At 44.7% G+C, this 57671-nt stretch carries 52 protein-coding genes and 2 pseudogenes (2 of these 54 running past the window's edge); 11 read left to right on the top strand and 43 right to left on the bottom strand.

Annotation, left to right across the window (positions count from 1 at the left end; all coding sequences use genetic code 11):
- A protein-coding gene (locus MHH46_RS11920) for a uridine kinase (protein WP_076189818.1) crosses the window boundary here: on the bottom strand, positions 1-340 show its 5' portion. 302 nt of this gene lie to the left of the window's left edge; the window shows 340 of its 642 coding nt (coding positions 1-340); its start codon is at positions 338-340; its stop codon lies off the left edge, out of view.
- A 118-nt stretch (positions 341-458) separates the two neighbouring features.
- Between MHH46_RS11920 and MHH46_RS11915 the strand changes: the two genes are divergently transcribed.
- Together MHH46_RS11915 and MHH46_RS11910 are read left to right on the top strand one after the other, a co-directional pair.
- Complete coding sequence (locus tag MHH46_RS11915) at positions 459-707, top strand: hypothetical protein (protein ID WP_076136059.1); 249 nt, start codon at positions 459-461, stop codon at positions 705-707.
- A gap of 132 nt (positions 708-839) precedes the next feature.
- On the top strand, positions 840-1517 hold the full coding sequence (locus MHH46_RS11910) for a DUF1796 family putative cysteine peptidase (protein ID WP_076189817.1): 678 nt from the start codon (positions 840-842) through the stop codon (positions 1515-1517).
- On the opposite strand, the gene MHH46_RS11905 is transcribed toward MHH46_RS11910, so the two are convergent.
- A complete protein-coding gene (locus tag MHH46_RS11905; protein ID WP_405132606.1) occupies positions 1507-1776 on the bottom strand; it encodes a hypothetical protein in 270 nt (89 codons plus the stop codon). The genes MHH46_RS11910 and MHH46_RS11905 overlap by 11 nt on opposite strands.
- A 307-nt stretch (positions 1777-2083) precedes the next feature.
- On the bottom strand, positions 2084-2980 hold the full coding sequence (locus MHH46_RS11900; protein ID WP_076189815.1) for an SDR family oxidoreductase: 897 nt from the start codon (positions 2978-2980) through the stop codon (positions 2084-2086).
- 256 nt (positions 2981-3236) lie between these two features.
- Here MHH46_RS11900 and MHH46_RS11895 point away from each other — a divergent pair, with 256 nt between their 5' ends.
- Positions 3237-3428, top strand: a complete 192-nt coding sequence (locus MHH46_RS11895; RefSeq protein WP_076130567.1) for a DUF6199 family natural product biosynthesis protein — start codon at positions 3237-3239, stop codon at positions 3426-3428.
- Between the two features lies 1 nt (position 3429).
- Here the strand turns inward: MHH46_RS11895 and MHH46_RS11890 are convergent, their stop codons facing one another.
- Positions 3430-5025 carry a helix-turn-helix domain-containing protein gene (locus tag MHH46_RS11890; RefSeq protein WP_076189814.1) on the bottom strand — a complete coding sequence of 532 codons (1596 nt, stop codon included), beginning with the start codon at positions 5023-5025 and terminating at the stop codon, positions 3430-3432.
- A 121-nt stretch (positions 5026-5146) separates the two neighbouring features.
- Positions 5147-6169: an ABC transporter substrate-binding protein gene (locus MHH46_RS11885; protein WP_076189813.1), complete on the bottom strand. Its 1023-nt coding sequence runs from the start codon at positions 6167-6169 to the stop codon at positions 5147-5149.
- A 288-nt stretch (positions 6170-6457) separates the two neighbouring features.
- Here MHH46_RS11885 and MHH46_RS11880 point away from each other — a divergent pair, with 288 nt between their 5' ends.
- Complete coding sequence (locus MHH46_RS11880) at positions 6458-7513, top strand: LacI family DNA-binding transcriptional regulator (RefSeq protein WP_036685989.1); 1056 nt, start codon at positions 6458-6460, stop codon at positions 7511-7513.
- A 176-nt stretch (positions 7514-7689) separates the two neighbouring features.
- Positions 7690-10125, top strand: coding sequence for a GH36-type glycosyl hydrolase domain-containing protein (locus MHH46_RS11875; protein ID WP_036685988.1), 2436 nt, complete (start codon positions 7690-7692; stop codon positions 10123-10125).
- Between the two features lie 99 nt (positions 10126-10224).
- Here MHH46_RS11875 and MHH46_RS11870 read toward each other — a convergent pair whose 3' ends face one another.
- The 4 genes from MHH46_RS11870 to MHH46_RS11855 all read right to left on the bottom strand — a co-directional run bounded on the left by MHH46_RS11870 (position 10225) and on the right by MHH46_RS11855 (position 13565).
- Complete coding sequence (locus MHH46_RS11870) at positions 10225-10533, bottom strand: hypothetical protein (protein ID WP_076130570.1); 309 nt, start codon at positions 10531-10533, stop codon at positions 10225-10227.
- Positions 10534-10637: 104 nt separating this feature from the next.
- Positions 10638-11273: a pyridoxamine 5'-phosphate oxidase family protein gene (locus MHH46_RS11865; protein WP_076189812.1), complete on the bottom strand. Its 636-nt coding sequence runs from the start codon at positions 11271-11273 to the stop codon at positions 10638-10640.
- Positions 11274-11320: 47 nt separating this feature from the next.
- On the bottom strand, positions 11321-11506 hold the full coding sequence (locus MHH46_RS11860; protein WP_405132605.1) for a hypothetical protein: 186 nt from the start codon (positions 11504-11506) through the stop codon (positions 11321-11323).
- A 91-nt stretch (positions 11507-11597) separates the two neighbouring features.
- The gene (locus MHH46_RS11855; RefSeq protein WP_405132604.1) at positions 11598-13565 is read right to left on the bottom strand and encodes a glycoside hydrolase family 127 protein; all 1968 of its coding nucleotides are present in this window, start codon (positions 13563-13565) and stop codon (positions 11598-11600) included.
- 162 nt (positions 13566-13727) lie between these two features.
- Between MHH46_RS11855 and MHH46_RS11850 the strand changes: the two genes are divergently transcribed.
- From MHH46_RS11850 to MHH46_RS11830, 5 genes are all read left to right on the top strand, one after another.
- Complete coding sequence (locus MHH46_RS11850; protein WP_076183289.1) at positions 13728-14594, top strand: AraC family transcriptional regulator; 867 nt, start codon at positions 13728-13730, stop codon at positions 14592-14594.
- 2798 nt (positions 14595-17392) lie between these two features.
- A complete protein-coding gene (locus tag MHH46_RS11845; protein ID WP_038570150.1) occupies positions 17393-17995 on the top strand; it encodes a YitT family protein in 603 nt (200 codons plus the stop codon).
- An 81-nt stretch (positions 17996-18076) separates the two neighbouring features.
- Complete coding sequence (locus tag MHH46_RS11840) at positions 18077-19339, top strand: DNA polymerase IV (protein WP_076189810.1); 1263 nt, start codon at positions 18077-18079, stop codon at positions 19337-19339.
- Between the two features lie 157 nt (positions 19340-19496).
- The gene (locus MHH46_RS11835; RefSeq protein ID WP_076129956.1) at positions 19497-20261 is read left to right on the top strand and encodes a threonine/serine exporter family protein; all 765 of its coding nucleotides are present in this window, start codon (positions 19497-19499) and stop codon (positions 20259-20261) included.
- A 28-nt stretch (positions 20262-20289) separates the two neighbouring features.
- Positions 20290-20718, top strand: coding sequence for a threonine/serine exporter family protein (locus tag MHH46_RS11830; protein WP_036685970.1), 429 nt, complete (start codon positions 20290-20292; stop codon positions 20716-20718).
- Between the two features lie 108 nt (positions 20719-20826).
- Here the strand turns inward: MHH46_RS11830 and MHH46_RS11825 are convergent, their stop codons facing one another.
- The 4 genes from MHH46_RS11825 to MHH46_RS11810 form a co-directional block, all read right to left on the bottom strand.
- Positions 20827-21711: a DegV family protein gene (locus tag MHH46_RS11825; RefSeq protein WP_076189809.1), complete on the bottom strand. Its 885-nt coding sequence runs from the start codon at positions 21709-21711 to the stop codon at positions 20827-20829.
- A 528-nt stretch (positions 21712-22239) separates the two neighbouring features.
- Positions 22240-22701 (bottom strand): DIP1984 family protein, encoded by a 462-nt coding sequence (locus MHH46_RS11820; RefSeq protein WP_076189808.1) that lies wholly within the window; start codon positions 22699-22701, stop codon positions 22240-22242.
- Positions 22702-22703: 2 nt separating this feature from the next.
- Entirely contained in the window at positions 22704-23228 is a 525-nt protein-coding gene (locus MHH46_RS11815) for a GNAT family N-acetyltransferase (RefSeq protein ID WP_254847619.1), read from the bottom strand.
- A 2-nt stretch (positions 23229-23230) separates the two neighbouring features.
- Positions 23231-25249 carry a Na+/H+ antiporter gene (locus MHH46_RS11810; RefSeq protein ID WP_076189807.1) on the bottom strand — a complete coding sequence of 673 codons (2019 nt, stop codon included), beginning with the start codon at positions 25247-25249 and terminating at the stop codon, positions 23231-23233.
- A gap of 251 nt (positions 25250-25500) precedes the next feature.
- Between MHH46_RS11810 and MHH46_RS11805 the strand changes: the two genes are divergently transcribed.
- Complete coding sequence (locus tag MHH46_RS11805) at positions 25501-26262, top strand: MBL fold metallo-hydrolase (protein ID WP_076189806.1); 762 nt, start codon at positions 25501-25503, stop codon at positions 26260-26262.
- A 77-nt stretch (positions 26263-26339) separates the two neighbouring features.
- Here the strand turns inward: MHH46_RS11805 and MHH46_RS11800 are convergent, their stop codons facing one another.
- The 30 genes and pseudogenes from MHH46_RS11800 to MHH46_RS11655 form a co-directional block, all read right to left on the bottom strand.
- A complete protein-coding gene (locus MHH46_RS11800) occupies positions 26340-26975 on the bottom strand; it encodes an NAD(P)-dependent oxidoreductase (RefSeq protein WP_076189805.1) in 636 nt (211 codons plus the stop codon).
- Between the two features lie 18 nt (positions 26976-26993).
- Positions 26994-27887 carry a beta-1,6-N-acetylglucosaminyltransferase gene (locus tag MHH46_RS11795; protein ID WP_143762697.1) on the bottom strand — a complete coding sequence of 298 codons (894 nt, stop codon included), beginning with the start codon at positions 27885-27887 and terminating at the stop codon, positions 26994-26996.
- A gap of 67 nt (positions 27888-27954) precedes the next feature.
- Positions 27955-28821: a VOC family protein gene (locus MHH46_RS11790; protein WP_076189804.1), complete on the bottom strand. Its 867-nt coding sequence runs from the start codon at positions 28819-28821 to the stop codon at positions 27955-27957.
- Between the two features lie 154 nt (positions 28822-28975).
- Positions 28976-29257, bottom strand: coding sequence for a GNAT family N-acetyltransferase (locus MHH46_RS11785; RefSeq protein ID WP_405132603.1), 282 nt, complete (start codon positions 29255-29257; stop codon positions 28976-28978).
- A gap of 68 nt (positions 29258-29325) precedes the next feature.
- Positions 29326-29670, bottom strand: a pseudogene (locus tag MHH46_RS11780) (low molecular weight protein tyrosine phosphatase family protein).
- A 36-nt stretch (positions 29671-29706) separates the two neighbouring features.
- On the bottom strand, positions 29707-30258 hold the full coding sequence (locus MHH46_RS11775) for a GNAT family N-acetyltransferase (protein WP_076183268.1): 552 nt from the start codon (positions 30256-30258) through the stop codon (positions 29707-29709).
- Positions 30255-31013: a peptidase E gene (locus MHH46_RS11770; RefSeq protein ID WP_081387708.1), complete on the bottom strand. Its 759-nt coding sequence runs from the start codon at positions 31011-31013 to the stop codon at positions 30255-30257. The genes MHH46_RS11775 and MHH46_RS11770 overlap by 4 nt, the downstream gene beginning before the upstream one ends.
- Before the next feature lie 5 nt (positions 31014-31018).
- Positions 31019-31621 carry a GNAT family N-acetyltransferase gene (locus tag MHH46_RS11765; protein WP_076189803.1) on the bottom strand — a complete coding sequence of 201 codons (603 nt, stop codon included), beginning with the start codon at positions 31619-31621 and terminating at the stop codon, positions 31019-31021.
- Between the two features lie 81 nt (positions 31622-31702).
- Positions 31703-32437, bottom strand: coding sequence for a metallophosphoesterase (locus MHH46_RS11760; protein WP_076189802.1), 735 nt, complete (start codon positions 32435-32437; stop codon positions 31703-31705).
- A gap of 727 nt (positions 32438-33164) precedes the next feature.
- Positions 33165-33689: a hypothetical protein gene (locus tag MHH46_RS11755; RefSeq protein WP_076189801.1), complete on the bottom strand. Its 525-nt coding sequence runs from the start codon at positions 33687-33689 to the stop codon at positions 33165-33167.
- 177 nt (positions 33690-33866) lie between these two features.
- A complete protein-coding gene (locus MHH46_RS11750) occupies positions 33867-34289 on the bottom strand; it encodes an Rrf2 family transcriptional regulator (RefSeq protein WP_076100677.1) in 423 nt (140 codons plus the stop codon).
- A gap of 349 nt (positions 34290-34638) precedes the next feature.
- A complete protein-coding gene (locus MHH46_RS11745) occupies positions 34639-35466 on the bottom strand; it encodes a HEAT repeat domain-containing protein (protein ID WP_076183259.1) in 828 nt (275 codons plus the stop codon).
- Between the two features lie 377 nt (positions 35467-35843).
- A pseudogene (locus MHH46_RS11740) lies at positions 35844-36434 on the bottom strand (4'-phosphopantetheinyl transferase family protein); the annotation flags it as partial.
- 56 nt (positions 36435-36490) lie between these two features.
- The gene (locus MHH46_RS11735) at positions 36491-37915 is read right to left on the bottom strand and encodes a radical SAM protein (RefSeq protein ID WP_076189800.1); all 1425 of its coding nucleotides are present in this window, start codon (positions 37913-37915) and stop codon (positions 36491-36493) included.
- 18 nt (positions 37916-37933) lie between these two features.
- On the bottom strand, positions 37934-38677 hold the full coding sequence (locus MHH46_RS11730; protein WP_036685943.1) for a hypothetical protein: 744 nt from the start codon (positions 38675-38677) through the stop codon (positions 37934-37936).
- 21 nt (positions 38678-38698) lie between these two features.
- Positions 38699-39871, bottom strand: coding sequence for an FAD-binding oxidoreductase (locus MHH46_RS11725; protein WP_076129943.1), 1173 nt, complete (start codon positions 39869-39871; stop codon positions 38699-38701).
- Positions 39868-40875, bottom strand: a complete 1008-nt coding sequence (locus MHH46_RS11720; protein WP_076189799.1) for a hypothetical protein — start codon at positions 40873-40875, stop codon at positions 39868-39870. The genes MHH46_RS11725 and MHH46_RS11720 overlap by 4 nt, the downstream gene beginning before the upstream one ends.
- The gene (locus MHH46_RS11715; RefSeq protein WP_076129941.1) at positions 40868-41125 is read right to left on the bottom strand and encodes an acyl carrier protein; all 258 of its coding nucleotides are present in this window, start codon (positions 41123-41125) and stop codon (positions 40868-40870) included. Before MHH46_RS11715 ends, MHH46_RS11720 begins: the two co-directional genes overlap by 8 nt.
- Positions 41126-41146: 21 nt before the next feature.
- Positions 41147-44488 (bottom strand): non-ribosomal peptide synthetase, encoded by a 3342-nt coding sequence (locus MHH46_RS11710; RefSeq protein ID WP_076189798.1) that lies wholly within the window; start codon positions 44486-44488, stop codon positions 41147-41149.
- A 38-nt stretch (positions 44489-44526) separates the two neighbouring features.
- On the bottom strand, positions 44527-44814 hold the full coding sequence (locus tag MHH46_RS11705) for a hypothetical protein (protein WP_076129939.1): 288 nt from the start codon (positions 44812-44814) through the stop codon (positions 44527-44529).
- Between the two features lie 27 nt (positions 44815-44841).
- Positions 44842-46494 carry a carbamoyltransferase C-terminal domain-containing protein gene (locus tag MHH46_RS11700; RefSeq protein ID WP_076129938.1) on the bottom strand — a complete coding sequence of 551 codons (1653 nt, stop codon included), beginning with the start codon at positions 46492-46494 and terminating at the stop codon, positions 44842-44844.
- Positions 46488-49073, bottom strand: a complete 2586-nt coding sequence (uvrA, locus tag MHH46_RS11695) for an excinuclease ABC subunit UvrA (protein WP_076189797.1) — start codon at positions 49071-49073, stop codon at positions 46488-46490. Before uvrA ends, MHH46_RS11700 begins: the two co-directional genes overlap by 7 nt.
- Complete coding sequence (locus tag MHH46_RS11690) at positions 49066-50799, bottom strand: hypothetical protein (protein WP_139329832.1); 1734 nt, start codon at positions 50797-50799, stop codon at positions 49066-49068. Before MHH46_RS11690 ends, uvrA begins: the two co-directional genes overlap by 8 nt.
- Positions 50800-50809: 10 nt before the next feature.
- Entirely contained in the window at positions 50810-52003 is a 1194-nt protein-coding gene (locus MHH46_RS11685) for a glycosyltransferase (protein WP_076189796.1), read from the bottom strand.
- Between the two features lie 2 nt (positions 52004-52005).
- Entirely contained in the window at positions 52006-52272 is a 267-nt protein-coding gene (locus MHH46_RS11680) for an acyl carrier protein (RefSeq protein ID WP_036685924.1), read from the bottom strand.
- A 14-nt stretch (positions 52273-52286) separates the two neighbouring features.
- Positions 52287-53456, bottom strand: coding sequence for a peptidase U32 family protein (locus tag MHH46_RS11675; RefSeq protein ID WP_076129934.1), 1170 nt, complete (start codon positions 53454-53456; stop codon positions 52287-52289).
- 3 nt (positions 53457-53459) lie between these two features.
- Positions 53460-54656, bottom strand: a complete 1197-nt coding sequence (locus MHH46_RS11670) for a glycosyltransferase (RefSeq protein WP_076129933.1) — start codon at positions 54654-54656, stop codon at positions 53460-53462.
- Complete coding sequence (locus MHH46_RS11665; RefSeq protein WP_076189795.1) at positions 54653-55579, bottom strand: NAD(P)-dependent oxidoreductase; 927 nt, start codon at positions 55577-55579, stop codon at positions 54653-54655. The genes MHH46_RS11670 and MHH46_RS11665 overlap by 4 nt, the downstream gene beginning before the upstream one ends.
- Positions 55576-57057, bottom strand: a complete 1482-nt coding sequence (locus MHH46_RS11660; protein WP_076189794.1) for a class I adenylate-forming enzyme family protein — start codon at positions 57055-57057, stop codon at positions 55576-55578. The genes MHH46_RS11665 and MHH46_RS11660 overlap by 4 nt, the downstream gene beginning before the upstream one ends.
- A gap of 12 nt (positions 57058-57069) precedes the next feature.
- A protein-coding gene (locus tag MHH46_RS11655; protein ID WP_036685913.1) for an ABC transporter permease crosses the window boundary here: on the bottom strand, positions 57070-57671 show its 3' portion. The gene runs 193 nt beyond the window's last position; only the last 602 of its 795 coding nucleotides appear in the window; the start codon falls outside the window, past its right edge; its stop codon occupies positions 57070-57072.

Here is a 57671-nt window from a genome sequence, read left to right as displayed (position 1 = left end):
TATAGTCTGTGCCAATTGTGTAAAAATCCAACCCATCCCTCAACATATGAATGTCTCTCTCTAAAGCAAATATATGATGAGCAGCAGGATGACAAGCTGTCACTTTATCGTGATAATGTACATTCTTATATTCATAGTCGATAGAAGTGTATTTTCTAAGACTAGATTCAACAATATAGGGGTCTGTATTAATATAATTCACATCATCCTGCTGCAAAAGCTTTAAAAGATTATTAGCAAACGTTGTTTTTCCAGATGCACCATGACCCGAAATCCCAATGATGATTCTATTAGCCTCACCGCTAATCAAATTAGCTATCTTATGTAACACCTTGTCCATATTATTCGCCCCTCTCCCTACTCGATCCTATGTATTCCTTACTCCGCTATGGTTTAGCACATTAAAATCAATGGTGCATTTTATATAAAGAAACTTAATAGAAAGGGGTAGATCTTCCATGGCTACTCGTCAGCCAGATTTAGTATTGATCAGTTGGAGCAGAAATCCTTTGGTTGCTGGATCAGCACGTAGGATTATTGCCGCCCGTGTTATTGGAAATGCCGTGCCGTGCAGACCTAGCTTGAGACCCAACGGATTGCTTAACACCGCTTTGGCTTGCTTATTAGACAACGATGTTGGTTTTAAAGTGGTCTTTCGTAAAAAAACTTCAAGCATTAGTGGATATATTTTGTTACAACGTAACTAATAGATTTAGGGGGCAGTGACATTGCTGTTCTCTTTTTCCTGTGTATCTCATTGCACTTAAAGTCCAATCAACCCTAGAAAATGGTGTATATAATTTATTAGAAACTGAATCTGATTGAAATTGGGTGAGTCCATGAAATTACAAGCTGTGAAAAAAAGCTATGATTTAATAGTAAGCTTAGGGATGTCTTGTGCTCCTGCTATAAATCTGCAAAGAAATAGCTTGAGGAAATTCTCCATGCCGCTCGACTGGATGGTTTCTTATTCATTGGCTGATGTAAATAGACTTTATAAGAATAGATTTCAAAATTTCATGGAATTAATAAATCTGCAAATTCTTGATGAAACACATTTTTTTCTGGAGGATGGATTACCAGTCTATCCTAATGGGAATAAAAATGCACTAGTGAAATCCTATTTTATTCAGGATACTTTATATAACATTATCTCAGTTCATGATTTTCCAATCCACCAAGGTAAACACTGGTCTATAACCTATCCTTCGTATAAAGCGAAGCTGGAATTACGAATTAATAGATTTTGGGACAAGTTAATCCACAGTAAAAAAACTTTATTCATTAGATGGTTTGCCTCATATGAACAGGCTGTAGAGCTACAGTCAATTTTGTCTGATTTATTAAAACCGAACGAATTTATTATTCTTATTCTTATTCCCGTTCGTGAATCAATCTCGGTACAAGAATTAAATTGGAACATAAGTGATATTTGTGTGTTAGAAGTTCCTGAGGATATGAACGATTATGATAGCTGGGATTATATTTTGAAAGACATACACGTAACTAATAACTAATTTCGCTTTGATCGATCATATGATTAATTATTTCCTCTGTTGCAAAAACATATGGATACAAATACAGCCTACTGATGCTGACCAATAAAGCAATAGGGTTACTAATTCCAAAATCGTATTGACTCCCATGCGCTGCTGGATTTGCGGGTTCAGGCTCTACAAGATCATACTTCTCCATCAGCCTTTCCTTGGTTCCACTATCTACTACTGTTCCGTTTCCTTTATCCGCAAGGACAGATCCCGATTGAAAACACGCCATGAATAAGACACAGCAAATGGTGAGGATCGCTAGTTTCTTTTTTCGCATCATACATCTCCTAATTCTTTCTGGGTCTCCCCTATAACTTAGAGCCGTTCAAATTATTTCTTGGGTAATCGCAGGAAAACTATGTATTCGACAATCTTGATCAGTATAGATCATATTCCATGAAAATAATGGGAGAAAAAGTCTCGAATTCTATAATACTCCTTTCTATATATAAAAACAAAAGCACCCAAAGCTAAAATTAGCAGGGTACTTTTGGATGCTTCGCCGTATTTACAATATCAACATTCCGCTGAGCGGTTTATGGAGTTGGAGTTCCGCCGTTCGCATTCAGTGTTTCGCCACTGATATAGCTAGATTCCTGGCTAGCCAGGAATACATATGCCGGAGCCATCTCCGCAGGCTGTCCCGGACGACCTAGTGGTGTGCTCGACCCGAACTCCTTCAGCACTTCCTCCGGTTGCCCACCCACAACTTGAAGAGGTGTCCATACGGGACCAGGTGCTACTACATTGACGCGAATCCCCTTATCAGCTACTTGCTGAGCGAGAGACTTACTGAATGTATTAATAGCAGCCTTGGTGGTCGCGTAGTCCAAAAGGATCGGTGAGGGATTATAAGCTTGAATAGAAGAAGTGTTAATAATGGTGCTGCCCGGTTGCATATGCTTCACCGCAGCTTTGCACAGCCAGAACATAGCATACACGTTCGTCTTAAATGTGTCGTCAAAATGCTTCGTAGTGAGATCAGCGATGTCTGGAACGAATTGCTGTTTGCCCGCGATATTGGCTAAAATATCAATTCCACCTAGCTCTTTAACCGCAGTATCGACGAGTTGTTCGCAGTATGTCTCATCCTTCAGATCGCCTGGAATGGCGATTGCAGTACGACCCGCTTCCTGCACTAGCTTGACCACCTGCTTTGCATCTTCCTCTTCCTCGGGCATATAAGATAGAACAATATCTGCCCCCTCACGAGCAAAAGCAATAGCAACAGCACGGCCTATACCGCTGTCGGCTCCCGTAACTAACGCTTTACGTCCGGTCAGACGCCCAGTTCCTTTATAGGTATTTTCTCCTGTATCGGGTACTGGATTCATTTTCTTCTGCAGACCCGGCTCCTCTTGTTGCTGCTGAAATTCCGGTCCAGCCTTAGTGTACTGAGTGGTAGGATCTTGCATCGTATATTGGTTAGACATCGATCAATTCCTCCTTTATTTTTAGAAATACATTTTTATATTTTCCGAACTCTTTGTTATGTAAACACAACCAGCACGCCTCTAAACATTCACCTTCAATAACATAGCCTTGAATAGTGCCGCAAAAATACCCCAACCACCTGTCAAGGTGGCTAGGGTATCCCCCGCCTAAAAATAAATATATGGAAGCTCACTTGTTAGTTAGGGAACGCTCCGTATAGTCTGGCGTATACATTAGATAAAGGAGTGATAAATCATGGGCTTTTTTATATTCCTCTTTGTACTGTTAGCATTGCTTAATATCTTCTTTCCTCATTTGGGATGGTACATGCGCTATGGCTGGATGATGAAAGGTGATGTAGAACCCAGTGATGCCTATTTATTAATGACTCGCATCAGCAGTATAGTGGCACTTATTATCCTCTTTTTTATCTGGACTAGTTTCTGACTTACCCTAACGCTCTTAACACATCTTCAATCTTGCGCTGATGTGACAATACCCCATAATTCATCCAGGCCATAAAATCCACCTCATATACACAGCGATTACGAACAGCGGGCAGATTGCGCCAAAGTGGTGTATCCAACAGCTCCCGTCCTTCTCCTTCCTGTCGATCAAAGGTAATGAACAAATGATCTGCAGTGAGGCTCGCAAGCTCTTCTCTTGTTAGGCTCACCCGCTTCTGTCCACGGGTCAACTTCGGAACCAATTCATGGGGCTGCAAACCTAAATCCTCATGGAGTACGCTACCTGTATACCCCAATTGCCCGCATCCGTAGAGATTGATTCCGTAGGAAGATATTCTAAGGCATGCTACAGTCTGCCCTTGGACAGAACGGTTTAGCTCTCGTCTAGCTTGCTGCGCCCGATGCTCATAATTGCCGATCACTTCCTGGACACGATCCGTTCTGCCAAAGACGGCTGCTGCGGAAAATAACGTGGCCCGCCAATCCTCTTGATGAAAAGGCAGCTTGAACAACGGAGCAATTTGGCTGCACTCATCCAGGTGCCAACGCTGAAAGCCATCATCCAGCAGGATCAGTTCGGGCATGTACTGGGAGAGCTCCTGCCAATCGCCAGTCGAAATATCAACCGCAGGCACATCGAGGAGGGACAGATACTCTTGCTTCCCCCACTGAGCGTGAGAATATTGCGCCACTGGTGTAATATCCAGAGCCAGCAGGTAGTCTTCCAGAAAAGGAGCGAACACCCGCAGCCCTTCCTGATGGAAGCTTCTGTATTGGCCGGGCGTAACGCCCACCGATCTTTTGAAACGCCGGTTAAAATAATACTCATTGCTATACCCTACAGATAACGCGATATCATGCATACGGTCATTCGTAAGCAGCAACTGCTGCTGCGCCCTTTCAATACGAAGTCCGTTCAAATGCTCTAAGGGAATCCGCCCTGTCACTTCTTTAAAAATCTGTGTGTAGCGGGCACGTGTAATGCCTGCCACTTCAGCTAATTGATCGACGGTTATGGCGTGATTGTAGTGTTCCTGCATATAGCGGATGGAACGCTGTACCGCCTCATGGGCTCCTTTCATCTGGATGACAGAGGAATTTGCCCGCATGATCAGCAGCAGTAACTCTTGAAAGCGGGTATGGCCTGCGAACCATTCAATCTCTTCCGTACTTCTGCGACTATGATAGATAGCCTCCAGCAGTAATGCACATTGTGAAAAAGGTCTGCAGCTTAGCGGGCCGGACTGGAGAATTCCTTCTTTAGTCCCCTTTTCCATTCCACTCTGCCTGCTTCCCCCCGTTTCGATGACTTCAAACGTAAGCCTATAGAAGCTAAGTCCTCGCTCCTCTGCATTGATTTTGCTTATTAGCCCCGGTTCGAACAAGAACCCGACACCTTTTTCCAGAGGAAAACGCTTCTCCTCGGCTTCTAACCATCCCTGTCCTTCCGATACAATGATCAGGGTATGATTTTGAAACACTAAGGTCTGTCCGTTCACCGATAAGGATTGGGCTTCTATGTTAATCAAGCTATAGAATAGCCTCTTTTTATTGCTGTCTTGTAAATCTTCTGCCATTCTAGCGCCCTCCAATTGAGAACCATTTTCATTCACTTTACTATAGTTTAGAATAAAAAAGAAGGTCTATCAACTATGCTGATAGACCTTCTTTATGCTATTCCTTACGACGGCTGCCGTTTTATTTCACCATAGCTCTCAGCAAGTCATCAAGCTTCATCGAATTGGCTGTGATGGCACCAGTCTGCCAGTGGGAACGTTCCATTCTATAAACATTCCCGTTCTTCACCGCCGGCAGGCTCTTCCACAACGGGCCATCAAGGATTTGAGTCGCTTCCTGATTCCCTTCAGTATCCCAGCCCCCGTTGTCAGGGAACACAATGATATGATCCGCTTCGAGCTGAGGGATAAGCTCTTCGGAGATAATAGATTGATATTCGGTCATTTCTGCCGCCATAGGCACAGGTGTCAGGCCAAATTGAGAATAAATTACACCGGTGAAACGGTTTTTAACACCGAATAGAGCAAAGGTTTTATCCGCTACGTTGAGCCGGATCACTGCTACTTTTTCCTGACCCAGGGCCTGTTGCAGCTTAGCTTTCCCCTCTGCCACTTTCTGATCGTACGCTGCAAGGACAGATTCCGCCTTCTCCGGAATACCGAGGGCATCTGCAATAGCCGTAAGCACTTGTCTTGAGTCTTGCAACACCGCCTCAGGTAGACGATAGGTTGGTGCTATCTTGGAATATAGTTCATACCTCGCCGCATCAGCACCTCCATCCACAATAATCAAATCCGGATCTTTTTCCAATAATGCCTCCACGCTACCGGTAATATCAAATTCTGGTACATCAAGATTTAAATAATCCTGTTTGCCCCAGCTTGGATGATACCACTGCACCACCGGGGTAATGCCCAATGCCTTCAAATAATCTTCAACATAGATCCCGGCTACCCGTTGTGGTTTAACTGGAATTTCAACATCCCCGAATTCCCCGGCAATCGTCCGAGTTGCACCCTCTTCTGCGGCATTTCCATTTCCTTCAGTTGGTGCGCTAGTGCTCGCTGAGGTAGATTCCTCTGCATTCTGTGTCTTAGCAACGTTTTCTTTCGCAGTATTGTTATTCGTTCCGCATGCTGCCAGCGCAGTTATTGCCATTATAAGTACCGCTGCCCATAAAAACTTCTGACCCCATCTTGCCATTGATCCCTTCACTCCTATGCTTTATTGTCATTGATTATCATTCTCAATAACCTTTATCACAATAGTAGCATGACTTTCATAGCTTTCAATGCACTTTCTCCGCAAAAAACTTATACAAACTATTTCTAGTTGCTCTGCTCTATCATTATTCGGTAGGATTCTTCTTCTATTAAAAATATGTCATCCTTTATTAACTTGATCGCAAAATTTCTTTTTTTACGATTGATTTATACGATGCTTTCGCTTACAATAAACTCATAAACGCGCGTTTATGAAAAGAGGGGAAACATGCGCAGCGAAGATATTGCTAAGTTGGCCGGGGTTTCCCGTAGTACGGTATCCCGCGTGATCAACAACTATTCCAATGTTCCTGAAGAAACCCGGGCCAAAGTGCTGCGGGTGATTGAGCAACATCAGTACGAACCGAACAGCTTTGCACGGGCTCTGGCCGGTAAGAAAACCGATACCATCGGATTGTTCGCCATCAGTATGAACGAGAAAGAGAACACTACCCGAATTTATCAGAACAATTACTTTGCACCATTCGTCGATGCCGTAGTCGACACGTCGAATGCCCGCGGATGTTACGTTCTGATTCATACGGTATACTCTCCAGACGATTTTCTGAAGGTAAAACAAGCTTTTCTGCAAAAACGGATTGACGGTGGTATAATTGTCGGCACTCAGAAGGATATTAATATCGTCCGCGAAATGGTGGGACTCGATTCTCCGCTAGTACTGATTGATTATGATATCTCAGAGATTATGTCGGAGCATCTTGACCGCAATCATTTGGCCATTGTGAATTCCAAAGATTACGAGGGCACCACAGAAGTGATTGAACATTTAATCTCCTTAGGCCATCAAGAGATCGGCATTATCTGTGGGCAAATGAATACGTACTCTGGTCGAGAACGCTACACGGCCTATGAGGACACGCTGAAAAAACATGGTCTGCCTATGAATGAGAAGTTTATCCTAAAGGGTGATTTTCTGAAAGAGACGGCTTATGAAGAGGTCAAGAAGCTGCTTGCTTCTGGTGAACCTTTGCCGACTGCCTTTTTCTCTTCCAACGATGACATGGCTATTTCAGCGATGGAAGCGTTCTCCGAACATGGAATCATTGTCCCTGAGGATATCTCCATTGCGGGTTTCGATGACATTCAGCTGGCATCCCGTATTCAGCCTAAGCTGACCTCTGTACGCTTGCCGATTTATGAAATGTCCAAGGCTGCAGTGGAAAAAGTAATCGAGCTGTGTGATTCGCAGCAGCCGACTTTCAGCACGATCAGCTTTCCAGCTCGTTTAGTGGAGAGAGATTCCTGTCAACCGCCGAAGAAGTAGCACAGATTCATCCTTCACTGAAGAATACATATTTTTCTGTGAAGCTGCTATCATCGGTTCTCGAAATCACTGCCTAATACTATCTTTTAGAAACAACGGAAAGAATCCCTTCCCTCGAGGGAATTTTTCCTGAAACTTATAAACGCGCGTTCACAATCGAAAGGAGACTTTCTCACATGAAATTCGGTACCTTTGACGACACTCGTAAAGAGTATGTAATTAACACACCAAAAACACCTTACCCTTGGATTAACTACCTGGGTAATGAACAATTTTTCGGACTTATTTCTAATACTGCTGGTGGCTATACCTTCTATAGAGACGCTCGTCTCAGAAGATTGACCCGTTACCGTTACAACAATATCCCAATGGATGCTGGCGGCCGTTACTACTATCTTTATGATGATGGTGATTTCTGGACTCCAGGCTGGATGCCAGTAAAACGTGATCTGGACTTCTACGAATGCCGTCACGGTCTTGGCTACACCTCCATTACTGGTGAACGCAACGGTATCTCTGTAAACCAGCTTGCTTTTGTACCTATGGGACATAACGCTGAAGTACATCGTCTTGTAGTGAAAAACACGGGTTCCGCGAAGAAATCCGTTAAGCTGTTCTCTTTTGCAGAGTTCTGTCTTTGGAATGCACAAGATGATATGACTAACTTCCAACGTAATCTCAGCACTGGTGAGGTTGAAGTGAAGGGTTCCGTTATCTATCACAAAACAGAATACCGTGAGCGCAGAAACCACTACGCTTTCTACTCAGTTAACAAAGAAATCGCCGGTTTCGATACTGACCGCGAAGCTTTCGTAGGGATGTACAATGGTCTGGAAAGCCCGCAAGCTGTTGCTGCAGGTGAACCAACTAACTCGGTAGCGAGCGGATGGTCCCCTATCGGATCGCACGCCCTGAACATTACTCTGGAGCCGGGCGAAGAGCAAAGCTTCATCTTTGTCCTTGGTTACATTGAAAACCCAGAAGAAGACAAATGGGAATCTCTGAACGTAATCAACAAAAAACCAGCAGAGGCTATGATCGAGCAATTTGCTACAGACGCTCAAGTGGACGCCGCTTTGGCTGCACTGGCTGCACACTGGGATAACCTGTTGTCCAAATATCAAATCCAAAGTGGCGACGACAAGTTGAACCGTATGGTTAACATCTGGAATCCATATCAATGTATGGTTACCTTCAACATGTCCCGTTCCGCTTCTTACTTTGAATCCGGTATTGGCCGTGGTATGGGCTTCCGCGATTCTAACCAAGACTTGCTCGGATTTGTACACCAAATTCCTGAACGTGCTAAAGAACGTATTCTCGATATCGCCGCTACACAATTTGAAGACGGCAGTGCCTATCACCAATACCAGCCGCTTACCAAAAAAGGTAACAATGAAGTCGGTACTGGCTTTAATGATGACCCACTTTGGTTGATCCTCGGCACAGCTGCTTACATCAAAGAAACTGGCGACACATCGATTCTTGATGAGCAGGTTCCTTTTGACAGCAATCCGGATAACACAGCTACTCTGTTTGAGCACTTGAAACGCTCCTTCGAGCATGTAACTAACAATCTCGGACCTCACGGCTTGCCGCTGATTGGTCGTGCAGACTGGAATGACTGCTTGAACCTGAACTGCTTCTCTACAGAGCCGGGCGAATCTTTCCAAACTACTGCCAACATCGAAGGCCGCGTAGCGGAATCCGTATTTATCGCGGGTCTGTTCGTCTTCGTTGGACCGGACTATGCAGAAATCTGCCGGATGCGCGGACTTAATGATGTAGCTACGGATGCAGAAGCTAAGATTGACAACATGCGTGAAATCACACTGACTCACGGTTTCGATGGTGACTGGTTCCTGCGCGCTTATGACCATTATGGCGACAAGATCGGTTCCAAAGAAAACGAAGAAGGTAAAATCTTCATCGAACCACAAGGTATCTGTGTTATGGCCGGTATCGGTGTGGAAGATGGTCAAGCTGAAAAAGCTCTGACTTCCGTGCAAGAGCATTTGGATACTAAATACGGTATCGTATTGCAACAGCCACCATATTCCAAGTACTATCTGAACCTGGGTGAAATTTCTACGTACCCTCCGGGCTACAAAGAAAATGCTGGTATTTTCTGCCACAATAACCCTTGGATCATGATCGCTGAAACTGTACTTGGACATGGTGACAGAGCGTTTGAAATTTACGCTAAAATTGCTCCTGCTTACTTGGAGGACATCAGCGAAATTCACCGTACTGAACCTTATGTATACTCGCAAATGATCGCAGGTAAAGATGCCGTTCGCCACGGGGAAGCTAAAAACTCCTGGTTAACTGGTACTGCGGCTTGGAACTATGTAGCGATTACACAATCTATCCTTGGTATTCAAGCGGACTTCAATGGTCTGAAGATCGATCCTTGTATTCCTACAGAGTGGGACAGCTTTGAAATCACCCGTGTCTTCCGTGGAGATACTTATGTGATTCAAATCAAGAACCCGAACCATGTATCCAAAGGTGTAGCTAGTCTTACCTTGGATGGCGCAGCTGTAGAAGGTAACATCATCACTCCAGTTGGAGACGGTGCTGTACACCAAGTAGTTGTAGAACTGGGTTAATACAAAAAAAATCCGCTCACCGTTCGTTTGAACGATTGAGCGGATCGGATCTAAAATTAACAGTAGATGCCCCCTGAAGGATTCAGGGGGCATCTTTTTTTACCCTTCCACAATATCTGCTCTTAAATCACTCGCAACCTCAAGCATTCTAGGAATCACGGCTTCATTGGCGCCAGAAACATAAATATCGCCCTGATAATGTCTAAATGGGATTGTTGTATCACCATAGCTCCACATAAAGAAATCTCCCTCAATGGACATGGTAGTGGCACCTGTTACTGTAAAAACTGATGTATAGGTGAAATCAGGTTTGGATGCGAAATATTGCTTACACTCTTCTAAAGATAGGGTTGTTGCTGAATCTCCAGCATTCTGCATTGCTCTTGTCATCCGATAACGTTTACTCATTGTGATGCCTCCATTATTATCTGTAAAATGATCAGTTGCCTTATCCAGATCAAATATAGCATACAATGAAGGGCAAATCCCATTCCATTTCTAAGTCGAAAATGTTAATATAGCCGTTTTTCATAGCTTTCTTTTAGTGATTTTGAGATATCCTCTGGAGTAACTCCAAGTTTACGGGCATGCTGCGCCAGTATTTTTGATGGATTAGGCAAGACTTCTTTCGCAAGCCAATGATCGTCATCCCACAAATGTGACCGCTTAAAGGCTTTTGCACAATGCATATAACATTCTTCAACTTCCACGCCAATTCCAATGATCGGGACTTTACCATGCGCTTCCATAGGTTTCAATATATCTTCATCCTTAACTATACTCGCGTGCCCATTTATTCTTAATGTTTCTTCAAGTCCGGGGATGATGAATATCAAACCGACTTTTGGGTTCTCAAGCATATTCCGCAAAGAATCAAACCGTCTATTCCCAGGGCGTTCAGGGATCACTAAATGTTTATCATCCAACACGTGAACAAAACCTTCTGCGTCCCCGCGCGGAGAGACATCACAAGCACCGGACGAACCGCTTGTAGCCATAAAAAGCATTGGAGATTTTGAGATATAATCACGGCAATGATGATCTATAACAGTTATGGTTTTGTTGTTAACCAATTCGCTTGGGTACCCAAATAAAGACCTTAGCTCTTCTTCTGACTCTATAACTTTTTCGAAAAAGTTTGACTTCATACTTCTCCCTCTCTCAACTTAATAAGCCCCAATATTCTTATTTTTGCTCAAATATCCGCTTGCTTAGAATGCACATCTTCATTTTCAATGCCCGAAACCAACAAACAAAAGGGACAAGTATAACCCTCTGGAGCATGATTATAAATATAGCCCGCCTCCACTGTTATAGGATTTAAGAATATTTCTATGTTTCTTCTAATTTCGCCATTTCGTGTGTGTTCTCCTTTTTGCAAAAAGAAAAGGACAGACTGTAAATTACAGCTGTCCTCATCGGTAAATGTTGATAAACTACAGCCATTCCCGAGATCTATGTCTACCTATAACTTAAACGCTGGCTTCCGGAATCCATACCTTCATTTCACCACTGCCACGATTTCCCCATAAGTAATACGGAACCGCCTTAACCTTTACGGTTTGAACTGGTGCTTTGACTCTGCTGTAAAGCTCACCACTCCAGCCCTCTTTATCTACACGTAGCCCCTCTGCCTCGACAACAACAGCGCCGCCGAGCAATGTCTCATCAAAAGCCGCAGGAAGTTCACTGCCTTCTTTTAAAGAAATCGAGCTTAACGGCTCACCATTATCGATACTTTCAAGACAATACACAAGAGGTCCACGCTGAATCGTTACTTTTTGAGCATCAGCACGCAAACTTGGATGTGCGTAGATACGATGTGCCTCCATAGGGTCATGCACTTCGATTACATCTCCTGCTCTCCACAGTCTCCGGATAACGAGGTATCCCTGCTCGATGTTCTCAAGAGTATTCATTGCTTCACCGTTGACTCTGATCTCCATTCCTTGGCTCCATGATGGAATCCGTAAGGCAATCCCAAACTCTGCTTCCGCTGCGGGATTAATCTTCAACGAGACTTTACCTTCCCATGGATAGTTACTCTCTTGCTGAATCGCAATATCTGTTCCACCCAGCTTTGTTGTCAGCTCACTGCCAATATACAAATTCGTATAGAGCGTATCACCATGGATCGTATAGATATATTGATTAAGCGAAGTCAGCAGACGCGCCACATTCGGAGGACAGCAAGCGCAGCCAAACCAGCCTTGACGCTCGGACTTCACATGATGTTTATCTGGATTGCAGCTGCATGCCTTAGGCCATACTTCCAGTGGATTCACATAAAAATAGTGCTTACCATCCTGTGCCATTGAACCCAACACATTGTTATAAAGCGCCCGCTCCATCACGTCGGCATAACGTGCATCCGGCGATATTCTCAGCATTCGCTGTGCAAAAAAGATCAACCCAATAGATGCACAAGTCTCTGCGTACACCGAATCGTTAGGCAGATCATAATCGAAGGTGAAAGCCTCACCCCGATGCGTAGATCCGATCCCGCCAGTAATGTACATTTGCTTAGTAGTGATGTTATTCCACAGTCTCTCGCATGCTTCGCGAAGGGTATCATCTCCCGTAAGTGCGGCTAGATCAGCCATGGCAGTATACATATAAACCGCACGCACAGCATGTCCTACAGCCACTTCCTGTTCTCTTACCGGAAGATGACTTTGGTAATATTTTAAATCTAATTTCTCCTTCTGACCTGTGAAAAAATTGATACTCCCCAGACTATCCCATTGTTGCTTTAAGAAATTCGGCTGTTGACCTCGCTCATTAATAAAAAAGCTGCTGAGCTTCAAATACCGCTCCTCACCTGTGAGCCGATACAGCTTAACGAGCGCAAGCTCAATCTCCTGATGGCCATCATATCCCCGCATTTTTCCTTCTTCCGGACCAAACACAGAATCGATATGATCAACCATTCGGCACATGATGTCGAGCAGTTTTCTTTTGCCTGTAGCCTCGTAATAAGAAACGGCTGCCTCAATGAAATGCCCAGCACAGTACAGCTCGTGGCAATCGTTCAGATTAGTCCAGCGTTTGCCGGGTTCTTTTATCGTAAAATAAGTATTTAAGTACCCGTCTTCCTGCTGCGCTTCTCCAACGAGGTCAATCACTTCATCCGCTTGACGCTCCAGCTCAGGGTCACGTTTGATGCTTAAGGAATAACCTACGGCCTCCAGCCACTTGGCTACATCACTGTCTTGAAATACCCAGCCGTAAAATTCACCGGTCTTCCGGCCCGCAGCAATCTCAAAGTTAGCAATGGCATGACTGGGCTCAGCTCCCGCTGCTTTGTCGTGCAATGCCTCATATTGATACGGGATTACAACATCCTGAACCAGCTTTATATAACTTCCCCAGAAATCATCTTTAATGCTAACGGATTGATCTTTTACAACTTGCTGATCCTGGATCGTTTTATTCATCATCATCTTCCCCTTAGCCTTATTTTATACTCGCTAATTACAATTATAGAGCGTACAATAGATAAAAAATATAATCAGAAGCAACCCCTTTTTTGTACTATTTCACACTCCTAATTCCATGGACAATTTGAGCTCGGACTACGATAAAAAGAGAGGTAGAATACAGTGAGTCCTTCCTATGTACATTTCGCAGCGCCGCCTTTTCCATATTTTCTGGAATGCAATCACACTGTTTATCAACCCGGAGAGCAGCATCCAAATAGAAGCCATATCGGCTTATTTGATCTGATTATTGTAGAGCAAGGTTGCCTATTTATCGGTGAAGAGCATAATCAATGGGAGGTTGCGGCTGGGCATACGCTGCTTCTGCTGCCTGACCGCTATCATTATTCCGTTAAGTCTTGCGAGGAGCTGACTTCGTTTATCTGGATTCATTTTCATACCCTCGCAGATTGGTCAAGTTCTGATGGCGAGCCCGTGTATATCAACCGAGAGACACATTTCCGGCAGTTTCTTACTCATCCATATACCATTCGCATCCCGCAGTTTGGTCCCCTTCCTGATCCCTTTAAACGGAGTGGACAAGCTGAGAAGCTTTTACAGCTGTCCACTGGAAGACGTTCCAGTGCAGTTTGGGAGCAGCAAAGGATTTTTGAAGAAATGCTGCGGATGATGGATCTGGCGCAGCATGATACTTCAGAAAGTCATGCGGTAGAGATCGCCGAGAGGACAGAGACTTATATCCGCAATCATTATGCGGAGCCTCTCTCCAATGCCTCTTTGGCGGATGCGCTGCATTTTCATTATAACTACCTTGCCCGCTGCATGAAACGCGTATATGGACTGACTCCGATGGAGTATTTAACGGATTACCGTTTGGAACAGGCCAAGCTGCTTCTGCTTAAAACAGAGATGCCTATAGCTGCGATCGCAGAACGTATCGGTTTCGAGAGCACCGCCTACTTCTCGCGTCGCTTTACTCAGCAGATCGGAATCTCTCCGCTTCGCTTCCGCAAGCGGTATTCCCGATAACGGCAAAAACAGCATGTCTCATAATTGGAGGCGTGCTGTTTTCGTTGTTAATGCGATGCGCTGCTGTAGCTTTCTTGTGTGCTGCTGGCTTTCTTCTGCGCTGCTGGCTTACGTGATCAACTATGGATTAATTGGACGCGAGATGCGAGATGCGAGATGCTCCTCTAGATCGGAGAAACTTAGGTAACTATTATGATGGAGCAGTACTCCGCTTGGCACATTTCTTGTGTACCCGTGATCCGCCTAAATCCTTCTGCTGCTTCTTGCTCCTTGCTCCTTGCTTCTTGCTTCTTGCTTCTTGCAATAATTTTACCAGTTTACCTTCCTAGGCGTGGCGCACTCATACTTATCATAGATCAACGGCGATCATGCGGCTCGACCCTCCAAAGCTTATCAGCAAGTAACTCACCGTATAGCCATCACACTACTCTCTGTATCCCCCGGAGACGCGTCTGCTTAATCATCCATTCATAGCATTCCCCGTTGCGGACCGGATTGCAGCTATTTGTGATTTTCGATCCATTTTGCAGCAGTTTCGGACTGCATAGCTCTTATTGCTCATAATTTGCTCCAAATCGGGCTACATTTGTGGGAATAACTGCAACTGAGTCCGATAGTGTGACAAAACGAGCGGAATCATGGAAATAAGAGCAACTGAGTCCGAACAGTTGCTGAAAAGAACGCCGCCTGCCAAATTTGCTCCTAAACGTGCTAGCCATTGTTTAAACTAGCTGTCTGGGGCTCAACCTAGCTACACTGTGAGGAATTAGCTACCTGTTGTTCAAACTAGCCGCCTACGTCTCGAAATCTGCTACCTTTTGCTAGAACTTGATCGTATCGTATCGGACCGTATTGCAGCTATTTGTGATTTTCGGCCCATTTTTCGGAAATTTCGGACTGTATAGCTCTTATTACCCTTGATTTGCGCAGAAAAAGAGCACATTTGAGCGAATAGCTGCAACTGCGTCCGATAGTGTGACAAAACGAGCGGAATCATGGAAATAAGAGCAACTGAGTCCGAACAGTTGCTAAAAAGAACACCGCCTGCCGAATTTGATCCTAATCGTGCTGCCCATTGTTTAAACTAGCTGTCTGGGGCTCAACCTAGCTACACTGTGCGGAATAGCTACCTATAGCTCGACCTATCTATACCGTGTGCGGAATTAGCTACCTATGGCTTAACCTAGCTACACCGTGCGGGATTAGTTACCGATGGCTCAACCTATCTACTCCGTGCGAGAAATTAGTTACCTGTTGCTCAAACTAGCCACCTACGTCTCGATACCTGCTACCTTTTGCTAGAACTTGATCGTATCGGACCCTATTGCAGCTATTTCAGCATATGGGTTCATTTTGCGAAGGTTTCGGACTGCATAGCTCTTATTGCTCATAATTTGCTCGGAATCGGACTACATTTGTGGGAATAGCTGCAACTGAGTCCGATAGTGTGATAAAACGAGCGAAATCATGGAAATAAGAGCAACTGAGTCCGAACAGTTGCTGAAAAGAACGCCGCCTGCCAAATTTGCTCCTAAACGTGCTGCCCAGTGCTTAAACTAGCTGTCTAGGGCTCAACCTAGCTACTCTGCGAAAAATTAGTTACCTGTTGTTCAAACTAGCCGCCTACGTCTCGAAATCTGCTACCTTTTGCTAGAACTTGATCGTATCGTATCGGACCGTATTGCAGCTATTTCAGCATATGGGTTCATTTTGCGAAGGTTTCGGACTGTATAGCTCTTATTACCCTTGATTTGCACAGAAAAGGAGCACATTTGAGCGAATAGCTGCAACTGAGTCCGATAGTGTGACAAAACGAGCGGAATCATGGAAATAAGAGCAACTGAGTCCGAACAGTTGCTGAAAAGAACGCCGCCTGCCAAATTTGCTCCTAAACGTGCTAGCCATTGTTTAAACTAGCTGTCTGGGGCTCAACCTAGCTACACTGTGCGGAATTAGCTACCTATAGCTCAACCTATCTACTCCGTGCGAAATTAGTTACCTGTTACTCAACCTATCTACACCGTGCGGAATTAGTTACCTATGGCTTAACCTAGCTACTCCGTGCGCAGAATTTGTTACCTGTTGCATAACCTAGCTGTCTACGTCTCGAAATCAGCTACCTTTTGCTCGATCTTGATCCTATCGGACCCTATTGCACCTATTTGTGATTTTGGGCCCATTTTGCGGCAGTTTCGGACTGTATAGCTCTTATTGCTCATAATTTGCTCGCAATCGGACCACATTTGTGGGAATAGCTGCAACTGGGTCCGTTAGCTCGAAAAAATACTTTGTATCTGCCTAATAGGGGCTCCTGGGTCCGCATGGAGGCTGGGCGGTGAGTTACTCTAATGTCTGTTGAGCTAACGGACCGCACTGCACCTATTTGTGGGTGGGATCTCGCATAATGTATTGGTGAGAGTAACTTAACGTCTGTTGAGCGCAACGAACCGGATTGCACCTGTTTGGGGGCGGGATCTCGCTTGTGATTTATGGGTAGGAGTTACTTAAATCTATTGAACGTTGCGGACCCTATTGCACCTATTTGTGATTTCCGGCCCATTTTTCGGAAATTTCGGACTGTATAGCTCTTATTGCTCATAATTTGCCCGCAATCGGACCACATTTGTGGGAATAGCTGCAACTGGGTCCGTTAGCTCGAAAAAATACCTTGTATCTACCTAATAGCGGCTCCTGGGTCCGCATGATTAGGCCCGAAATCAGTTTTTTTGCTTCACTGCAATTTTTTGGAAGTGACAAGCATATTTATAAGACATGCCTTTAATGTGGAGATGTTAAATATGCAGTCATTATTAAGATACGCGATCATCCTGATCGGAAGCTTGCTCATTGCAGCAGCAACTAATTTTTTTCTAGTCCCATATAAAATCCTAGATGGGGGAATAATAGGAATAGCCCTCATCATCAATTATTTATCCGATGCCAAAATCGGTATAGCTGTCCTTCTCTGCAGCTTTCCGATTTTCCTGTTAGCCTGGCTGAAGGAACGCGATATCTTTTTCAATAGTGTATTAGGTTTATTGACCTCATCGTTTCTGATTGAGCTTCTCGGTCCTTTGCAGTACCACTTTCTGTATTATTTTGAGTTCGGCTCCATTTCCAGCGCCATTATTGGCGGTTTTTTAATGGGAACGGGTCTTGGGCTTATGCTGCGGTTCAAAGCCAGTACAGGCGGAACGGATCTGCTTGCTCAATATATCAAAAGGTATCTCCCGCTTAACCTTGGACTCATCATTTTTTTGACAGATTTTATAATTATCGGCGCGGGGGGACTCCTGATTTCCAAAGAAACCTTCTTCCACTCCATCCTCACGATTATCGCTGGGGGTGTGGCCACAGGTCTCTGCACCTTGGAGACTGAAGAGAAATGGAAAAAAATATGAATATACACGATCATATGTTCGTATTATAATAATAAGAAAATCATCTACCGTATCTCTACCTCACCTGGAGAGTGTGAATCTATGAATAAAGAGCGTGTTATTTTGTTATCCGATTGTCAGAGCTTTTACGCCTCCGTGGAGAAGGCCTCTAATCCGCAATATAGCAACAAACCGCTTATTGTCGCCGGAGATCCGGCTAGACGAAGCGGGATTGTACTTGCCGCTTGTCCGTTAGCCAAATCTTTTGGCATTACTACCGCTGAGACTTTGAAGGAAGCACTCGCGAAATGCCCCGAAGTAATCGTCGTCAGACCACATATGCAGCAATATATCGATGTTTCCTCCCAAATCACGGACATTCTACGCAAATTCAGTGACCTCGTAGAACCTTATTCCATCGATGAGCAGTTTATTGATATCACCGGCAGCCTCAGCTTATTCGGAAGCCCAAGACAGATCGCTACGACCATTCAGGACTTAATCCGCAGAAATACAGGTGTGCGCGCACGTATCGGTATAGGTTATTCCAAGGTTACCGCCAAAATGGCTTGCGACCTGTGGGCCAAGAAGAACCCGGAGGGTCTATTTACCCTCACTCAGGAAGAGCTTCCAGATGTACTTTGGCCGCTGCCCATTAGTGAGTTGTTTATGGTAGGCCGCCGCATGTCCGCGCACTTCCAAAGCATGGGTCTCACAACGATAGGCCATTTGGCACAGATGCCGCTAAGCGAGCTGAAATGGCGCATGCGGGAGAAATTCCATAAAAAATGCGATATCGATGCCGAGCTATATTGGCGAATTGCCAATGGCATCGACGATAGCCCTGTAAGTCCCGCTACCTATGAAGTTGCACCCAAGAGCGTCGGGCACCAAATGACACTGCCACGGGATTACTATACACTGCAAGAGATCAAGACCATCATTCTGGAGCTCTCAGAGCTGGTGTGCAGGCGCAGCCGCAAACTGAAGGTGCATGGTGCAGTCGTGTCTGTTGGCTGCCAAGGCGCCAGCTTTGATGACCCCAGCGGCTTCTCGAGACAGACTACGATGAGCGATCCTACGAATGCAACCCAGCTGGTATACGAGGCCGCCCTCGCTCTTTTCAAACAGCATTGGGAAGGTCAGCCTGTGCGCCGAATTCATCTAAGCCTGTCCAATCTGTCTGACGAAAGCCAATATCAGCTAACCTTATTTGAGTCGCGCCCCCGCTACCGCGAGCTCGAACGGGCCACTGATGCGCTGAAGAATAAATACGGGGAATCGATCATCGGACGCGCCGCATCGTTCACAGATGCTGGACAACTTAAGGACAGATCCGGAAAGATTGGCGGGCACTATAAATAAACAGTGCATCTTTATACATTTTATTTCTGAAACTATATTAAAATATATCCCATATCGTTTATAATGCTATATTGAGGTTGTTATTTTCACACAATGAAGCGACAATCATAAGTATATACACATAGATATGTAACATTCCAGGGGAGGACCGGAGAAGTTGGAAAGCACGAGCAACACTAACACTACCTATTATGAAATCGTTGATCTCTGTCTTCTTGCTGGCAAGATCATGCTGCAAAACGGTGCAGAAACCTACAGAGTAGAAGATACAATGACACGTATGGCTGCTTCTCTCGGTTTTCCAGGGGCACACAGTTATGTGACGCCAACCGTTATTATGTTCACCACCAATAGAACGGAGCCCGTTAAGTTATATCGGATTGCCGAGCGGACAACAGATCTGCAGAAAGTCTCGGAGGTTAATGATATCTCGCGGCGTCTGAACGAGCGTCAGATTACAGCCGAGGAAGCTCGGACACGATTAGGAGAGGTCGATGATGCCGCACATGCGTATCCGGTATGGCTGCAAATCATAGCAGCGGCGCTTACCGGCGCTTGCTTCACCGTTATGTTTAAGGGCAGCTTGTGGGATGCTCTCCCCGCATTGCCGATTTCCGGGTTAGGTTTTGCTGCGGTTATCTACCTGCATCGTCTTGTGCAGACTAGATTTTTTGCAGAGTTCTCTGCTTCCTTCCTGATCGGACTTCTAGCCTTCTATTCTGTAAAGCTGGGCATAGGTCAAGAAATGGACAAAATCATCATCGGCTCCGTGATGCCTCTAGTACCCGGTCTACTCATTACTAATGCCGTTCGTGATCTGATGGCTGGTCATCTGGTCTCAGGCATATCCAAAGGAGCAGATGCCTTTCTAACTGCTTTTGCGATCGGTACAGGCATTGGGCTTGTACTATCACTATTTTAATTTTCCATGTGAAAGAGGTTAGCCCTTCATGATTTTGCAACTTATAACCAGTTTTATCGCCGCGGCAACCTTCTGTATTTTATTTAATGCGCCTAAGCGCGCTCTACTGCAGTGTGGTTTTGCTGGAATGGTAGGCTGGATGGTGTATGTAATCCTTGATGTAGAGTGTGGGCCTGTTGTTGCTACGTTTGCGGCTACTGTAGTGGTGGGCATCGTCAGCCAGTTGTTTGCCCGATCCTTCAAAATGCCGGTTATTATTTTTAGTGTTGGCGGTATTATCCCACTTGTTCCGGGTGGCCTTGCTTACGATGCTATGCGTAGATTTGTGGAAGAGAACTATAATCTGGCTGTAGAAATCGCTGTTCGGGCATTAATGCTCTCTGGCGCAATTGCGGCTGGACTGGTACTGAGTGAAGTTATCGGACAAATGTTCCGCCGTCGTGCAAGCAAAGCATAACCTTCTTACAACGTCATCTCATAGATTCAAAAAAAGAAATCGTCTCTTGGTATAATGAGGATCATCCATCCCTCTTCCAAGAAGCGATTTCTTTGTTTACTGTCCTATCTACACAAGTACTGCTACAGGTTCAACCTCCGAATAAATACTATTGATCCGGTTATTTTTAATCCAAGAAAGTCCCACGGTACCTTCACCCGCATGAACAGCCACGGCAGGAATGTATGTCATAATCTCCGTACGTAAATCAGGCGCCATTTCTTTGATGTCTTCTTCTAGCTTCAGCGCCATTTCTAAATTATTGGAATGCATGATGCACACATCGCTAACAAGTCCACAATCCTGTTTAAAGATATCTAACAGCGCCTGCTTTGTCTTCTTCATCGTGCGGATTTTTTCCACAACAATGACCTTCCCCTCGTCAAAACGCAGCAGCAAATTTATCCGCAATAATTGACTAAGCACTACCTGTGTGCCAGAAACACGCCCACTGCGGTGAAGCTGGGACAAGCTTGCAGGAATTAAGTAGAAGGACATATTTTGAATGATATTCTCTATCTTTTCTTTAATCTCTAGGCCAGTAAAGCCCATCTTGTGCCAATGAATACCTCGCGTGATCATTTCCCGAATCGGATAAGCGCCAACCTTGGAATCAATTCCAATAACATTAGCTTCCGCTATTTCAGCACCTTGCATGGAAGCATTGTATGTTCCGCTAAGCCCTGTCGAAAGATGCACCGCGATAATCTCATCATATTCTTCCTTCAACCGTTCGTATAACTCGATAAACTCACCGATTGGCGGCTGTGAGCTGCCTACTTGATCATGCTGACGCATTTTCTCATAGAACTCATCGATCGTAATATCTATATTTTCTTTATAACACTCGTTGTTAATAATCAGACGTAAAGGAACAATATACACATGGTTGTTCTTGGCGAACTCAGGATCGATTGTACATGTACTGTCGGTTACCCAGGCAATTGATTTCATGGTCACTTGTCACTTCTCTCTTTCATGAAAGGAATAGTAGAATGTTTGAAGAGACAAGGGCCACTAAACATTCTCGGCCAATGAATCACTCTCTCATCCTGTACAATCAACATACGAATAGATCAGTGGTTTAGGAAGTCCTCGTGCGTATTCGTAAATTATACAAGATAACGAGCGATAAGATAGGCAAAACAGGCCGATAATGCAAATTTTATTCAACTTTTTTCAACTTTATTCGACATTATTTCACATTATGTATGACGAATATACCTATCCTAATAGAGCCAGTTCATGTTATGTAAAAGCCTAACCACAGCAAAAATATCCCCGTCCCCACCCTCACCTTTCTTACATAAATCAGCGCTTGGTAGTTACATTAATAGGTACTCTTTACAGTTGTTACAGTACGGGGCTAAGTTATGATTGGTCAGATATGGCCCGGCATCTGTCAATTTGTCCAACTTTCCCTGTTGGCGGGTTGCACTCGCCTTTATGAAGATCAGTTACCTTCTGCTGTGATAAAGCTTATTACGGTGTAAGTAAGGCTACCGTCCAGTTTTTCTCCTGAATTTTAAAATCCAACTCGCGATAAGACTTAGACAGTTCATCAATCCGCTTCTGAATCTCAGCGACATCTACCGTTCTCTGGAAACGAACCTCAGAGCGGCTATACCGATCCTGAGTGATCGAAGCTTGCTGAAGCAAATCGCTAAACAGCTTCCGCAGCTGAAGCATTTTATCCCGTTCGACTAGGGCATCGGCAATACTCCAATTCTCATTGAAGGCAACAGATGAATTCGTTCGATTAATCGCTCGAATCAAAATCGTCTGCTCGTTAACAGCTATTTCTAGCTCATGCAAAAGAGCCTCCGGCTGCTCTGCCGGATCTTCCCCCTCCTGCACCTTAACGACCCGATCGAGCCGCTGCTTTAGCTGCGCGATTTTACGGGTAAGATCACTTCGGTTCACTAATGCTTCCGCAAGTTTCATCTTTAAGTTCCCCCTAAGATTTTCTGATAGCTGGCGATATCCAGTCTTCGACCAAATTTACAGCCAATCTCCTTGAAGTAGGCACATTGTTCATATCCATTCTTTGAGAAAAGCTGGCGACTGCGTTCATTCTCTGCGCAAACGGTAGCTACTAACACATGGAAATCCAGTTCGGCAGCTCTCTTTTCAATAAAGCGTAAGGCATGCTGTCCTATTCTTTTACCCACACAAGCAGGTTTCAAATACACACTGATCTCCCCAGAGCTATCATAAGCCGGCTTACTCTTATGTCTAGCAATCAGAACATAGCCCTGAATAACATTATCCCAGGATAAAATAACGTATGATTTGAACCGCGGATCATCATTCATCACTGATTGCCGCATTTCGTCCAAACTTAAAGGCTCGGTATGAAAAGAAACCGTAGTGTTCAGCACGTAATAGTTATAAATATCGAGTACATCCGACAGATGCTCTTCGCGAATTTCAGTGAATAACAAGCTTTCTCCCACTACTTTGTTCAACACAGCTAATCCTCCCAAATGGATGTTTCCAAATGATCGACGAACTTGCGTAATTTACCGGCTAGCTTGCGGTTAATGGTTCCATCCTGGTACAATTGCTGCACCTTATCCCGTTGCTCCTGAATAGCTTTCAGTTTCAATTCAAGCTTTTGATCATCAACGAGACCATCCTTTGTCCAGCCTTGACCCTGCTCGAAGCGTGAGATTAGTTGCTCATAACTGCATGCAACCTTCTCTACTGCTTTTCGGTTGTTCTCATTCATACTTGCATTAACAGCAGCTATTGCTGTGCGGGACATAGAAATCTTAGCTTTTCTTGCACATTCAGCCTGTTGCAGCATTTGTTGGCTAGCTTCCCGTTCGTTTTGTCCTGAGAACATCCCCGCAAATAGCCTTCTAATCTCTGTAAGGGATAATCTAATTTGAGAGTTGAGACTTCTGGCTAAGAAAACTTCACTATGATCCAAGAATTCTTCCATTTTCTGAGCCACTGAGGCAGGAATCTCATTGTTAGTAAGCAATCGGGTCAGCTCTTTGCGTTCAGCATGCAAGCCCACTATCCTTGCTTCAACCCCAAGCCGACGGAGTTCCTCAAATGCCGGATCGTTCGCTTGATCCTCGCGGTTCAGACTATAAACCTTTTCTCTAAATTCACTCAAAGCTGGCTGTGCGGAATCCTTGCTCTCCTCCGTCATCATACTTTGAAGCAGCGTTATCCCGGCAGCAACGACCTTAGATTTGGCCGCCTGTTCAACCTCAGTGTCCCCTGGTTCGGCAACCGGCTCTTCTTTACCTGCGAGAATTGGTAAAAAGATACTAGCGATCAGCAGTGACATCAGAATCACACCCGCAGCGATAAAGATAATTAGATCACGTTCAGGAAAAGGTGAGCCATCTCCTAACACAAAAGGAATCGAAAAGGCACCGGCTAAAGTAACCGCGCCTCGCACCCCTGAAATGGTCAGGATTAGCATGGACTTTATAGACGATTTTTCCATTTTTTGCAGGCCGGCGCCAGCCAGGGAAAATACATATACCCATATAAAACGCAGCACAAAAAGCAGTAACGTTATCGCTAATACATAACCAATCACCATAAGATTGTCCACCGCTGTATCCCGGTAGATCACTTCAATAACATCTGGAATCGACAATCCGAGAATAAGGAAGACCAAGCCATTCAAGATGTAGAGCAGCACAGACCATGTGCTGGCGGATACCAGCTGTAGCTTATACTGTGGCGAGACCGCACGATCCTTCTCGACCGCATGAATTATCCCCGCTGCAACCACAGCTAAAATGCCGGATACCCCTATTTCTTCACTGATCAGATACACAATGAAAGGAGTCAGGATTTGCAGCAGCACATGTACTGTGATGTCCTCCATCCCCAGTCTGCGGATAAATACACTGAACCGAATCAGGAGGAACGCGAGTATTGCTCCGACAATTAGCCCACCTAAAGCGATAATCACAAAACTAATGGAGGCTTTCGGCAAAGAAAATATGCCTGTAACAGCTGCTGCAATAGCGAAGTTAAACGCAACAAGGCCAGAGGCATCATTCATCAATGATTCGCCCTCTAGAATACGATGAATACTCTTGGGAAGATGTACTCTCCCAGCGATTGCACTTACCGCCACAGCATCTGTCGGCGATAAGATCGCTGCCAGCGCAAAAGCAGCTGCGAGTGGAATGGTGGGAATCATCCAGTTAATGGAATAACCAGCGATAAGCACTGTAGCAAATACCAAGCCTAGTGCCAGCATTAAGATTGGAGCCCGCAGGTTCCATAACTCATTTCTTGGTGTTCGCTTTCCGTCATTGAACAAAAGCGGAGCAATAAATAACACGAAAAACAACTCTGGCTCCAGTGACATATGTATTCCCAAAGGCAGTAGTACGACCACTACACCCAAGCCAATTTGTATTAAGGGTATCGGCACGAAGGGAATGAATCGGTTTATGATGTTGGATATTGCGATAAGCCCAAGTAGGACGAGTACAACTAGAAATGTCTCCAAACCACATCAACTCCCTTTTTTATATTTGATTATTATATCGCAAAGCTTTAGGCAAGGGCAAAATCTAGCAAAAGATTCTTAACATTAAAATCCCCTACAAATTCCACAAAAATTCCATCAGATACATATTGACATAAATATTTATTTGCGTTATAATAAAATATTTATCTATTGTTTTTATTTTCAGTTTTGAGTAATATATGCATTAGCCTCACGGCGTCGCTCTTATTATCAATCACGGAGGGATAATAATGTACATTGCTCAAGGAATAGAAATGCTCGAGATTACAGCGCAGGTTATGGGTGGAAAAGACACGATTTACCCCACGCTACTCTGGGATGAACAAGCCGCCGTACTCGTCGATACCGGATTCCCGGGTCTACTCTCTACTTTCAAAGAGGCTCTAAAAGAAGCGGATGTGCCTTGGGAGAAGCTCCGTACCCTTATTATCACGCATCAGGATTTAGACCATATCGGTTGCCTCCCTGCCCTATTGGCTGATGAAGATCTAGAGCTTACTGTTCTGGCTCATGAAATTGAGCAGCCCTATATTCAAGGAGAGCGAATGCTCCTTAAGCACACTCCTGAAGCTTTAGCGGCGGCAGCGGCTATGATCCCAGCTCATGTACCTGAGGAGTGGCGGCGTGCCTTCCTCTCTGTATTAGCCCATCCTCCTAAAGGAAAAGTGGATCAAACGCTTGTGGATGGAGAAAAGTTACCTTTTGCCGGTGGAATTACGGTGATCCATACCCCTGGCCATAGCCCAGGGCATCTCAGTCTTTACCATCATGATAGCCGTACACTTATTGCCGCCGATGCCTTGACCGTTCAGGATGGCGAGCTACAGGGTCCCACTCCTTCCGCCACACCTGACATGGAGCTGGCTTTGTCCTCTCTGAACAAATTCTCTGAGTATGAGATCGATACGGTCATTTGTTATCACGGTGGACGCTACCGCGGAGATGCAAACAGACGTATTGCTGAACTAGCAGAAGGAAAAGGAAAGCTGTAATGATACAAAAGAAGACAGAGCCTGAAATCCGGCTCTGCCTTCTCTTGTTATATAGGATCGTTATTCTTCATTATCACTTAAGACTCTGAACCCACCGTAAACCGTTCACGAATATGCTGCGGCTGTTCGATTTCATCGACAATAGCAACGGCATAATCTTCGTAGCTGACATAACTCTCGCCTTTGGAGTTCACCAGAAGATTATCCTTACCTTTTACATAAGAACCTGTTCTTGTGCCGATGGCAAAATTAGCAGATGGACTAACAAAGGTCCAAGAGAGTGCATCTGTTCCTTGCAGAATCTCCAGATTCTTGGCTTGATTCGTCGCTGTTGGCTTAATAAAGTCAGGAAAGTCATTCGTATCCACTACTTTAAGCGTTTTGGCTTCATCTACATAAAGACTTCCTGCACCCCCAACTACAATCAATCTTGTATCGGGCGAAGCCTTCAACGCTTCAATAAGCACATTCCCGGCATCCACATGCAGATGTTCTTGTCCAAACGGCGCACCAAAAGCATTCACAACCACATCGAACCCCTGCAAATCTTCAGCGGTAAGTGCAAATACATCCTTTTCAATGACATTCGCTTTACTATTTGTTACTTTAGATGCATCCCGCACAATCGCTGTAACTTCATGACCTCTATCCAACGCTTCCTGCGTAATTCGGCTTCCAGCTTTTCCACTTGCTCCAACAACTGCGATTTTCATATGATTGTCCTCCTGAGTTTACGATGTTTTCGCTTTAATATTTATATCAAGGAGCTCCTGAACGATGGTTCTATCGATATCGAGATCAAATTTTCTCCCCCAAAAGCATTCCGTGCCCCGTTGAGTGATCCGATCATAGTCTTCTATCGTTAGCGTTCTAGGATAATCCGGTCCTGTTTCCCAATCTGTATACCGCTTAATTTCATTCAGCACATGCATCTTATAAACACTATTCAAAATTATCGTATGGAAAAAAATTTCGTCTCCACATAAAGTGTTCCTAAAAAATCTGACGTATTCCGGAGAGCTTTTTGTAAAATCCAAGATGTACTCCATACATCCACCTGTAATAGACATCCAGTTTGAGCCTTTATATAAACCGTTCGGCAGAGCGCTTAATCTTCTTTGCAGAAACGGAACGCTCATAATTAGTTTAATGTACCTCATTCGGATCGCTGTCATACGCCGGGTCCTTGAGATGAGGAATCTAGGATAATAAACTGAGACCCGCTCGTAACATCCCCAAGTTTCCGCAGCATTAGGCAGCTGCAAATACTTCACAAATTCCTTACCTTCATTCACCTTAAAGAAATCTAGAATCACTTCATTTGAAGCAAGAGGCAGATCCTGACCGCTTAGGATGTGGATATAATTGAAATCCCCATGTTCTTTGATCAGCGAAAAGCACTTCAAAATGCATTCAATCTGGCTGTAATGCCCCCACTGCACATCAATAGGCTTTTCCACAAAATGAATATCGTTACGATGAATAATATCAGCTTCAATATTACTTTTCTGATCGACATGCAGGAAAAACTCTACGGACTCGTTAGTTAAACTATCAATTAGCAAATTGATCTGCTCCGGATTCTTATGACAAAGAATGATATACGCCATTTTGAATGCTTCCAACAAACTTCACCCTTCCGCCCATCTATTTCCAATATTATAAAATAAATGGACGAAAATGGATATATAATTATCTCTCTAAAACAAGTCTGATTCCAATGTTCCAAGGATCTTGGAATGTAGGATTTCCATTCACTTCTGTAACTGCGTAACCAGCCTGCCGAACTCGCTCCACCACAGCGTTGCGTTCCTCTTCATTCGTAAGAATTAAGGTAAAATAATCAATCCCCACAGTATCAGCTGGAGCCGCAGGTGCGCCCTGTCCGGCCCAAACATTCAGCCCGATATGGTGATGATAGCCACCAGCAGAGATAAACATAGCAGCACTTCCATAATTAGCTGTTAGTTCAAAACCAAGCAAATCGACGTAGAAGGCTTTCGCCTTATTTAAATTCCCCACATGAAAGTGTACATGCCCAATCACTGTTCCCGCTGGCAGCCCGCTCCATGATAAACCTTCAGAAGCTGCCAATAGTCCATCTACATCCACTGGATCAGTGGACATCATTACATGCCCTTCCGCATCATATTTCCATTCACTCTTAGGACGATCTCGATAGATTTCAATCCCATTATTATCTGGATCCTGAATATACAACGCTTCACTGACCAGATGATCCCCCTGCCCCACTTCAATCCCCGAAGAGATCAAATTGCGCACAACCAATCCAAGGCTAGGACGATCTGGAACAAGGATAGCGAAATGATACAACCCAGCCACAGAATTAGGGCGGATCACCCGCGCATTTTCAATCTCCCGCAAGATTAATAACACATTCTGACCGTCAGCGGTCATTTCCACTTCGCGGCCAGTCTGCCGCAAAACGCTTAATCCCACAACATTCTGATAAAAGGTGAGCGAACGCTCCAAATTGCTTACTCTAATCTGCACCAGACCGATCTGAGTGTCTGGTTGAAGTATTGTTTTAGTCGTCATTATAAATTCCTCCTAATCATGCTGTAACTATATCAGTTACAAATTAACTATCTTTAGTATAGTTACCTTCTATATGTTTGTCAATTACCTATAAAAAAATCATGTCGACTGGTTCACAGCCAAACATGATTCACAAAATAATATTATAAGTAATTCAAAAAAAGGTTTCCGGGTATTTCAACTCTCCCTTAATCCTCTGCAGTACGCCCTCCTTCAGCTCACAGACCATAAAGACATTCTCCGGTACCTCAAATTGCTTCAACTCCAGCCCATGTAGCCCTGCGGGTTGAAATCCGAATCTTGGGTAATATTCGGGATGCCCGATCAAAAAGACAAGCTCATATCCGAGCGTTCTACATCTTTTTAACCCTTCTTGGATCAGCGCCTTGCCGATTCCTTGCTTCTGAACGAATGTTTTCGACCAACTGCGCTTCATCTTCCCGATCACCAAAAGCCTCAACATTCACTTGAAATACTCCATTATAGTCTGCCACAGTTTCTGTTCTAATCCTCATTTTTGTTGCTCCATTCCAGAAAATATTCGGATACACTGGATTCCAGAAGGCCGATCAAATCTTCATCCATATACTTATAGTCATCAGCTATGTTCAGGCAAATTATTTTTTTGCCCATTACACAGTCTCTAAATTTATCTTAAATTCTTCGAACATGTTTCTTCTCCATCACAAAAATCACATCCGCCCAACCCAAATGCCCTTCAGAAATTTTAATTCTGGCATGATCTTCAGTCCCTGCAGATCTCACTTCATGGCCATCAATTCCTTGAAAAATCTTCTCCGCAGTTAGACTCCGCCAGCGATTCTGGCTGCAGACAAACAGTAGTTTAATAAGTGCACCTTCCTTATCCGATTGTTAAAAAGATATTTATTGTCTCGACTGCTTCGTGTATTCAATCAACCAACAATCTCTTAGTTCTCCTTCATGTTGTTCGTGCTGTTCAAGGTATTTCTTCTTCACAAAGCCAATCTTCTCGTATACTCTAAGGGCTCTTTCATTCCAGGCTTGCGGGTCCATGACAATTTTATCCGCCTGTTTTGCTTCGACTAGATAATTGACTGTTTCTTTAATGAGTCGCGAACCAATTCCTTGATTCCATAAATCAGGCTCGCCAATGAACTGGTCCATCCCAAAGATTTGACCTTCGAATCCCACGTAGCCGTACACCTCTAATTCTTCATCATCTATAAGATAGAACTGGAGATAACCTATATCCCGCTCCTTGTATTGCACAATACACCGCGTAACTTCGGCTTGCTCGTCGTAAAAATGCTCCTTCACCAGCTCCAAATCATGCGGGCGATCACGACCTTCATAGAACTCCAGTACAACGGGATCTGAAAGCCATTTTACAAGTAATGCGGCATCGTTTAGCTCAAGTGTTCTCAGTCTGATCTCTTGCTTTTCAAAAATAATCATAACGCACCATACAGTTCATGAAGTGGTCTGTAGCTTGGATGTTCTTCTATTTCCGTTACGACAACACCTTGCTCGGAGTCAATCACACGGTAGGCCTTAGCTTCTTCTCTGGTCGACATCACTTTATATTCCTTATCTTTATAGATGATTGCACAATTGTTATCCACCGCGATTCCAGGCAAACCTCCACCTTTAACCATGCGTGTAAAATCTTCAACCCGAATATCCTCATTATAATGCGGACAATGAATGCCCGGCAGAATCCCCATGGCTTCAAGCTTGATATACTGCCATTCCCCCTGGTCGTCGAACGCTTCAGAGTCACTATGCCCATATTCAAACCAACAGATGGAACCTGCGCTAAGCCCGGCCAATACGGTTCCAGAGGAATAAGCTTCTTTCAAAAGCGTATCTACCCCTGTATTTTTCCAAATCTCCAGCATCTTTCGGGTATTGCCTCCACCCACATAAATCAAATCAGCAGCTGTAATTAAATCTGTAATCTCATCATGAGTGTAGGTTTGGCTCACAAGCAATAAGTGACTTGTTTCACATCCAAGAATATCACCATATACTTTGCTAAAAGTATCACAATATCCCGGCGCATCACTACTGGCTGTTGGAATAAATAACGCCTTCGGCTTAGCCTTTTGAGTCAGCTGCACAACTTTACGATCAATTTCCAGCGTTTCAAGCTCGATTAACTCTCCCCCGCCAATCACTACGATAGTGCCCATGATTTCCCCTTCTTTCACTAGGATTACATCCTATTGCTTACTCTTAGCTTACCGATGCTTGTAAAATATTCCTCTGCCAAAATGCTGTAGATCTCCAGATCCACCAGCCCTTTACCCGACCATACATGCGCCTGCCTTAACGTGCCTTCTTTCGTAAAGCCATTTTTCAAAAGCACCCGCTTCGATCGTTCATTAAAGGGCATAACCTCAGCTTGAATTCGATTGACTTCTGCAGTCTCAAATAAATATTTCACCACTAACTGAATGGCCTGAGCTGCAATCCCTTTTCCCCAATAAGGCTCCGCCAAAAAGTAACCGATCGTCACCATATCCACCTTTTGATTAAAATCCATAACTTCAATGATACCTAGCAGTATGTAAGGGTTATTTTTGAGGAAAATCCCCCATTTCACTCTTACCCCTTTGGTAAAATCACGTTCGAAATGACCGATCATATTCTTGACTGTATCTTTATTATGTTTCGGAATAATTCCACAGTACTCAAACACTTGATCATTGCTATATATCCCAAATACCTCATTAAGGTTGCTGACTTCAATCTTTTTCAGTAATAATTGCTCGGATTCCAAAGTAGGGAATTGCTCAAATACGTGACTAAGCTTCAATTTGTTCCCTCCATTACTTTTTGATGGCTTGGATTAAGGTTGCAGTTTGACTTTTTGTTTCCTTTATTATCCTTTCCTTTATTATCCCCGGACACTTCCCCTGTACTGCGCGGTTCTAAGCTCACGAATATAAGGCTCTGCAGCTGGCATATCTGCCTCAACGGCCTGTTGAACAGCTAACTCGATGTCATAAGGCACTCTTACAAATTGCGTATTCAAAGGAGCTGCTGACCCTCCCATGTATTCTCCCTCCATAATCACATAAGATGCCTGGGTTAGATCAAGCGGATTCCCCACACTGCCTACGTTAAATAAGGTCTTACCTTCTAGATGTTGAATAAAAGCATTATGAATATCCCCGTAACCTACGATATCCGCTTGTCGTTTTTCCTTGCAGAGATCAGAATAATCAAACAAAGATAATCGCTTTTCATAATCATCCCAAGGTTGAACGCGTTCATACAGGCTTCGTGGCGAAGCATGAAATAACCGTACAAATTTACCACTCATCATAAGCTCAATCGAAAACGGCAACGTGCTTAAATAAGCTAGGCGCTCTTGACCTAACAACCCGCGGCACCACCGGGCCATCTCAAAATCAACATCCTGATTCATTAAATCATCCCAGTTCCCCATAACACTGATTTCACAATTCTTTTTTATGATATCAATGGCTAGATCTGAGTTCGGTCCTTTTCCAACAATATCGCCTAAACAAAAGATTCTGCTGATTCCCCGCTGCCGGATGTCATCTAAAACGGCCGTAAGGGCCGGTATATTTCCATGAATGTCTGAGATTATTGCAATTTGCTCCACTGTAGAACCTCCGTATATATTGATCTTTAAAAAAGTTACTTATCCTAAAACTAATTGTACTGCATTCTCAATGTTGGCTGTTGCTGCTCATTTAGCGGCCGCTGCTCGTTTATAGGGCATTTTTGCCTTTCTTTTCGCTCATTCAGCGACTGTGGCTCGTTTGTAGGGCATTTTTGCTTCTCTTTTTGCTACTTTGGATGATTTCAGCCAAATCTGAGGCATTTATACCGTACATTTCACCATTCCAGCCACTTCAGCACATTTCAACGGCATTTATACCGTACATTTCACCATTTCAGCCACTTCAGCACATTTCAACGGCGTTTATACCATACATTTCACCATTTCAGCTACTTCAGCCCGTTTCAACGGCATTTATACCGTACATTTCATCATTTCAGCCACTTCAGCACATTTCAACGGCATTTATACCGTACATTTCATCATTTCAGCCACTTCAGCCCATTTCAACGGTATTTATACCGTACATTCCACCATTCCAGCCACTTCAGCACATTTCAACGGCATTTATACCGTACATTCCACCATTCCAGCCACTTCAGCACATTCCAACGGCGTTTATACCGTACATTTCACCATTCCAGCTACTTCAGCCCATTTCAACGGTATTTATACCGTATATTCCACCATTCCAGCTACTTCAGCCCATTTCAACGGTATTTATACCGTACATTCCACCATTCCAGCTACCTCGTTCTAGTCATACTTAATCTTTTGTAAACTTTATGGATTGTAAAATATCCTCTATCCTCTTCATATCTTCTTTATGTACTTCATCCACACTATAAGGGAACTGCACCATAAATGACATTTCCGGTGCCTCAATAACGTAATAGATAGCTTTTCCTTTACTCCCTTCCTCTTCGAATACTTCAGTTTCGTACTTTACGGACTCTAACCCGCCTAAACTAGCTTTACTTTTTGTCAGCTCCGCCCCGTTGTTGTAATTCGTTTGGGCATCCTCGAGCCATTTGTTGACAAGCTCCATGTCCTTAGGCTTAAATCCAAAGAGCATTACTCCCGGACCTTTAAGTCCCTCAGCAGGTTTATAATCAGTCGTAGAGACTATCAACCATAATGGCGCTCCATACTTCTCAGTTACAACCCAATCATCCGGATAGTTAAAGGTGATTCCAAAATTAGTATCCTCGTATTTAGTGGTATCCTTTGATTCATTACATCCGGTAATCATTACTATAATTAGTAGTATAGGCAGTAATTTCTTTAACATTCTTTAGCTCTCTCCCTCAATGTATGTATGTATATTATCTTTAATCCGGCTTCTAAATACAGATTCTATATTCCCTCTTACTTCCCTTCTTTGACCCTAAACCTAATTAAGCAAAAAAAGACCAGAATCACGTTTTCACATGTTCTGGCCTTACTTCTAAGCTGTGATATGGAGGAATCATAGTTCTGGCATTTCATTCACAATCTGTTCCAATGTAACCTCCTGGAGGACATTCTCCATCGCTTTTTGGGCGAGTGAGAACACAGGTACAATTGCACTGGCTATATTTTTGCCAACAGGACAATCTGGATTAGGATGCTCATGGACAGAAAACAACGAGTCCTCTTCCACCGCATTAACTGCCTTATAAATCTGCAGCAGCGTAATCTCGGATGCGCTACGTGTAAGCGAAGCGCCTGCGACTCCGGGGCGGGCATTCACCAGTCCTGCTTTTTGCAGCATACTCGTAAGCCGACGGATAACTACAGGGTTTGTGTTTACGCTACCAGCTATCCACTCCGACGTGCTTTTGCCTTCTTTATTGCTGTCAATCAACGTTAATATATGAATGGCTACCGCAAATCGGGTGCTAATATTCATGGAAATCTCTCCTTCTGCCTTGCTGCAAAACATCCTTCAGATGCAACTATAATAGTTACATTTCATGCATTTGTCAAACTTTTGAGGATATGAACAACTTATAATCTATCAATATCCTCCATATAGATTTGGATGGTGCATTTTAATGAAAAAAGATCGTTGGGACATATTTTTAATAATAATAGCTGTCTTTGAATTTATTAATATAACCTACAGTTTAATATTCGAACAATCCATAGAGTGGTTTTCTTTGATTATATTAATTCTCTTTGTTTCTTTAATTGTTAATTCTAATATAAGTAAAAACAAAAAAAATGATTAAATACAATTGCCAAATGGCACTCGTATCCTAAGTGTCTTTTCCTATCTTATCGAATTCCTTTAGGATCTCAGCCACCTGGGCAGCATATTTTTTACTCAGACGCGATTTGCCAAGATTACTCTTCACAATTTTAAGGATTCGGGCATCTCGGCTCTTTGCAAATCTCTCCAGCATAACAAAGCCTTCTTCAGGCTCATTCGCCACAAATACACTCAAGCTGTATTCAAGTCCCTTAGATAATACACGAAAATGCTCAGCGTCCTCATGTTGCGCTCCCCCACCATCTATACTCTCCATGATTCCGGCAGCCAACTGAAGACAATACAGCGTATTTTCTTTCTTTTTTAAAAGAGGAGGATGCGCTAATGCCGCTACAAAAGCCCGTTGTTCAAGCCTGTTCGCACCTTTCTCCCACATGTCAATCAGCTGCCTGAGCAGGGTGAAATCATCCTCCCCTATACTTTGCAGCGCCATAGCAGACGCTTCACGCACCCTCCATCGCGAATCATTCATAGCTGCCTTGATGATGTTTTGAATCAATACTTGCTGCTCTTCTCCAGCGTAACTGTAATAAGCACCCAACGCCCTAACTGCACAAAACGGCAGAAACTCACGGGGATCATTCACGCCAGCTTCAGCTTCAGTAATGTCAGTCCAAGAGACGAGCAGCTCCCAGCCTGTATCTGTTAGATTAGGATGAGCGAATTGTTTGGCAAAATGGTCTGAGAGCTCCAAATTCACTCGTGGTCCTGGGAGTTTACTCTCCTGCATCATCAAATCATTAAGCTGTACCCACAGCTCCTTATCGTTTACCCATTGCTGAAACGGCACTTCAATCATCTTTTGCTCAGCCATCTCTGGTCCCTCCGATAGTTATCTTCAGATTCGAACGATTCCTTGCATCGCATATGCGAGTTTCCTGTTCCATCAATATTTGATCAAATCTCCAGCATTAATCACTCATGGACATTTTACATCACATCAATGACTTATGCATATAACCGATGAGGGAATATTAACACCTTGGCAGAAAACTTCAAATCTAGATAAAGCGAAAACGTGCAAGACAAAAAGCAACTTATCTGTAGATAAGCCGCTTCTCTGTAACAAGTTCAATATCACCTAGGCTTAGATCGTTAAAAAGCATCCAATAGTTGCATGCAATCCTGGTGAAATTGGCATTGGTTTACCACTGAAACCTCCCCGGGAAATAAAGGGTTTTGCGCACATACGGCTAATTTATATTTCTCATCAATATGATACTGCTTAAAGTGATACAATCCGATTGTGTCATCGTTCTCCAATTGAATTCCGTTGTTTAAACGAAACGAAAACGAGTTCAATGGAAGAGATAATCCCTTCCCTATCGCTTTGATATAGCTTTCTTTAAGTGTCCAAAGGTCAAAGAACAGACTCATCCGGCCCATCTCTTCACATTCCGTCAATTGGACATATTCATCTTGCGAAAAAAAACGCTTAGCAATATTAAGATCGGCTTGCTGAATCTGCTCAATGTCAATACCGATTGGCAATTCATCCAATGCGCAAACCACCCATTCTCCTGAATGCGAAATATTAAACTCTACAGGACCCCCCCTTTTTTTTAGGGAGGGTTTTCCGTAGACATTTGTAACAAACTCGAGATCGCGGTTGTTCACTTTTAACCGTTTATTTAAGCTTACACGAACCAGCAATTCAGCAATAAGAGAATGCTGTAACGCTTCCACTCTTTTAAAGCGTTTAAGCCGCTCTCTCTTTTGTTGGGGGATGCGCCACATTAATGTTTCTAACGCAGGTTCAGATATTAGCTCAGCCACCTTCACCCCGAAAATCTCCATCGCTCATCGCTACTCCTTCAGCTCATAAGTACTTGCGGATCCTATTCATGAAAGGACAACACGTCATTCTCTATAAAAGCATCCTTCTCTACAATTTTCCGCTTATAATTCCTTACTTTTGCATCATCTTTCTCACCTTGAAGTGCAAAAAAACTATCCCGTGTTTCATCAGAAATTCCCCAGAATTTTTGCATCACCAAGGAAGTATGCATGTAACTTTCTTCACCATCTTTATAAATTCCAAAATCAAAAAGCTGTTCCTTCACCTGTTCATATAGCTGTGTGCCAACATAAGGAACATTAATATTTATCACATAATTATCAGCCTTTAAGGCTTTAAAAAAAGGTAACATCTCTATATAATCTTGGTCATTGAATCCAGGGCATCCCAGCAAAATATAGGCTGTCCGTTTGATTCCCGCCTCCGCTGCCATGCGGAAAGCTTCCTCGACTTCCGTCAATCTAATTCCTTTATTCACCACTTGCAGCATACTTTGATTGGCCATTTCTACACCAAATTTCAAATGCACGCACCCCGACTGCTTCATCTTATCAAGGATATTCTGTCTCACACAGATGTCCACGCGCGCCTCTGCCCACCAGTGAAACTCAGAGTACTCCTCTTTTAGTTCAATCAGCAATCTAAGCATTTCTGAAGTGCGTTTGCCTAAGCCCGGCAGAAAGATCATATCTGAGAAATAAAATCCAAATACATGCATATGTTCAATGCGGTAGCGGATTTCGCTAACAAAACGTTCGGGAGACATAAAGGAGACATTGCAGCCGCGCAGCGAGGGCTGATAACAGAATGTACAGCGTTTGGGGCACCCGCGCATAGACATAATGTAGTCCCAGTCTTCCGGCTTATTTTTCTGCGCTAAATATGAATCTGTCAATATCGGCAGATCGTTTAATTGCTGGGCCCATTTAACAGGCAGCGTTCCCCTTGCATTCTCCTCTACTACAGAAACCGCAAGATCCTCGCCTTCTCCAACAATGATCGTATCCAAATCAGCCGTATCCTTCAGCTTGGCATGTTTAAGCAAATGTCCATAACCAATACAGGTAACCTTATCTCCCCATCTCTTCTTTATCTCTTTTGCAAGGTATGCACAGGACTGAGTACTTCCAAGCTCGACAGTAGGCATCAGAACATCGCCAACACCAATAAACACATAATCAGGCTGAAAGCATTCTAGCTCATTTATGACCATATCAAAGCTTTCATGCCCCCGAGTACAGCGTTCCTGCATAAGCCAGCTGTTCATAGTCATACTGTACCGCTCTGTATAATCATGATCATCTGGAGCATTATCGCCATTAATTAACGTGACTGCATGACCCCTACGATGCAATATCTCCGCTATGTAATGCATAGCAGGACTGATCCTATTGTTTTTCGACTCAATAAGCCGGTAAAACGGGGGAATAACACAGGCTACTCTTTTACTCTGACGATCTGCCATTGATTTCGGCCTCCATTGTTAAATTTTAGTGAAACTGAGGTCTGAATCTGAGACGATGGAAGAACCGACTTTGGCAGCGGAACCGGGAAGTGTTCCAAATCTGGCACCCAAAAAACTGGCAGAGAATTGGGGCATCCAGCCATGCACATTAAAGCAGCCATTTCGGTCAAAACCGGCAATTAACATTCCCGAACGGTCGTATCTCCCTCTTGGAAGCCAAATCCAGTATTCCGAATCCGGGGTATTACCTGTCAAAAATCTCACTCTAGCCACGAAAAGAAGATACCTTTCCAAACTAAAGTTAAGATCCCCGCTGTCTTCCACCAAGTGTGCAACCTCTAGCCCTGTGTGTTTCATTAATGAAGGCGACAGCGCAGCCGATGTGCGAATCCAGCAATCTTCCTGCTCCGTTGCGGCTGTCACAAGTGGATCTTTTAAGGCCCAGCTTGAAATTCTTGTAAGCTCACCAATCTGTTCCCGTGTAATTCCCTTGGGAAAGCACAAAATAATTTCTCCATTTTCTCTCGATGAACGAATCTCTTCGCTTGTAAAAGGACAAGGCGATAGTTCGAATTTTCTGCCAATGATCTGATCTACCCCCATCCCACGATACCAGGATTCAAGCTCCAGACGCAGCATTTCGGGATCATCCGGTGAATGCTCAAGGTTTGCGGTAAACCGTTTGAGATCCGTCCGCTGAAGCACATTTGCGTTTAGCATATTATCTATAAGCTTTAACATTTGGTTCTTAGAGTTCTCCATTTCAATAAACCTCCTATACTTCTAAATCTTGTAGTATTCATTAATTTTTCTGCCTGCTGCAGTTAGCCAGCGATTGGACCGCAATGATGATATGTCTAATGTTTGTGCGGAATTCCCGGCTATTTCTTCACTGATTAGGAGTCCGGCGGCCGGGCTGTGCATAAAACCATGTCCGCTGAATCCTGACGCATGGTAAAACCCCTGGATTTTGTTATCAGCGCCCAGCACCGGATGGGAGTCCAGCGTGTCATCATAATACCCTCCCCAGCAGGATTTGATGGTTGCTTCCTGGAGACGAGGCAGTCGACGAAGAGCAGCTTCCAGATGTTTATATTCCCATTCCGGGTCTGAGTAGTTGTAATCCGGATCTTCGCATACCCCTGCAACAAAGGGCTTATTCAAGCCCGTTAACAGACCGCCTGTCTCCTTATGTAAGCCTAGACCTTCCCCGGGGAACACAATAACGGGAAAATCGGCGGGCAGCCATGGGAGCACATCTGTAACCAACAACTGCTGATGGCAGGGGATTACCGGCAACTCAATTCCGGCTTTAGCAGCCACAAATTTGGACCAGGGGCCTGTAGCATTTACAACAACTCGCGAAGTTATCGCTCCTTCTGACGTTACCACTTGCTGTATCGCGGAACCGTCAGTAATAAAGTCCGTTACAGCGACTCCAGGATAATATTTGACACCCAGCTCTCTGGAGAGCCGAATATACGCGTTTGTAATCTTATTGGGGTCGATCAATCCATCCTGCTTATTGTAAGTTGCACCGGCTACATCCTCGAGAACCAGCATCGGCAGCTTCTTTTGAATCTGCTTAGGCTCCATCCATTCCGTTTGCACACCCAACCTTTGCTGCAAAAGCATCGCATCATAAAACTCGGAAAGATTATCTTGTGCCGTGAAAATAAACATATATCCGCACTGGTCCATTTCATCCTGAACAAGGTTATACGAATCAAGCTGCTCCAGCAATCGAAAACTTAACTTGGACAATTCAATATTTATCTCCGTTGTAAACTGACTTCGCATCCCGCCTGCGCAGATAGATGTGGTTGCTCCGCCTAAACTTCCGCTTTTCTCAAGTACTACCACATCGGTTATCCCTTTTTTGGCTAAATAGTAGGCTGTACATGCCCCGACTGCTCCAGATCCAATAATAACAACTTCACATTTATCGGGTATCACCGAGAATTCTCCTTTTCTTCTATTTTGCTGATTACAGTACTAAACTCTTTCAAAAGCGCTGACAGAAGCGCGCGCTCTTGCTCATCGATACTCTCCACTGTGCGTGCAGCGATCCGCAACAGGTTAAGGTCAGGCTCAAGATGATATTTCACCAAAATGTTTCTGAGAATAAGAGTGGTTTCGTATATATCCTCATAGCCTTTCATAATGAAATCAGAAAGGTTATATCCACATTGAGACAAATATCCAAGCCTGTTAACCATGCATTTTTTGTGCTCCCAGAGTAAATGAAACGGACGAACACAATAGAAAATTTCGTTACGCGCCAACCTATCTAAATAGTCTAGCAGCGCCCCATACACCTTCATCCCCCAATACGAACCTCCATCTGTTTCCGGGCAGGTTACCATGGTTTTCGGCTGGCGTGAATAGTAATAATCCCCTAGGCTTGCGATCAGTGTAGTTGGCTCAAAATGCATCTTATCAGCTTCATTTAGCCGGACAGAGCGAATCGAATGCCGCTCGAATGCATGAGCGCGCAGCGATGATATGATCTGATCGGCGGGAAGTTCATGAAACTCGAAGATTTTATCGTAATCCGAGCCAGCAATACTAAATGTATGACTAAGATCATCATAGCCGTAAATCATAAAATTCCTTTCGAAATGAACCTTATTAAAATAGTGCTTACCTTCTATATAAAATTCATCCAAGCTTACTTCGACATACTCCTTCTCGGCAAGACAATCCAAGATCTGTTTTACAGCAACACGTTCAGGACCAAGCCTGATCTCTTTAAAATTCAGATAGGGGAAATGCCCCAAAGATTGCTCGGGTGACAGAAATTCAAGATCCATCACATCCATATTCGCTCCAAGATATAAATGAATATAATGGTTATGCAGCCAATCCATCTTACTAGAGCAGACTTCCACTACACTGAGCAGATGAGAACTGTTCATGCTGCTGTTCACCATAGGGTACTTGATCGGCAGGTTAGGCATCTGTGGCACATCCTTCACCATTTTTACTCCAGAGATATGCCGTTAAATCTCCAACCGTAGGAAAATGTCCTGCTACCAAAAGGTAAGGATCAAAGTCCAATTGCAACGCCCGCTCAACTTCAACAATAAATTTGATGTAAGTAAGCGAATCCATTTCCAGATCTGTGAACGCACTTTCGGGCTCCAAGGAAATATCACACTTTACAAATAGGCGCAGCAATACCTCCACCCGCTGTTGTATTTGGTCCATCATATCCTCCCTGTCCATCATTTATCTCTGGCCTAATGTTCCTTCGCCTACTTGCAAAATTTCTTCCAATGACATTCCTAATTGAGATAACACTGATTTCGTCAGCTGTCCTTGGGCTGCAGCTGAGGACGGTTCAGACAGCATGTCCGCCATTCTTGCAATCGTAAATTCGCCTAGGTACAACTCCATAATGGTTATGTTTGTATTGAATCTTTTGTTGACAATACTAACTAGCTTTAGAGCTAATAACGAATGGCCGCCCAGATCAAAAAAATTCTCGGAAACGCCGATCGCACGGCCCTCCAAACTCAACAACTCTTGCCAGATAGATTCTATCTCTGCCTGAAACTCATTTTTAGGAAGTAGAGCGCTGCTCACTTCTTTAAATCTCACATCAGGCAGCGGAAGCGCCTGGCGATCAACCTTGCCATTTCGATTTAACGGAAATCTCTCAAGTTTCATAAAGATGCCAGGAATCATATAGGCCGGCAAATACGCTCTCGCATAGTTTCGCAGCTCCGCAGCAGCAATCTCTTCATCGCTCACATAATAGGCAATCATAAGCTGCCCCCCGTTATTCTGCTTCAGCGGATGGACAAGAATCTCTTTGATCCGGTTGTAACGGCGAAATACGGCCTCGATTTCACCCAGTTCTATCCGCGCACCGTTGAGCTTGATTTGTTGATCTGTTCTTCCCCCATAAATAATCGTGCCGTCTTCGAGGAATTTGCCCATGTCTCCTGTGCGGTACAGACGTTCAGCAGCAGGATGTCTGGAGTAAGGATTGGGTACAAAACTGCGGTTAGTCAGCTCTTCATTTCCGATGTATCCTAGGCCCACTCCTATTCCGCCAATACATATTTCTCCGTAAACCCCAACGGGAACCGGCAGAAGATACTTATCCAGAATGTAAATTCGGAGATTGGAAATCGGTTTGCCGATCGGAACACTTGAATGGCCTCGGCCTTCCGCACAGTCCCAGCAGGTTACATCAATGGCTGCCTCAGCGGGCCCGTACAAGTTGAACAAACGCGCAGCGGATTTAGAGAAAAAAGAATCACGTAATGTGGTACTCAGCTCTTCTCCACTGCAAATGACATTTTTAAGTGAAATGCAGTTTTCTATTGGAACGGAGTCCATAAACTGCTGCAGTATGGCCGGAACAAAATGAATGGTCGTAATATGCCTTTCGACAATCACATTCCCAATATATTCGGGATCATGCGGTTTATCCGGTCGGGCTAATACCAATTCCGCTCCATGCAGTAATGGCCACAGCAGCTCCCATACTGCCACATCAAAAGTGAGCGGTGTCTTCTGCAGCACTTTATCGGTCTCATCCAAACCAAACTGCCGCTGCATCCAAAGAAGCCGGTTGTATAATCCCTCATAGCTGTTCATCGCGCCCTTCGGGGTTCCGGTTGAACCGGAAGTATAGATAACATAGGCTAAATCGCTGGGCTCGGCCGGCTCATTGTGCACAATTTCACACCTTAAGTCAGCTGAATAAGAGCTAATCCCGACGAGGACCACCTTATGCATCGGTTTAAACAGAGCCGCATATTGTTCCTGGGTGATGATCAGTGCACACGACGACTCACAAATCATATGGGCCAGACGTTTGGAGGGCAGCTGTGGATCAAGCGGCATAAATGCCCCGCCGCATTTAATTACCGCCAGAATTGAGGTGACTAGCTCAACAGATCTCTCCAAGCCCAATCCAACAAGGCTGCCACGCCCGATCCCCAATTGCATCAGCCTCGAAGCAAGCATATCTGAGGCCAGATCAAGCTCCTCATAACTCATGTTGTCTTCTTCGCTCAAAAATACAGCCCGCAGATGACTATGCTTCTCAGCTTGTTTTTTGATCTGGCTTATGAACCTTCGGCTGTCCAGACAGCCGAAATCGGTACAAGTATCATTCCATTCGTAGATCACTTTATTGATTTCTTCCGCGGTCAAAAACATGTGGCTGCTAACCGTAGCCTCCGGTCGCTGCAGCAGCTGCTGGAGAATGTTAATGTAGTGGTAATGGAATTGCCTCAATGAGGCCGCGTACCATTTATCATTGTTGTATTCGTAAAATAATTGCACTCCGCTTCCGGTATCATTAAGCCCAATCGTCAGGTCAAAGGCCGAAGAGCTTTTATCTGCCTTTAACGCTTCAACAGTTAGGTTGGATAACTCCAAATCCGTTTTGCCGCTCTGCACATAAGTAAACATCGTTTGAAACAGCGGATTTTCCCCTGGCCTGCGATCTGGATGCATAATACTGACCAGCTTGTCGAAAGAGACTTGTTGATAGGCAATGCCCTCATTAATTGTTTCTTTCTCTTTATTCAAAACTTCAAAGAAGCTGTCTTCAGTCTGCACATTGGTGGTGAGTGGCAACGTATTGGCAAAAAAACCGATAAGATTCCTTACTTCAATGCGGTTACGGTTAGCCATGGTTGAGCCGATAATCAGGTTAGACTGACCGGTGTATCTAAACATCAGGACCCGGTAGGCTGCCAGCATAACGTTATAGACCGTGAATTCGGGGTGACGTTTTATAAAATCCAGCATTTCATTATAGGCATCCTGCGGCAACTCTCCCCCATAATTGCACTCCGAATCGGTTGGTCCAGCAGCTTCAGGCATTGCCGCAAGATTTAAATCAAGCCGCGTATCTGCCGAAGCTAACTTGTTGCTCCAATAATCCATTAGTGTTGAATTGCCGGCATTTGCAATATATTTTTGTTCCCAGACCGCATAAGCAGAATACTGTACCGGCAATTCAGGCAAGCGTGCCACCCTGCCTTCTTCCAAAGCGTTGTAGATCTCCCTGAATTCATTTGTAAAAATATCCAGAGACAACGCATCTGAAATGCTGTGATGGAAACGAAATATCAGTAAATGCTCGGTTGGGCTCATCTGCACCAGTACCGCCTCAAATAAAGAGCCTCCATTTAATTCGAACGGTTTATTAATCTCCATTACCAACCAATCCAGCGCCTGTTTCTCCATCTCTGACTCAAGACAATCCAGACGCTCAATCCTGACCGTTGCGGGCTGTGGAACCGTCTTTTGGTAAGGTTCCCCGTCTTTTTCGTAAAATACAGTGTCTAAAATTCGATGCCTTTCCTTCAAGATACCCAGACATTCAGTCAAGTGTTTATAATTCAGACAACCCTTCAAGCGGTATTGTATCGTCATATTGTAAGCGGAGCTGGTAGGGTTCAATTGATGCAAAAACCATAATCTGCGCTGAGCACCGCTCAGCGGAATATCAGTTAAATCGGAATCAGCACGGATAGGAGGGAGACTTCTATGCATTCGCTCGGCCTGCAGCAGCGCTTCCCAATTTGATAAACCTCGAGTCATACTTCATCCTCCCGATTCTTGGAATTAAAAATCATGCATCAGGAAATTGCCTTATCATTGAGCAACACTTTAAGACAGTTAATAATCGTCAGGGGAGACTCAAAGGTCTCCGGAGTGAGACAGTTGTCTGGAATCTGAACCCGGAAGACCTCCTCCAAATCGTACAGAAGATATAAAGCCCGAAACGAATTAACTCCCCATTCGCTTAAAGTTCTGTTCAAATCAGCAGCCTGTAGCGTCTCTTTCTGTTCTACTGTGGGTAAGGCTCCATTTTTGCGGATTAGTTCCATCACTGTCGCTTGGATATATTCCTCATCTCTGTTCATAACGGTCAAATCCCCTCGTTTCCCGTATTATTTTTCGATTAAGAAATTGCCGACCGCCAGCGCATCCATAGCGGAGGTATAGAAGGTTTTGATGGCGTCGTATGGAGTCTCACACACCGGTTCTCCTCGTGTGTTAAGCGATGTGTTCATTATCAGCGGAATTCCAGACAACTTATAATGCTCGGCAATAAGCTGATGCCAGACCGGATTCACCTCGCTTCGGACCGTTTGCGGTCTAGTGGATCCATCTACATGCACGATGGCAGGAACAGCTTGCCTTCTCTCTTCTTTGACTGTGTAGGCTTTCAGCATATACGGCGAATACTGCGCCTCCTCCACCAACCAATCCGAATGTTCATCCATAATACTTGGCGCCAGAGGTCTCCAGGATTCTCTGAATTTGATTTTTTGATTGACTTTTACATATGAATCATAACTTGCAGGACTGGCTGTTATGGAACGATTGCCCAATGCCCTTGGCCCCATCTCGGCTGCGCCTTGGAACCAGCCAATGACTTTACCTCTATCAATCAGTTCTGCCGTCTGCCGGCAAATATCGGATGAATAGTTATACTTCAAACCAAGCTTTTTTAACACCTCCGATATATGGTTGTCATCATAGGAAATTCCCCAGTAAGGAGTCTTCAGTCTGCCCTTTACAGGGAGAACGGAACGTTCTTTAGAGGCAATCATGGCAGCTCCGATACAGCCCCCAGCATCATTGGTTGCCGGTAATACGAAGATTTCATCGAACATTCCGAGGCGTTCCAGCCTTCCATTCGTCGTACAATTGAGAGCAACACCTCCGCCTATCACCAAATTTTTACTGTTGCCTTGCCGGATGGTCTGCTGGCAAAGATGCACAATAGTGTCTTCCAGCGCCTGCTGCGCCGATGCGGCAATATCTTTGTGCTTCTTGCTGTATTCGACCGTATAATTGAGCCCGCCATACAGTGTATTATTGCTATAGATACGTTTTGGAGGATCACCGAATTTACGGTACATTTCCTTCATCCATATTCGGGTCAGCTTGTTATACTTATCCTCCAAACCAAGCGAACTATCAGGTTCTCCGATAGGAATCTCGTACCCGTCTTCCGTCAACCGTACAGAAAAGTCATAGACTGACTCTCCATAAGAGGCTAATCCCATCAGCTTTCCTTCTCCCGATGCTCCAAGCTGTAAATAATCACTGACTATGGAATAAAAAAATCCAAGCGATTGTGAAATTCCGTATTCTTGCTTAACCTCAATATGCTCATTCTTCCCATAGGCTACTGTGGTTGAAATATCGTCTCCTTGTCCGTCCATGACCAAAATCACCGCATCATCGAACCCGGATAAATAGTAGGCACTTGCCGCATGGCATAAATGGTGGCTGACCGAAATGATAGTGGGCATTTTTTTGCCTGATAATACCGGGTGCTTCTTGAATTTCTCCAATATCCCCAATTCTTCCGCTTTTTGCGGGTCCCATGATAAAGCAATCAGATCGATATCTTCAAAAGCAACGCCCGCTTGTGACAGACAATTGAGGAGCGACAAAACCGGGGGCTCTCCGTAAGCATGTTTTTTTCGGCAAAAACGCTCCTCCTCAGCATAGGCCACCAAAACGCCATCATGAACCAAACATGCCGCTGAATCATGTCCTAGCCCACCGCTTAAACCAAGAATTAACACGTATACTCCCCCTCTAAGTTTTGTTGATATTGATTGAGAAGCTGATTTACAATTCGACCTGTTTTGGAATTCTTGATTTCCGCGATGTTCTCTGGTGTGCTTTCACCCAAGACTTGTCCCCCCTCCAGGCCTCCCTCCGGCCCCATGTCAATAATCCAGTCCGCCATGACTAAGACATCGGTATTATGTTCTATCACAACGACAGAATTACCCGAGTCGACCAACTGCCCAAGCATATCAATCAGCTTAATCACATCATGCGGATGCAGGCCTGTTGTTGGTTCATCAAGCAAGTACAAGGTGTGGTGTCTACTGCTTTTGGAGAGCTCTCTGGCCAACTTTACCCGTTGTGCCTCCCCGCCGGACAAAGTGGTTGCCGGCTGGCCCAGAATTAAATAATCCAGCCCAATACGGCACATCACATCCAGCTTGTTATATACGGATGGTTCATCCGCGAACAGTTTCATCCCTTCTTTTACAGAGCAAGCCAATACATCTGAAATGCTATGGTTTTTATACTTTACATCCAGAATCTCCGGCTTAAATCGTTTGGTCCGGCATACAGGACATGGGGTCTCAACCGACGGTAGGAATTGCAAATTCACTTGCACAAGCCCGGCTCCCTGACAGCGTTCGCATCGGCCGCCGGGTACGTTGCAAGAAAAGTGTTTGGCCTGGAGATTACGCATTTTCGCTTCAGGCAGCGCAGCAAAAATATTCCTTATCGCCGTGTACACATCTGTGTAAGTTGCCGCGTTTGATCTTGCAGTCTGACCGATAGGGGATTGATCAAAGCTAATGACCTTATGCACATTCTCCCAGCCCTTAACATCTGCATAGGCATCAGTCTCGGTGCTTTGGGTAAAATGAAGCTGTGCGGATCGAGCCAGGACGTCGAACATAAGAGTCGATTTCCCCGACCCTGATACCCCGGTCAGCACAACGAGCTTGCCCAACGGGATATTCACACTTACCTCCTTAAGGTTATGGCGATTGGCGTTTGTAATCTCAATGCATTTCCCGTTTCCTCTGCGGCGCTGTTCAGGAAGAACCACTGTATCTTCACCAGCGAAATACTGCCCGGTCCATGATCTGCTGCACTGAATCAGCTGCTGCACGGAGCCAGCCGCAACCACTTCTCCCCCTTGCTTGCCCGCACCCGGTCCGATGTCAATAATGTAATCGGCCGCACGCATAACATCCGGGTCATGCTCGATAACTAGAACCGTATTTCCAAGATCACGCAACTGCCGGAGCACCCGGAGCAGGCCTTCGGTATCTATCGGGTGAAGGCCAATTGTCGGTTCATCGAGAATATACAAAACTCCTGTTAAGCTAGCTCCGATTAATGAGACGAGCTTAAGCCTCTGCATTTCTCCCAGAGATAAAGAAACGGTGGATCGGTCCAAGCTTAAGTAGCCGACACCCACTTCAATCAAGCGAGCCAGCTTTTTTTCCATTTCGGAAACGATGTTCATAAGCGGATCCTGACTTCCCTCTAGCTGTTGAGCGGACACTTTACGCAACCAGCCAAGCAAATGGAAGAGCGGCATTGCAGATGCTTCGGTGATACTTTTCCCGGCTAGCGTAACCGCTCGACTGTCTGTGTTCAGCTTCGTACCGTGACAATCCGCACACTCTTGCAGATGAAAGAATTTTTCAATCTTCTCTCGATAGTCCGATTCGTGTCCGCGTTCCTTGTATCTGCGTTCCAGGTTGGTCAGAATTCCCTCGAACCTTCCCTCTGCAGCATAAGTTGGAGGGGTCTTCTCAGGAAAATGCCTGATAAATCGCTGGCTGTATACACCGAAATACAGCAGATCCCGTTCGACCGTGCCCAAATCTCTCAAGGGTTTATCAGAATCAAACACAAATCCGTAATAGTTACCGGCTGCAACCAAATTATCGGCCATTAACTGTGCTCCATGAGGATTGCTCCCCTTAAGTGCACACTGCTTCAAGCTGAGGCTGTCATTGAAAATTTCTTGTAAATTCGGTTTTCGTTCAACCCCCAAGCCCATACAAACCGGACATGCGCCTTCAGGTTTATTGAAAGAGAAATGGGACATGGTCAATGCTCTAAGCTCATGGCTGCACTCTGGGCACACGGCTTTGCCCTCATCGGAATAGGACATAGGAAGATCTTTAATCTCTGTTTCGATCGACTCATAGTTTTCCTGCCAGATGTCAGCACTACTTGGACCCTTGACTTGGCTTCCGCAATTAGGGCAAGGTCTTTCTCCGCTTTTGGTAAACAATATACGAAGCAAGGTGTACAATTCCGTTGTAGTTCCAACGGTTGACCGGGGATTTCGGTTAGTGTGGCGCTGGTCAATACAGATGGAAGGCGACAACCCTTCAATAGAATCAACCTTAGGTTTGTGGATAAAATCACTTATCATACCGAGCGAATCCATGTATTGCCTCTGACATTCCTGCTGCAAGGTATTCATGGCAAGCGTTGATTTGCCGGAACCAGACAATCCAGTTAACACCACTAGTTTGTTTCGGGGGATAGACAGAGATATATTTTTCAGATTGTTTTCTCTCGCACCTTGAATTTTAATCCAGTCATTCAATGTGATCGGCTCCTTCATGAGACATCGTCATATGCTGCCGTATGAATGTTATCCATTCGGTCTTCGCTTCAGAAATGTTCATCAGCTCACTGAAGCATGATTCATGGTTAAAAGCTACTAACAGATTTCCTTGCATCTTTGATGCTGGTTTTCGTTTTTTGCCGCTCCATATTTCTCCTTCAAAAAAACAATAGCTATCTTCATCAGTTATACAAACCCCGCCTTGAGACTGGTGGCTTTGATTTAACCAGACATACACCAACACTGTAAGGGAAGCAGGATCGGCGGTACCGTGACGTATTACTTGGTCCGCAGTCATCAGTCGGTCATGTTCCCGAAATATGGATTTCTTCTTCAATAAATCCACATATTCAAAAAAATGCTGTCTCGTATTATAGTCGCTCAGGAACTGACGAATAAGCGGACTATTCATAGATGCGAGAACATAAGCCTGCGGTTTTGTTACTAATAGTGTCTGATAAGCATATTTGGCGTACGTATATACAGAATCCGGCAGATTGCAGCTATATCTCAGCATCGTTTGACGCAGCAACCGATGAAGTTGCAGCGGGTCGGCGCATTCTTTTAAACTGGGCATTGGGCATTCATCCATATATCTAATTCCCGTTGTTAGCGGACGCGAGAATTTAAATACAATACCATCCTTGAACCAGTTATTTAACTGCTCCACCATCCGGTCTGATAAATTCGAACTTCCGGCAGCAGACCAATACTCCCTCTCATTGAACAGCTTGCTGATTTCGGTCTGATAATAGTAAGTACCTGCATTTAATTTAACAATCCGATCTGTGAAAAACAGATATGCCTCTCCAGTGATGGAGACGAGCAAACAATCGTAATTAACTAAACGGAGCTGGACGATATCCGAAGCCGCCAAGCCGCATAATCGGAGCACCGCAAAATAAAATGACATAAGCGGCGTACAATTAGCGGTTAGTGGAAAGTGATCTTCAGCCAAGGTCAACAATTCATCATAACTAAACGTTGGAGCAGTAAATTTGCTTGACCAGCTGCTGTTACGATCAGGCCGCTCAATCTGGAAATTGATATTTTCACTTGCAAAATGATATAAGGACTCCAGCGTCCCTAGAGCGGTTGGCTGAAACAGCAATGCTGCCAGATCAGCTACGCGCAAAGACAGCATATTGGATAGAATGGCCGCACATTCCAATTCAGAGTGCACTTCCCGGGAACGTATATTTCGTGGAATTGCCCGAGCGTATAAATTCGCCGGCAGAGGATCGTTGCTGTTTCTAACAATCTCCAATTCCGCTTCATTGGTCCACCAGAAGAGATCAGTCATGGAATAAGTATCGTAATAAATTAGATCGGCTTCGGCCGAACCAAACGGTAGCCAGCTTTTCTCGATCGTTACAACCTTCCATTCTTTTTTGTCTTCAACATAGCGCATAGTATAAATATGCTCATCCTTTAGCTGGTCAAACTCTTCATAAGTAAAGGTCAAAGTACAGGCAGCAACAATTTCAGCAAGACTTATTCTGACATTTCGTACGTTAAATTCTATGCAAGTCGGAACTGTTTTTTGTAAATACCCATGGAACCATGCCCGCTGTGATTCAGCTTCCATTTCATCTTCGAAATACTGGGTCTCCAGCCAAAGTTCAATATCTCCTGTTGTTAAAGCGCGATGAAGACAGTCGAGCAATGTAACGGAAATGGCGGATGTATCCAATGTCTTTTCCACACTCTTCACCTCACCTTGCTGACATTTCGGATTGCAGCATATTCTCCAGATACAGTTCGAATTTTTCAGGCTGGGCCTCCGTTATAAATTCCTGCGCGGCAGCTTTAGAGGCTGCAGAAATGGATTCGTAGAGTGTCCTGTCCGTCAGCAGCCGTTGCAAAGTCTCCACCCATATGGCAGTATCCTGTTCGGGAATAACCGGCATTGTATATCCTGTTGCTTCATCCTTGTAAGTTTCCGTAATCGGCGTCACCGGAAGATTATAGTCAACCTTGCATTTCGATTGCATGAGGCCGCCTTGGTCGCTTGCAATAACAGGAATACCTCTTAGCATCGCTTCAATTACTGTCTGCCCAAAAGCTTCAGCGCAGATGGAAGGATGAAGCCACACTCGTACCTGTTCAAAAATCAAATTCATCTCGCGTTCCGGTTCAAGCAGTGTCACATTAGGCAGAGCACGTAAAGCGGATTGTTCCTCCTGCTTCAAATCGCCCCATGTAATTATCGCAGCAAAAGGATAGTCCGGAAAAGCTTGAGCCAGCTTCAGAAAAATGGATAAACCCTTTATCTCTGTAGGGTTGCATATCGCGATGTATCCTCTGTTGAAATTATGAAAGGTTGGAAAAATACCATCCCCATAAATTGGGAAACGTAGCGAAACAGCATTGGTATAACTACCCCATTCGGTGATATTATGAGCTACGAAATCACTGTCACCAATAAAGCCGGAGACCTGGGCAAGCTCCTGTCGGAGCAGCGGATTTTCGATCCAGCTATGCGGCCCAAAAGGGAGAGTGATCACATCATGACAAATCACAACCAATTTTGATGCGCTTCCAGCCACGAGCTTTATTCCCGCAGCAACCATGGTGTGGTAAGCCATATTCACAAGAACCACGTCCGGCTTGCCTTTTTTCATCAAATCCCCTGCTGTTCTGTATAACAGCATAACACTCGTGGTGAAATGGCATTCTACACCATTTACTGTACCCTGAAGACTATGCGCGGAACGAATAATATCGTTTACCCCATGCTCCTGCAGCTGTTCCTCCACCTGTAACAGAGAATCTTCCTGGTCTACCAGATGGACTACTCTACATTGATGTCCCCTGGCAGCCAGGGATTCGAATACTGCACGGTTAGCCTTGACGGCCCCTTGATAATAGGCAAAATAAGCACCTTCAGAAAGAAACAAAAGATTCATCGTCAGCTGCTCACCCTTTCCGACTGTCCCTCAATATATGCCGTCAATTTTCCGGTATCATTTAATAGTTCCAGTGCCAGGTCATCATCTTCAATGACGATTCCAAGCTGCTGTTCAATCTTAACGATAATCTGCAAAGCAATCAGTGAATCCATATGGAACGCTTCAAGTAAATCCGCTTGCGCATCCAGTTCCTCCATTGTAACCTCCTTGCTCAAGACCTCTGAAAAAATAGCGGCCAGCTTACCCAGAATCTCCTTGTTCTGCATGCTTTTATCTCCTCTCAGAAAACCTTTGGTTGCCGCTCTGCCGTATCTTGTACCAGCTGCTGCAGCATGTTCAAGCTCTTGGTCCGGGCAGAAGGATCAGGAAACGAAAGGGCTTCAACGGCAAATTGATCGCAATACCCGCATACCGCACAATCCAGCGACCGGCAATCGACTTCTTTGAAAAAATCAATAAAACCTTGCAGCTTAGAATTGTCAAGATAAACATCCAATAAGGTCAGGGCACGGATGCTCTGGCGGCTCTGCTGCGTTTGCCGGGAAAAAACCGCCTTTTCTCGTGTAACCGCACCGGCGGCTCTGCGATGGTTGGTGTGAACGATGTTCAAAATATCAGCCAAGTTCCCCGGATACTGCCTATCATGATAGGCTTTCGCCGCCTGCAACAGCCAGGCAGTAGATTTTGACCGGTCTGTCAGCTTAAAACGGTGTATGCCTATCTTCTCATATTCCGCCAAATCCTCAGGCCTGATCCAGCGCGCCTTCATGATATTCCCTGGATCATTAAATTTCTCGTAAGTGCATTTGACGGAGCAATAATCCATAAAGCTTTGGTTATCCGTTCCACGGTTGGATGAGCCATGGCTCATTACATTGTCATGATAGACCTGCATTGGACATTCATAGAGACAGGTCTGATTGACAATGACCTGGATTTCACATTCAACGCTGTTCTGTATACGTTCAAGCAGCCTGAAATCTCTGGCTATATTTTCTCTCACTGTGATCTCTTTGACGCCCATTGAATCAAAGTATTTTGCCCGTTCCACACTTTCGACCACCGCAAAGGAGGACAAGCTCACTTTGATCTCAGGATGTCTTCTCCTGCAAATATCCACAAGCAGCTGATTGGCTAAGGTGATCCAGTCTACACCTATTTCAGCAGCCCAATCCATTTGATCTACAATTTGTCGGTAGCCTTCATCCTCATATTCCCTGTTGCCGAGACAGGAACTGTTCATCAAATAGTTAAACTCTTTGTTGTACATATGGGCCCGCTTAACCGCTTGTTCAATATCGCTCCGCGTACTTATCGGCATTGCCGCAGCCGATCTTCCGCTTCCACAGCCCTCCTTAGAAGAACCACCGAAGAAGCAGCTGATATATTCGTATCCGCCCAGCTCGTCAATAAGCTGGATATCGCCGTTATATGGAACAGATATCTTCATAAATTACACCTGCCAGCTATTTTTTTGTGCCAGTGCGATCAATGCAGCACAGCAATTCTCAGTTCCGCTTAAAGTCCTCAGCTTGGACCTATAATGCCCGCGAAGCTCAGCCAAATTATCGTTCAACGCTGTCTCAACAATCTTACGGATACGGCTTGGTCTGAATGCTTGAACGGGTAGTTTATAAGTGAGCCCAAGATTTTGGAGCTGCGTACAATTATAGTCCCGTTCAAAATGTTGACCGGGAATGGTTATGCTCGGAAGTCCATGCAGCATTGTCGTAAGCATAGTATCTTGTCCGCCATGAAAGATTACCAGAGCTGCTTCCGGCATAATTTCAGCAGCCGGGATAAACCAATGGAATTGAATATTGTCGGTATGGTCAGGAAGCGCCTTAAGCTCATAATGAAATCCGCATAAACAGGCAACACGGTAGGGTTGCTTGTCAAAGATCTCTTTGACAAGCTCAATATAAATTAAAGGGGGAATGGCACTAACGCTTAAATAAATAAAAATTAGCGGCTTGTCCTGCCAGTCCGGATGCCACTGCAGATTTGAAGATTGTCTTGCCTCCAAATCCAGAATGTAACCGGCGAAATCGCACTCCTTCAACGCAGCCAGCTCCGGCTCCAGTTCCGGTAGTGTCGGTGCCATTTTAATCGTTGCTCTTGAAAATAATAATTCAGCCAGATTGGAAACAGAATCCAGTGAATAATCCGCCAACACCTCGTTAAAAGCGGCGATAGCTTTGGCAGATCCCGGATACTGTAGGTTGGCCGGGAAGGCTGGATGGCTTGGCCAGCTCGCAATCATCAAAGCGGGAATCTGGGCCACGGCAGCTGAAATGGAAGCACTCGGACGAGACTCGGCAAATATAGCGTTGGGTTTAAAAGCCTGTATCGCCTTCAGTTCAGCCTCAACCGCTTGACGGATAAAGCCCGATTCTGCCATCCCTGTCCACTCCACATAATCGGCAGCACTGCGAACATCTCCGGAATTCGCTGAAGGAAGCGGAATCGGATAGTCATAAACCTGAAAGCCGTTGGCTCGGACAAATTCAGCAAGCTTGCCGCCAATCACAAAGCTGACCGTGCAACCTTGGCTTTGCAGAACCTTGGCAATGCCCAGCGTTTTGCTTACTGATCCTACAGAACCGGAGCTAGGGGGGCTTGGAAGAAGCATAATTCTTGGCGGACTCACAAACTATTCACCTCGCTTCTATTGGACATTTCTTCGATTAAATAAGGAATCGCATGGGCGTAAGTAGGGTATGCCAGCCGTACATCGGCATTCTTTTTTATCTTTTCGTTTCCCATACGTACGGAAAGGGCGCGTAAACCATGTATACTTAGTCTGATACGCTCAGTGACAGCCTCAGGAGAAATCCATTGTATTTCAGACAGTTGAGCATATTTCCGAACCTCTTTTATCAATTCCTCCTGTGTTAGAGGAAGATCATCACTCACGTTATAAATCTCTTGAACAATAAGATTGCTCCAGGCCAACTGCATCATTGAAATAACATCGTCAATATGCACTTTAGATGAGTAACTGCGTCCGTTCCCCAGCATCTGAGTGCAGCGCATTAATTGCCGGATATAATTATGCTCAAGCGGGCCGTACACTTCAGCGATCCTGAGAATGATATAAGAAAATTTCGCATGGGTGCAGTATTGCTGGACCAGCTGCTCCATTTCGAGTGTAATTCTTCCAAATGGATGAACGGGATGGCACAGTACAGATTCATCGGCCACACAAACGTTGTCGCTTCCATATACAGCCCCATTGCTTGCCACAATGAACTTGCCATACGTTCCGCTGCGCAAAAGTTGGTCCAGCAGATTCCGCGTCCCCTCTACATAAAGCTGCCTCATCCGGGACACAGAACCAGAATGTTTGCCGGCAAGATGATAGACGACATCAATATCCTCCCCTATGCCATCCATCGTTTCAGGGTTCAGAACGTCGCCTACCCACAGTTCCATACCCAATTCTGCAAGTGTTTCGCCAACGCCTTTTTCCTTCGGCAATACAAGCCCTCTGACAGCATGTCCCTGTTCCAGTAAACTGCTTGTTAACCTGCTCCCGATAAAACCGCTGCAACCTGTCACCAGAAATCTCATGGCGTCAGGATGTGACTGGCTGCTTGATTCTGATTTCTCAGCTTCTTCCCATAGCGACCCTTGGGAATGTTATCTGTCCACTTGATTACTCTAGGCACCTTATATGCCGCAAGTCTCGCTGAACAGAATCTGATAATATCATCGGCTGATACCTGGGCATCCAGCGGCACAATCTCCGCAATCAGCTTGCTGCCATAGTATTTATCGGAAACACCATATACAAGTGCTTCTTTAATGCCGTTATGGAGCAGCAGGACTTGTTCAATCTCTGCCGGATTTACCAAATGTCCGCCGACATTGATGTTATCAGAAAGCCGCCCCGACAAATACAGATACCCAGCCTCATCCAACCTTCCCAGATCACCCGTACGTACCCAACCCTGTTTAAAGACCTCTGCCTGCAACTCTGGCTGCCCGTAATACCCGCACGATATATGAGCGCCGCTGACCCATATCTCTCCCTCCTCTCCATGAGCAACTTCGTGCCCCTCCGGGTCAAGCAGCCGAATAGAAACTCCCAGATGTGGCTGTCCCACCGAATCTCTGATCAGTTCTTGCTCATTTGAAGGATTATAGGCAATTGCCCCACCTTCGGATGAACAGAACAATGAACGGATAGACTTGCCCGATAGCTTATAAAAGTCATTAAAAGTCGCTGCGTCCAGATGGGCAGAACAGCTGATGCACAGTCTCACTTTATCCCAAGCTACACTTGAGGATGACACGACTGACTCATTAAGCAAGGCATACATATAGGGAACCGCAAAAAGTATCGTTACCTCTTTGCGATTGATCTGCTCGCAAATTCTAGCAGGCATTGTTCCCTTCGACATGATTAATGTAGCACCGGCACAGAGGACCGGTAGGACTACAGTGGTTAGCGTCGCGGGCAGCCACGGCGAAATCGGTGTGAACAGCTTGTCGTTTGCAGTAATCTCAAGCCCTCTACAGATAGCCATTACATTATTGTAGATGGCCCGATGGCTGAACTGTACACATTTAGGCGGTCCAGTCGTTCCTGAGGTATAAAAATTCAAAGCAATATCTTCATCAGACTGCTTATCTGCCTGTAAAAAAAGCGTTGCAGTCCTAAAAATAAACATCGGTACTCTGAGTACGAGCTCAAGCTGACTGCTGCCCTCCGAATCAATTGGATCGCAAATTAAATACTGACAATGGCTTGACGAGTGCATTCTCTCCAGTTCCGGTAAGTTCTTCACAGGTTCAAATGGGATCGGAACGGCTCCCGTATGCCAGCATGCAAGCCACAGCATGATAAAAGCAGATTTGTCTGCAACGGCTAAGGCAACTCTGTGCCCGGGCCGGATCCCCGCGAGATCCAGCTTCTCACTACTGTGCTCCAGTTCCTGCCGTAGCTCTTCATAAGAGATCGTTGATCCTTCATAATCAATGGCCGTAAGTCCTCGATTATTCAAGCAATTGAAATAAATCAAATCAAATATGGAAGAAGTGTCCACTTAGAATCCTCCTCAGCTTGAAGCACTTGCATATTTTTTCACTGCTCGTTTAAAAAACGCACTGGCTAACATTAGCAAAACCGCAGCTAGCAAGCTGCCTCCGAATAAATAGGACAGGCTTACCCTGCCCACTAATGCTTCTGCAGGAATGGAAACGATAAAGGCGACAGGAACGATCCAGGTAAGCGCCAATTGGATTGGTTTCTGATATACATTGACCGGAAATCTACCCATCTGCATGATACTGTCGAATATACTCAACATCGGACTTCCGGCATACCAAAACGCCAAAGAGCTTAATAATAGCAGTATTGAGTACAACAGCAGTAAAGCATTGCAAATGGCCCATACAAACATCAGACAAGTGGATATTCCTATCGCTTCTTGCATTTGAGAAACGCCAAGCACCATCACCGCTACTCCCACCATAACATCAAACAGATTAAGCGGAGACCAGTATCTCGTGCTCACATAAAATTGGGTCTCAATCGGTTTAAGCAGTGTTAAATCAAATCCTCCAGTCCATAGCTCCCCTTCCATCCCGGCTAATGAGCCAAGGCTTGGACCAACAAATAGATTTTTCATTGCCAAAATAAAATAGTAAACGCCCGATA

Origin of the sequence: Paenibacillus sp. FSL H8-0175, assembly GCF_045040615.1 — a bacterium.
In the GTDB taxonomy this organism is placed as follows: Bacteria; Bacillota; Bacilli; order Paenibacillales; family Paenibacillaceae; genus Paenibacillus_AQ; species Paenibacillus_AQ odorifer.
This window is presented reverse-complemented; position numbering and strand designations above follow the sequence as displayed.

Coding starts and splice junctions, on each gene's coding strand:
- MHH46_RS11915 (WP_076136059.1), top strand. CDS start 459: ATGGCTACTCGTCAGCCAGATTTAGTATTGATCAGTTGGAGCAGAAAT.
- MHH46_RS11680 (WP_036685924.1), bottom strand. CDS start 52,272: ATGCAGAACAAGGAGATTCTGGGTAAGCTGGCCGCTATTTTTTCAGAG.
- MHH46_RS11785 (WP_405132603.1), bottom strand. CDS start 29,257: ATGAAGCGCAGTTGGTCGAAAACATTCGTTCAGAAGCAAGGAATCGGC.
- MHH46_RS11830 (WP_036685970.1), top strand. CDS start 20,290: ATGATTTTGCAACTTATAACCAGTTTTATCGCCGCGGCAACCTTCTGT.
- MHH46_RS11855 (WP_405132604.1), bottom strand. CDS start 13,565: ATGATGAATAAAACGATCCAGGATCAGCAAGTTGTAAAAGATCAATCC.
- MHH46_RS11775 (WP_076183268.1), bottom strand. CDS start 30,258: ATGATTATTTTTGAAAAGCAAGAGATCAGACTGAGAACACTTGAGCTA.
- MHH46_RS11665 (WP_076189795.1), bottom strand. CDS start 55,579: ATGAGATTTCTGGTGACAGGTTGCAGCGGTTTTATCGGGAGCAGGTTA.
- MHH46_RS11900 (WP_076189815.1), bottom strand. CDS start 2,980: ATGTCTAACCAATATACGATGCAAGATCCTACCACTCAGTACACTAAG.
- MHH46_RS11905 (WP_405132606.1), bottom strand. CDS start 1,776: ATGGCGTGTTTTCAATCGGGATCTGTCCTTGCGGATAAAGGAAACGGA.
- MHH46_RS11825 (WP_076189809.1), bottom strand. CDS start 21,711: ATGAAATCAATTGCCTGGGTAACCGACAGTACATGTACAATCGATCCT.
- MHH46_RS11880 (WP_036685989.1), top strand. CDS start 6,458: ATGCGCAGCGAAGATATTGCTAAGTTGGCCGGGGTTTCCCGTAGTACG.
- MHH46_RS11735 (WP_076189800.1), bottom strand. CDS start 37,915: ATGGCAGATCGTCAGAGTAAAAGAGTAGCCTGTGTTATTCCCCCGTTT.
- MHH46_RS11800 (WP_076189805.1), bottom strand. CDS start 26,975: ATGAAAATCGCAGTTGTTGGAGCAAGTGGAAAAGCTGGAAGCCGAATT.
- MHH46_RS11745 (WP_076183259.1), bottom strand. CDS start 35,466: ATGGCTGAGCAAAAGATGATTGAAGTGCCGTTTCAGCAATGGGTAAAC.
- MHH46_RS11895 (WP_076130567.1), top strand. CDS start 3,237: ATGGGCTTTTTTATATTCCTCTTTGTACTGTTAGCATTGCTTAATATC.
- MHH46_RS11870 (WP_076130570.1), bottom strand. CDS start 10,533: ATGAGTAAACGTTATCGGATGACAAGAGCAATGCAGAATGCTGGAGAT.
- MHH46_RS11910 (WP_076189817.1), top strand. CDS start 840: ATGAAATTACAAGCTGTGAAAAAAAGCTATGATTTAATAGTAAGCTTA.
- MHH46_RS11755 (WP_076189801.1), bottom strand. CDS start 33,689: ATGTTAAAGAAATTACTGCCTATACTACTAATTATAGTAATGATTACC.
- MHH46_RS11885 (WP_076189813.1), bottom strand. CDS start 6,169: ATGGCAAGATGGGGTCAGAAGTTTTTATGGGCAGCGGTACTTATAATG.
- MHH46_RS11845 (WP_038570150.1), top strand. CDS start 17,393: ATGCAGTCATTATTAAGATACGCGATCATCCTGATCGGAAGCTTGCTC.
- MHH46_RS11890 (WP_076189814.1), bottom strand. CDS start 5,025: ATGGCAGAAGATTTACAAGACAGCAATAAAAAGAGGCTATTCTATAGC.
- MHH46_RS11730 (WP_036685943.1), bottom strand. CDS start 38,677: ATGGAGAACTCTAAGAACCAAATGTTAAAGCTTATAGATAATATGCTA.
- MHH46_RS11705 (WP_076129939.1), bottom strand. CDS start 44,814: ATGAACAGAGATGAGGAATATATCCAAGCGACAGTGATGGAACTAATC.
- MHH46_RS11875 (WP_036685988.1), top strand. CDS start 7,690: ATGAAATTCGGTACCTTTGACGACACTCGTAAAGAGTATGTAATTAAC.
- MHH46_RS11675 (WP_076129934.1), bottom strand. CDS start 53,456: ATGAAGATATCTGTTCCATATAACGGCGATATCCAGCTTATTGACGAG.
- MHH46_RS11840 (WP_076189810.1), top strand. CDS start 18,077: ATGAATAAAGAGCGTGTTATTTTGTTATCCGATTGTCAGAGCTTTTAC.
- MHH46_RS11715 (WP_076129941.1), bottom strand. CDS start 41,125: ATGGACCAAATACAACAGCGGGTGGAGGTATTGCTGCGCCTATTTGTA.
- MHH46_RS11710 (WP_076189798.1), bottom strand. CDS start 44,488: ATGACTCGAGGTTTATCAAATTGGGAAGCGCTGCTGCAGGCCGAGCGA.
- MHH46_RS11750 (WP_076100677.1), bottom strand. CDS start 34,289: ATGAATATTAGCACCCGATTTGCGGTAGCCATTCATATATTAACGTTG.
- MHH46_RS11865 (WP_076189812.1), bottom strand. CDS start 11,273: ATGAAGTCAAACTTTTTCGAAAAAGTTATAGAGTCAGAAGAAGAGCTA.
- MHH46_RS11790 (WP_076189804.1), bottom strand. CDS start 28,821: ATGACGACTAAAACAATACTTCAACCAGACACTCAGATCGGTCTGGTG.
- MHH46_RS11720 (WP_076189799.1), bottom strand. CDS start 40,875: ATGCCTAACCTGCCGATCAAGTACCCTATGGTGAACAGCAGCATGAAC.
- MHH46_RS11820 (WP_076189808.1), bottom strand. CDS start 22,701: ATGAAACTTGCGGAAGCATTAGTGAACCGAAGTGATCTTACCCGTAAA.
- MHH46_RS11805 (WP_076189806.1), top strand. CDS start 25,501: ATGTACATTGCTCAAGGAATAGAAATGCTCGAGATTACAGCGCAGGTT.
- MHH46_RS11685 (WP_076189796.1), bottom strand. CDS start 52,003: ATGAATCTTTTGTTTCTTTCTGAAGGTGCTTATTTTGCCTATTATCAA.